A 56,427-nucleotide genomic window follows, 5' to 3' on the forward strand; every position below is an offset into this window, starting at 1 on the left:
CACCAGCACGTTCGAGATCCCGGAGGCCTGAGCGCGATGCAGTTCGGACGCACCTACGAGGAGTTCGAGGTCGGGGCGACGTACAAGCACTGGCCGGGCAAGACGGTCACGGAGTACGACGACCACCTGTTCTGTCTCCTCACCATGAACCACCACCCGCTCCACATGGACATCAACTATGCGGAGAAGACGACGGACTTCGGCAAGAACGTCGTCGTCGGGAACTACATCTACTCCCTCCTGCTCGGCATGTCCGTGCCGGACGTCTCCGGCAAGGCGATCGCCAACCTGGAGATCGAGTCGCTCAAGCACGTGGCGCCGACCTTCCACGGCGACACGATCTACGGCGAGACGACGGTGCTGGACAAGTGGCCGTCGAAGTCGAAGAACGACCGCGGGATCGTCCACGTCGAGACCAAGGGCTACAAGCAGGACGGCACCCTGGTGTGCGTCTTCCGCCGCAAGGTCATGGTGCCCACCGAGACGTACATCAAGGAGCGCGGCGGCGAGCAGCCGGGCCGCCCGGAACCGAAGCAGCAGGAGAAGTAGGCCATGGCCCGTCTCGCCCAGACCGCCGGTCTGACCGACGTCCAGCAGGAGATCCTCTCCACCGTCCGGGACTTTGTCGACAAGGAGATCATTCCTGTCGCGACCGAGCTGGAGCACCGCGACGAGTACCCGCAGCAGATCGTGGACGGCCTGAAGGAGCTCGGCCTGTTCGGTCTGATGATCCCCGAGGAGTACGGGGGTCTGGGCGAGTCGCTCCTGACCTACGCGCTGTGCGTGGAGGAGATCGCCCGCGGCTGGATGTCGGTGTCCGGCATCATCAACACGCACTTCATCGTCGCGTACATGCTCAAGCAGCACGGCACGCAGGAGCAGAAGGACCACTTCCTGCCGAGGATGGCGGCCGGTGACATCCGGGGCGCCTTCTCGATGTCGGAGCCGGGCCTGGGCTCCGATGTGTCGGCGATCACCTCCAAGGCGGTCAAGGACGGCGACGAGTACGTCCTGAACGGCCAGAAGATGTGGCTGACGAACGGCGGCACGTCCTCCCTGGTGGCGGTCCTGGTCCGCAGTGACGAAGGCCACCCCGAGGGCACGGCCCCGCACAAGTCGATGACCACCTTCCTGATCGAGAAGGAGCCGGGCTTCGGCGAGGTCCGTCCCGGCCTGACCATCCCCGGCAAGATCGAGAAGATGGGCTACAAGGGCGTCGACACCACCGAGCTGATCATGGACGGCCTGCGCCTTCCGGCCGATCGCGTGCTCGGCGGCGTCACCGGCCGAGGTTTTTACCAAATGATGGACGGCGTCGAGGTCGGCCGGGTCAACGTGGCGGCGCGTGGCTGTGGCGTCGCCCAGCGTGCCTTCGAGCTCGGCATCCAGTACGCCCAGCAGCGGCACGCCTTTGGCAAGCCGATCGCCCAGCACCAGGCCATCCAGTTCAAGCTGGCGGAGATGGCGACCAAGGTCGAGGCCGCGCATGCGATGATGGTCAACGCCGCGCGCAAGAAGGACTCCGGCGAGCGAAACGACCTCGAGGCCGGCATGGCGAAGTACCTGGCCTCCGAGTACTGCAAGGAGGTCGTGGAGGACGCCTTCCGGATCCACGGCGGCTACGGCTTCTCCAAGGAGTACGAGATCGAGCGCCTGTACCGCGAGGCCCCGATGCTGCTCATCGGTGAAGGTACCGCCGAGATCCAGAAAATGATCATCGGCCGCCGGCTGCTCGAAGAGTATCGGTTCCAGGGCTGATTGTCCGGATACGGGGTGTTTTCTTCGAGAAGAAGATCACACCCCGTAGACGTTCTTCGGCCGCCGACTCGGCAGCCTGGCTTGCCCAGTTGCGGCCCGCGACCGGTACGATCCCGGGAAAGCCGCCGTCCCCCGTCTTGCGCGGCATCATCCGCTACGAAGGTCATCCATGCCCCACAGCCAAACCTCTGCACCTCGCGACAGCCGAGCCGGCGTCCGTCTCGCGCGCGGAGCATCGCCGTGGCTTCTCCCGACCGTCGCCACCGCAGCCCTCAGCCTGGCCCGCGCCCGCCGCTCCGGCGCGGCCAGGGCCGTGGCCGTGCCCGCCACCGCGCTCGCCGCGGGCATGCTGTGGTTCTTCCGCGACCCCGAGCGCGAGATCGGCTCCGGCCGGGTGAGCTCGCCCGCCGACGGCGTGGTGCAGAGCATCATGCCGTGGAAGGACGGGCGCACCCGCGTCGCGATCTTCATGAGCCCGCTGAACGTCCACGTCAACCGCGCGCCCCTCGCGGGCACGGTGACGTCCGTCGAGCACATCCCCGGCGGCTTCGTTCCGGCTTTCAACAAGGAGAGCGAGAACAACGAGCGCGTAGTCTGGCATTTCGACACCGAACTCGGCGACATCGAGATGATCCAGATCGCCGGCGCGGTCGCCCGCCGCATCGTGCCCTACATCCCTCAGGGCACGAAGGTCGAGCAGGGCGACCGTATCGGTCTGATCCGCTTCGGCTCGCGTGTCGACCTCTACCTGCCCGAGGGCGTGGAGGTCGCGGTCGAGGTCGGCCAGAAGACCGTGGCTGGGGTGACTCGCATTGACCGTGATTGATCCGGAGACCCAGGCGGGCTGGGTGCCCGAGGCCGACGAGGTGGACGAAGAGGAGGAGATGCCGCTCTCTCTCCGCCTCTCAATAGCGGACACCCTCACCCTGGGCAACGCCACGTGTGGGTTCATGGCGGTGTACTTCACCACCACCGGCATCCTGATCCCGCACCTGACCGGGAACGACGAGTCCGCGGGCATGGCCCGGCACAGTGCCGCCACGGCCGTCATCCTGATGCTGTGCGCGGCCGTCTTCGACCTGTTCGACGGGCTGGTGGCGAGGAAGCTGCGCTCGTCGCCGATGGGCGCCGAGCTGGACAACCTGTCCGACCTGATCAGCTTCGGCCTGGCGCCCGCGTACTTCGTCCTCGTCTACGGCATGGTCGCGGACGACGCGCACCAGAGAATGGCGGCGCTGGGGGCGATCGTGGTGCTGCTGGCGGTGGTGCTGAGGCTGGCCCGCTTCAGTTGCGTGACGATGAAGGACGGCATGTTCCAGGGCATGCCCAGCCCGTTCGGCGCGCTGACGGTGGTCTCCATCGTCCTGCTGGAGCTGCCCTTCGTGGCGACGCTGCTGGCGATCCTCGGCACGGCGTGGCTGATGGTGAGCCGGGTGGAGTACCCGAAGCCGAGGGGACGGCTGGCCGGGGCGATGCTGTCCTGGATCGTGCTCTCGATGGGCCTGCTGGCGGCGTGGGCCTTCGACGCCCCGAGCGGTCAGCTGCTGCTCCAGACGGGTTGTGCGCTGCAGCTGGTCATGGGCGCGGTGATTCCGCTGTTCGCCACGGCTCGGCGGGTGAACAACTTCCGCGACAACCGGCGGGAGGCGCGGGCGGCGCAGCTGCCGTAGCGGCTCGTATGCCTGCGGCGCTTGTGCGGAGGGCCCCGGACCGTTGCTGGTCCGGGGCCCTCCGCTTGTGCGGGCGACCTGGGGGCTCCGCCCCCAGACCCCCTTTGCCCACCCGCCCACCCGTCTCGGTCGGTCGAGAGGCGAGCCGAGGGTGGGAACGGCGAGGGAGAGACGGTGGAACGGCGAGATCGCCCGAGACGGTGCCCACCCAGCCGACCGAGACGGGTGGTGGGTGGGCATAGGCCGGGGGGTCTGGGGGCGGAGCCCCCAGGGACCTCAGCCCAGCTGGTCCTCGGCGATGCGCACGGCGACCCGCTCCAGAATCGGCCCGGCATCCGCGATGCACCTGGCCACGTCCGGCTCGACGGAGGTCAACGGGTACGCCTGGGAGATCCCCGCTCCCTGCAACGCCTCCGGCGACAGAGCGAGCCGTCCGCACACCGCCACCACGGTCCTTCCCGCGGAGCGAGCCGCCGCAGCGACACCCGCCGGCGCCTTCCCGTGCAGCGTCTGCTCGTCCAGCGAGCCCTCACCGGTGATGACCAGCGAGGCCCGTTCCAGGGCGGGCGCGAAGCCGAGGACGTCCAGCATGACCTCGATACCGGGGCGGAAACGCGCGCCCAGGAGCAGCGCGCCGTAGCCGATGCCGCCCGCCGCGCCCGCGCCCGGCGACGCCGCGTACTGCGCCGCACGCGGCCCGACCTCGGCCTCCAGCACCTTGGCGAAGTGGGCGAGGGCCGCGTCCAGGGTCTCGACGTCGTCCGGGGAGGCGCCCTTCTGCGGGCCGTACACCGCCGGCGCGCCCTTCGGACCGGTCAGCGGATTGTCGACGTCGCTCGCCAGCACCAGCTCCACCGAGGACAGGCGCGGATCGAGGCCGGACAGGTCGGCGCGGGCGAGTTCCGCCAGCCCGCCGCCGCCCGGCGACACCGGCTCGCCGCCCTCGTTCAGGAAGCGCGCGCCCAGCGCGGACAGCATGCCCGCGCCGCCGTCCGTCGTGGCGCTGCCGCCGACGCCGAACACGATCGTCCGGGCGCCCGCGTCGAGCGCGGCCCGCAGCAGTTCGCCGGAGCCGTACGTGGAGGCCGTCAGGGGCGCGAAGACGCCGGCGGGGAGGCGCTGCAGGCCGCTCGCCTCGGCCATCTCCACGACCGCGGTCCCGCCGCGCAGCGCGAACGCGGCGGTCACCTCCTGGCCCAGCGGCCCGGCGACCCGTACCTCCCGGCGCTCGAAGCCGGCCGCGACCGCCGCGTCCACCGTCCCGTCGCCGCCGTCGGCCACGGGCAGCGCCTCGACCGCCAGGTCCGGCACGACCCGGCGCAGCCCGGCCGTCACCCGCTCGGCGACCTGCACGGCCGTCAGCGAGCCCTTGAACTTGTCCGCGGCGATGAGCACCCGACGGGTCTCGTTCACTGCAGCGTCCGCCACCTTGCTTTCCCCTTGCTCTCCGGGCCCCGCGCACGTCAGGGCCAGTCGCGCCGCTGCGACCTTAACCGGAGGAGACCCCCGTCGTCATGCCCCGACCGAAGGCTGGGAACCGGCTGGGAGGAGCCTGGGGAAAACGGGTAGACCCCAGCCATGACCAGCCAGCGCCCGCAGCCCGCCGATCTCCCTGCCCTCGCCGACCGCATCCACGGCGGCTGGCTCGGCCGGATCGCGGGCAACATGCTCGGCAAGCCGGTGGAGCAGGGCGAGGTATGGACCCGCGAGCGCATCGACCGCTATCTGCGCAAGGCCGAGGCGCTGCCGCTCACCGACTACCTGCCCGAGCCCGCCGACCCGGAGGAGACCGCCGTACTGCGCCCGGAGTGGCGCGACTGCGTGCGCGGCCGGATCCACGGCAGCGTGCGCGACGACGACGTCGACTACGCGATCCTCGGCCTGCACCTGCTGGAGACCCACGGCTTCGGCTTCAGCACCGAGCAGGTCGGCGAGCTGTGGCTGCTGCGGCTGCCGTACCTGCAGACCTTCACCGCGGAACGGGCGGCGTACCGGAACCTCGCGAACGGGCTGAAGCCGCCGCTGACGGCGACGTACGACAACCCCTGTCAGGAGTGGATCGGCGCGCTGATCCGCGCCGACGTCTACGGCTGGACCCGCCCCGGCGACCCCGCGGCGGCCGCCTCGCTCGCCCGGCGGGACGCGGTGCTGTCGCACACCGGGAACGGCGTGTACGGCGCCATGTGGGCGGCGGCGCTGATCGCCGCGGCGTTCACCGCGGCCGCCGTGCGGGACGCCCTGGATGCGGCTCTCGGCGTGATCCCGGCGAGCAGCCGGCTCGCCCGTACCGTACGGCGGGTCATGACCCTGCACGAGACGCGGCTGCCCTGGGAGGAGACCCTGGCCACGCTGGCCGCGGAGACCGCCGGGCTGGGCTGGATCCACGTCGTCCCGAACGCCGCGGTCCTGACCGCTGGGCTGCTGTACGGCGACGGCGACTTCACGCGGACCCTCGCCCTCACGGTGCGCGGCGGCCTGGACACCGACTCCAACGGCGCGACGGCCGGCTCGGTGGCCGGGGTGCTCACGGGCGCCGCCGCGATCCCCGCCCAGTGGACGGACCCGCTCCAGGACACGGCCCGGAGCGCGGTGTTCGGCTTCGACGGCGTACGGATCAGTGCGCTGGCGGAACGCACCCTGCGCCTGGCGACGACGGCCCCGTAGCCGCCCCGCGGCTCGTTACCCTTCCCCAATGACCACGACTGGTGACTTCGCCGCATACATCGCGAGCCTGCCCCGTGTCCTCGCCGGCGCGGCCGCGCTCTTCCGGGACGCCGAGGGGCGCGTGCTGCTGGTCGAGCCCAACTACCGCGAGGGCTGGGCGCTTCCGGGCGGCACGATCGAGTCGGACGACGGGGAGACCCCGCGCCAGGGCGCGCGCCGGGAGACGCTGGAGGAGATCGGGCTCGACCGGGAGCTCGGCCGGCTGCTGGCCGTGGACTGGGTGCACGGCGCGGGCCGGCCTCCGCTGGTGGCGTACCTGTACGACGGCGGGGTGCTCACGGAGGCCGACCTGAAGGCGATCCGCCTGCAGGAGGAGGAGCTGCTGTCCTGGCGCCTGGTGCCGCGCGAGGAGATCACCGACCACCTCCCCGGCGCCCTCGGCCACCGGGTCCTGACGGCCCTGGACGTCCTCGCCGACGGCACCGGCACGGCGGAGCTGGAGAACGGTCACCGGGTGGCGTGACCGCTCCTGGTCGCACTGACGACGGCCGGGGCCGCCTCCGCCCGCAGTTCGAACCAGATGGTCTTGCCCGTGGGCGTCTCCGTGCTGCCCCAGGCGTCCGCGAGCAGGTCCAGGAGGTCCGTGCCGCGCCCGCCCTCCGCGGCGGCGTCGACGACGCTGCGCAGCGGGACGGCGGACTCGGTGTCCTCGACCTCGCACGTCAGCCGGGAGTCACGCACCCGCAGGTTGAGCCTGAGCGGCCCGCGGGTGTGCCGCAGGGCGTTGGTGACGACCTCGCTGACCAGGAGTTCGGCGGTCTCGGCCAGGTCGGTCAACGCCCACTGGCTCAGCTGGGCGGTGACCAGCCGGCGGGCCCGCCCCGCGGAGGTCAGAGCGCGCGGCAGGGGCCAGGAGGCGTCCCATTCCGTGGCGCGGCCACGGGGCGCGTCCAGCGGCCGTACCGGTGCGAGTGCACGGGACCACAGGGCCCACTGCCGGGTGGCCCAGGGGAGGGCGGCGTGGGTGGCCATAGGAATCAGTCCTTCTGAGCGAGGCCGTACATGTAGCAGTCGCTACACCTCAAATATAGACGTAGCGGGTGTTACAGTAAAGACATCTCAAAAAGAATCTATAGGGAATAAAAATCCCCTGACGGACGGAGCCCTCATGCCCCGGTCGCCCGATCCGGCCAAACGACGCGACCTGCTCGACCGGGTCCGCGCATATGTCCTCCGCAACGGGCTGACGGACCTCTCCCTGCGGCCCCTGGCCCGTGCCCTGGGCACCAGCGACCGCATGCTCCTGTACTACTTCGGCTCCAAGGAACGGATGGTCGCCGAGGCCCTCGCCGCATACGAGCGCCGGCCTCTTCTGCGCACCCGCGAGCTGCTGGAGACCTTCGGCCCGCCGAAGGACGCGGCGGGCCTTCGCCGCTTCATGGAGGAGGCGTGGCATCGGTTCAGCGACCCGGAGGTACGTGCCTCGCTCCCGCTCTATCTCGAGGTCATGAGCGCCAGCGTGCTCCACCCGGACCGGTACGGACCTGTCCTGCACGACATCGTCACCGAGTGGACGGACCTGTTCACCTCGGTCTTCCATCACTTCGGCATGGACCAGGACCGGGCCCGCACCCAGGCCGCCCTGCTGACCGACGCCTCCCTCGGCCTCGTGATCGCCCCGCTGGCGAACGGCCACTGGGACCGGGCGGACAAAGCCTTCCACGCCCTCCTCGACATCCTGGAACCCGGGTGGCGGCCCATGGCGTGACGCTCGGCGGACCACGCGGGGTGAGAAGCAGTGCCCGCTGTCCAGCCCCCTCCGCGCCAGCGGCGCCGATTACGTCGCAGTCCGGCCTCGTTGATGTCAGCCGTGTATGTCAGAAGTCGCCAGGTGAGCGTCGGCTGGAGTCGGAGGCGTCGGTGCCTTCCAGTAGCGCTTTCAATGCGGCGAGGTCCTTGACGTTTGCCCGCCGCACAGCCGCAGCCATCATCGGAGCGCTCACCTTGGCAAAGCCGGATGGTTCGCCGCGGTTGCGCAGTGTCATCCGGGTATGGTCAGCGTCCACTGGCTGCCAGGTGTAGGTCGTCTCCATGGGAAAGGGCCCCTGCGCGGTGCGCATCACGAGTCGTTCGGGGGAGTACTCGACGATTTCGTACGTGTACGTCAGGGTGCGCCCCAGGAACCGGGCGACGAAGTCGAGCTTCGAGCCCGCGGCGAGCGGCGGCGAGGTCCGCCAACGAACCGAGATGATGTTGGCGTACCAGTGCGGCGCATTGGTCGGATCCCCGGCATAGGCGGCGACCTCCGCACAGGGACGGGCGATCACGGTCTCGGTGAGCACGTCGACAGCCATGACCTCCACGCTAGCGCGGTGGTTCATGCTCGGGAGCCCGACACACGTGCTACCCGTTCAGCCAAATACGCGGCTTCGTCGGGCTCGGCTTGTTTCACCGTGACTCCCCGCTGTTCCCCGCTCGATCCGGTGCGGTGGTGGTGCGGGGCCTCGCCCAGCATGCACGGGGAAGGGGTGGGGTGACAGCGGTACCGATGTCACCCCACCCCTCATGCACGGCCGACGGTCACGCTCGCGCTGTTTCTCACGAACTAGCCTGCGGTAGGCATGACATGAGCCTGCGAGGGTGTAGAGGGCAGGTCTTGTTCGACCCAGACGACCTTGCCGCCCGATGCGGAGCGAAAGCCCCACCTGTGGGCCAACTGAGCAACCAGGAACAGGCCCCGGCCGTTCTCGTCGACGATGCGAGCATGGCGCTGGCGCGGGTAGCAGTTTCCGCTGTCAAAGACTTCGCAGGTCAGGACTTGGTGCCGGATGAGTCGTAGCTGGATCGGGCCGACGCCGTGGTGGACGGCGTTGGTGACCAGTTCACTGACCACCAGTTCCATGGTGGACACGAGATGCTCCAGTCCCCATTCACTGAGCTGACGGGCGGCCACGTGCCGGGCGGTGCCGACGACGGCCGGCTCAGCCGGCAGGTCCCAGGAGGCGGTCTGGGCCGCGCTGATTGCGCGGATCCCGACAAGCAGCAAGGTGACGTCATCGGACGATGCCCGAGTCGGCACGGCTTCCATCACCGAGGAACACAGGTCCTCCAAGGACTCGTCAGGCTGCGCCAGGGCGGCGCCCAGTCGGTGCATGCCGACGTCAATGTCCTCGTCACGGGACTCGACCAAGCCGTCGGTGTAGAACGCGAGCCGACTTCCCGCGGGCAGCTCCACTTCTATGGCCTCGAAGGGAACCAGCCCGAGACCCAGGCCCAGTGGCGCCCCGGTGGGCAGGTCGGGGAAGGTGACCTGCCCCTGCGGGTCGATGATCGCGGGCGGGGGGTGCCCGGCCCGTGCCATCGTGCACCGCCCCGTGACCGGGTCGTAGACGGCGTACAGACAGGTCGCCCCCACCACCCGGGCCTGGTCCGCGTCGTCGTCTTCCTCGGTCATCCGCCGGACGCAGTCATCGAGGTGGCTCAGCAGTTCGTCGGCGGGCAGATCCAGTTCCGCTAGCGTGCGGACGGCGGTGCGGAGATTGCCCATGGTCGCCGCAGCGTCGATGCCATGTCCGACCACGTCCCCGACGACGAGGGCCACCCGGGCGCCAGAGAGCGGGATCACATCGAACCAGTGAGCCTTTTCAGCGTGGCCACCGATCGGGTGATGACCTTGGTGCCCGCAACGGACAGGGCTCCCGTGCCGTTGGGTGAGGTGTTCGAAGTCTCAACCTGCCGGTCCAGGAGCCCTGTTGGTTCCCTATCCTGCCGCACTCGACCTGCCTCATGCGCTGGTCGAGTGGGTCACGATGCTTATCGTCACCCGCGAGGGTGACCGCCGCTGCAAGCTCCCGCCGCACCAGCGCGCCCTCGTCGCTCTCGCCTACCTGCGCAAGCACGAGACTCTCGCGCAGATCGCCGCCGGGTTCGGCATATCCGTCGGCACCGCCCACGCCTACACCACCGCCGTCGTGCGGCTCCTCGCCGACCGGGCGCCGGGCCTGCTCAAGACCCTGCGCGAGCACGACCCGGACTACGTACTCCTGGACGGCACCCTCAGCGAGTGCGACCGCCTGGGCGACGGACGCGCCGATTACTCCCACAAGCACCGGCGCCACGGCGTGAACGTGCAGGTCGTCACCGATCCCGTAGGCCAGCTTCTGTGGATCTCGCCGGCCTTGCCGGGCCGTGCTCACGATCTGACCGCCGCACGCACCCACCGCATCATCCGAATCTGCGAACGCCAGGGCGTCCCGATCGTCGCCGACCGCGCCTACATCGGCGCCGGCTCCTGGGCCACCACCGCCATCCGCCGCCCGCCCAACGGCGAACTGTCACCGACCGAGCGGACGCTGAACCGGGCACTCGCCCAGGCCCGCGCTCCCGTCGAACGAGGTGTCGCCCGCCTGAAGTCCTGGCGGATCTTCCGCCGCAGCCGCTGCAGCCCGAACCGCATGACGGACATCGCCGCCGCAGTCCTCACCCTGGAGAGGCAACGTTGAAAAGGCTCAGTCACCCCCCACCCCGGCGTCCATGTCGGCCGGCAGGTAACGCGAGGCGGCCTCCACCGCGATGCCGCCCCTCAGACGGCGTGGAAGCAGGCTGCACTGCAGCGCGAGGGCTATCGCCCCGTCGGATATCTCGCGGGTCTTCGGCGGCTCAAAGAGTGCGGTTTGGTCAGTGGTCGCCATTCCGGTTCCCATCAGGTGCGTAAGTGAGTAGGTGCGAGGAGAAATCCGATCCTCAGGAGGTCGGGCAGCGTCGCGTGGTGACCCGTGACCTGCCGTGACCAGCCGGTCGGCCGGTGATTCGCCTCGGTCTGCGAGGCCCGCGAGGATCGTCTCCTGTGGCCCCTGTGCTGACCTGCAATCCAGAGAACCAGCCGAAAAGGCATGTGAGGGCGGTCTAATAGGCCTCCCTCGGGCAAGGCCCACTGACCCAGGTACTGGCAGACCCCCTTTCCCATCGCCGAGCATTCGGCGCCACCGCCTGAGCGGCCGGCACCCCCGGGAGACTCCTCGACTACCCACTTCTGCAATCACGCATCAGGAAATTGATGCGATCCGATTCCGTTTTCGTCGAGCTCATCATCAGAAAGCGTATATTTACTCGATGCCACTCGCTGGTCTGGAGATGAGCGGCACGGCTCCCCATTTGACCTCGCCGCGACTGCTCAAAAGTCTCCTTCTCTCGCCGGCAGTGAGTAGATTATGTGGCCACGTCACTTCACAATGCATCTTGCCGGGATTGCACGTGGAGAGCTAGCCTCAAGATATGTCCAAGTCGTCGTCCGGTTCAGCTGACAACAACAAGGAGCTGAGCGATTTTCTGCGCTCGCGGCGGGCCCGGGTGACTCCTGAGCAGGCCGGGGTCATGGCGGGGGCGAGTCGCCGCGTTCCAGGGCTCCGCCGCGAGGAAGTCGCGATCTCAGCCGGATTGAGCGTGGACTACTACATCCGTCTGGAACGCGGACGGGTGGCCAACGCCTCTGAAGCAGTGTTGGAGGCCGTAGCCCGGGCCCTGTGGCTGGATGACGTCGAGCGTGCCCACCTGTTCAACCTCGCCAGGCCGCAGTCCGTGGCCAGAGTGAGCAGGCCCGCCGTTCCCCGGCGAGTGCGACCGGGTGCGTACGCGCTGCTTGAGGTTCGTCGGGATACCCCTGCCATGATTCTGGGCGATCGCCTGGACGTCCTCACCCTCAATCGGATGGCTCGTGCGATGTTTGTCGATTTCGACGCCATGCCGGCTCGCGAGCGCAACTTGGCGCGATTCATATTTCTCGACCCTGCGGCGCGTGAACTGTTTATCGACTGGGACAATGCCGCTCACATGATCGTCGCAGGTTTGCATCTCTATGCGGGGCGACATCCGAACGACCCGCAACTCGCCGAGCTGCTTAATCAGCTGTCCGCCGCGGACAGGGACTTTCGCGGGTGGTGGGCTGCTCACGATGTGGAGGAGTTCGCCCACGGCACCAGGCATTACCGGCACCCCCTGCTCGGCGAAGTCACCTTGGACTACGAAAACCTCACCTTTCCTGGTGACCCGGGCCAGTGGCTGTCCGTAAGTACAGCCAAACCCGGCTCGCCGTCTTCCGAAGCCTTGCGGATCCTCGCCGGCTGGATCGGCGACCTGGACACCTCGGCACATGCAGGTTCGGCAAGTAGTTCCGGACAGCTGTCTGACCGTCAGCTCCAAGTCCGCCATGGAAAGGAGTGACACCAAGCCTTGCTTGGGGTTGGAGCGGGCTATGGCTGCGGTCGGCGCAGCCGCCACCTCCTCCTCGCTCCCCCCCACAATCGGCGTCCAAGGAGCCATCCGATACTCGCTCGCTCCGGCCAGGCGGGCGTCCTACTCTCAGGCCATGAACAAGCCTCTCGTAGCCATACTCAGTGGAGCAGGGATCTCCACTGATTCCGGGATCCCCGACTATCGCGGTCCGAACGGGTTGTGGCGTCGGGATCCGGAAGCAGAGAAGCTCGTCACCTACGAGTACTACATGGCGGACCCGGAGATCCGGCGGCGGTCCTGGCAGATGCGGCGCGAGAACCGCACGCTGAAGGCCGAGCCGAACGCCGCGCACCGGGCCGTCGCCGAGCTCGAGAAGTCCGGCGTCCCGGTGCGGGTCATCACCCAGAACGTGGACGGGCTGCACCAGATGGCCGGCCTGTCCGCCCGCAAGGTGCTCGAACTGCACGGCAGCGCACGCGGTGTCGTGTGCACCCGGTGCCATGCGCGCGGGCCGATGGAGGACGCCCTCGCCCGCGTCGAGGCCGGCGAGGAGGACCCCGCGTGCCTGCAATGCGGCGGCATCCTGAAGTCGGCGACCGTGATGTTCGGCGAGCGACTGGACCCGGTCGTGCTCGGCGAGGCGGTGTCCATCAGCAAGGCGTGCACCGTTTTCGTCGCCGTCGGCAGCAGCCTGCAGGTACAGCCCGCCGCCGGCCTGGTCGGCATGGCCGCCGACCACGGCGCCCGCCTGATCATCGTCAACGCCGAGCCGACGCCGTACGACGGACTCGCCGACGAGGTCGTACGCGAGCCGATCGGCACCGCGCTGCCCGCGCTGCTGGCCCGCATCCGGGCCCGGTGCGACGCGTAGGGACCCGCCCGTCTCAGGAGTCGTCGCGGCCGAGGTGGGCCTCGTGGAAGTACTCGGACTCGGTCACGACGACGATCGTGCCGAGCGAGCCCGAGAGGAACATCCAGGGCTCCTCGACCGCCCCGCGGACCCGCGCCATCCATCCGTGTGCGGGAACGCGGCACTCCAGCCAGGGCAGGATCCGCAGATGGCTCGCCACGAAGACACGGTCGGTGACGCCGTGGGCGACGAGCAACTCCTCGATCCAGGCGTCGAGTCGGGCGGACGGGGTGTCGTCCGGAAGCCTGTCGTACGGCTCCGTGAAGATGTTCCGGGTCCGCCCGACGGCCTCCCCCACCCATTCCGGGACCGCGTCGGCGCCCAGGGCGCCTCCGGTGCGCAGCTCGGCGAGGCGCCTCTCGGTCTCTGCCAGAGCGGCCTTCTCCCGGCACTCCCTGAGCCTGTGCTGCAGTCTGGCTTCGCGTGCCATGGCTAGAACAGGGCGGTCCCCCGTTCGAAGTCCAGCAGGCGGCGTTTGCGGGTCAGGCCGCCGCCGTAGCCGGTGAGGCTGCCGTCGGAGCCGACCACGCGGTGGCAGGGGACGATGATGCCCACGGGATTGCGGCCGTTGGCGAGGCCGACCGCGCGGGAGGCGTGGGGATTGCCGAGGGCGTCGGCGAGCTGGCCGTAGGTGCGGGTCTCGCCGTAGGGGATGCGGGTGAGCTGTTCCCAGACGCCGCGCTGGAACGGTGTTCCGCGCAAGGCGAGTTGGAGGGTGAACCGCCTCAACTCGCCCGCGAAGTAGGACGTCAGCTGTTCCCGCGCCACGGCGAAGGCGGGCAGGCTGTCGTCCCGGGGGCCGAAGTCCTCCTCGGGTGGCCGGTGCCGCTGGCCGGCCATGTAGAGGCCGCACAGGGTGCCGTCGGCATCGGCGACCAGGGTGAGCGGGCCGTACGGGCTGTCGATCACGGTGTGGGACGTCATGGGGGAACCTTCTTACACGGGCAGGAAGTTGATCGGGTGGCCGTCGGTCGCCCACAGGTACTGCACGGCGTACGCCCGCCAGGGCCGCCATGCCTCGGCGCGGGCGGTGAGCGCGGCCGGGGTGGAGGGAAGGCCCAGCTCCTGTGCCGCGCGCCGGATGCCGAGGTCGGTGGGGAGGAAGGCGTCGGGGTCGCCGAGGGCGCGCATGGCGATGACGTCGACCGTCCACGGTCCGAAGCCGGGCAGGGAGAGCAGACGGGCGCGGGCTTCCGCCCAGTCGGACTCGACTCCCAAGTGGAGTGTGCCCTCGGCGAGTTCGCGGACCAGGGTGGTGAAGGTGGTGCGCCGGGTGCGCGGCATCGCCAGGGTCTCGGGGTCCACGGCCGCGAGGGCTTCGGGGGAAGGGAAGAGGTGCGTGAGGCCGCCCTCGGGGTCGTCGAGGGGCTTGCCGTGCGCGGTGACCAGGCGGGCCGCGTGGGTCCGGGCGGCGGCCGTGGAGACCTGCTGTCCGAGGACGGCGCGGACGGCGAACTCGGCCTCGTCGACCGTGCGCGGCACCCGGCGGCCGGGGGCCTTGTCGACCAGCGGCGCGAGCAGCGGATCCGTGCGCAGCCGGTCGTCGACGGCGACGGGGTCGGCGTCCAGGTCGAGCATGCGGCGGCAGCGGCTGATCGCCACGGGCAGGTCGCGCAGATCGCTGAGGGTGAGGCGGCAGGCGATGTGATCGGGGCGGGGCGTGAGGGACACGATCCCGTGACCGTAGGGCAGGCGCAGCGTGCGCCGGTACGCGCTGTCGCGCCATTCCTCGACGCCGGGTACGGCGGTGGCGGCGAGGTGGCCGAAGAGGTTGGAGGGGTTCAGCGGGGCACGGAACGGCAGCCGCAGGCTCAGCACGCCCGGCGTACCGGCCCCGGACCTCGGCGCGCGGGCGCGCAGCTCGCTCGGAGTCAGGGCGAAGACCTCGCGGACGGTGTCGTTGAAGGCGCGGATGGAGGAGAAGCCGGCCGCGAAGGCGACCTCCGCCATGGGCAGCGCGGTGGTCTCGATGAGCAGCCGCGCGGTCTGGGCGCGCTGGGCGCGGGCGAGCGCCAGCGGGCCCGCCCCGAGTTCGGCGAGCAGCTGCCGCTCCACCTGACGGGTGCTGTAGCCGAGCCGGCCGGCGAGTCCGGGCACGCCCTCGCGGTCCACGACACCGTCGGCGATGAGCCGCATGGCGCGGGCCACCAGGTCGGCGCGCTGGTTCCACTCCGGGGAGCCGGGGCTGGTGTCCGGGCGGCAGCGCTTGCAGGCCCGGAACCCGGCCTGCTGGCAGGCGGCCGCGCTCGGGTAGAAGGTCATGTTCTCCGGCTTGGGCGGGACGACGGGACAGCTGGGCCGGCAGTAGATCCGGGTGGTCAGAACGGCCGTGAAGAACCACCCGTCGAACCGCGCGTCCTTGGACTGCACGGCGCGTACGCAGTGCTCCCGTTCGAGGTGGGCTGCTGTCTGCATGCGTCCAGCATCGGCCACCCGCGGCCTGCATCGCTGGCGGAAATCCGACACCAGCGTCGGCCTGCCTGCTTCTACGGGACTTGGGGTACGGCCTGCCGGAACCCCGCGATCCACTCGGCGGTGCGGCGCAGCCCGCCGAACGTGTAGAAGTGCACCTTCACCACGCCGTGCCGCTCCGGGTCGTAGCGGTGGGCGAGCGCGTGCAGGAAGCGGTCCGGGCCGGTCGTACCCATGAGGTTGGTCAGCGAGAAGCCGTACTTGCGGGCGACGGAGGCGCTGGTGGCGACCCCGAACCGGGTGGCGTGGCCGAGCAGCCGGCGTACGCCCGCCGGGCCGGGCACGCCGATGCGCACGGGCAGGTGCACGCCCCGGGCGCGGGCGGCCTCCAGCCAGGTGAGGACGGGGTCGACGTCGAAGCCGAACTGGGTGATGACATCGCCGGCGAACCGGTGCGCGCCGAGGGCCGCGGTCTTGTCGGTGAGCGCGGTCCACAGGGTGCCGTCGGCTATCGCGGGGTGGCCCTCCGGGTAGCCGCAGATGCCGACGTGCCGGACGCCGTGGCGCTGGAGCAGGCCGGTGCGCAGGACGGCGAGGGCGTCCGCGTAGGGGCCCTCGGGGCGGGCGGGGTCGCCGCCGACGACGAGGACGTTCTCGGCGGTGCCGTCCTCGGCCAGCCCGGACAGGAACTCCTCGAGAGCGGCCCGGGAGGGCAGGCGGCGGGCCGAGATGTGGGGCACGGGGACGAAACCGAGCCGTTTGACCGCGCGGGCGGCCGCCAGCCGCATGCCGAGGTCCTCCCCGGCGAGGAAGGTGATGTTGATCCGGGTGCCCTGCGGGATGCTGTCCTGTGCCTCCTCCAGCCGGGGCACGTCCTTGCCGGTCATCTCCAGCGAGAAGTCATCCAGCAGCGCGGCACCGACCGCCGGGGTGACGGTGAGAGCGGGGTTCATCGTGCTCCTGGTTTCTCCTGGTACGGCGGCGTCGGGGCCCCGGCCGATGATGTCACGCGCAGGCGGCGGGGCCTCGGCCGGGGCGGCCGGGTCGGGTGCGCCGTAGGTGCCGGATGCCTCCGCCGACCCGCTCGAGGTGCATCTCGTACGGCAGTCGGAGACGCCCGCCGGGGTCACCTTCGCCGCCGACCGCGGCGCCGGGGAGGTCACCGCCCTGCTGCGCGCCGCGCACGAGGCGGGCGATCCCGAGGGACTGCTCGCCCAGCGGCTGTACCCGGTGCTGGACGCGGACGGCGAGCTGACCGGTGTCGTCACCTGCGGCATGCCGGTCCACGCCGATCCCGCCGACGCCATCCCGCTCGGGGAGCCGGCCCGGCCGGCGGTCACCGCGCACCCCGACGAGACCCTGCGGGCGCTCGCCAACCGCATGGCCCAGCACCAGGTCACGCGACTGCTGGTGGTCACCCGGGAGCCCCGCCCCCGCGTCGGGGGCATCATCAGCCTGCGCCATCTGCTGACCGCCCGCCGCATCGACCTGCACGAGGAGCACCACGCGGAACGCTTCCCGACCCTGCGGGCCCGGCGCGCCACGGCCCCCGGCGACGAGCTGACGAGCCGCGGCGGCCAGCGGGTTATGGACCGGTCATACGCACCGGCTTTGGCCCTGGTGACCGGACCACCGCACCGGCATGGTGGTGTTCCCGAACCCGAGGAGGTCCCTGACCATGCGATTCCGGCACGCGGACACCATCTGGGCCACGTTTCCCGAACTGGCCTCCGGCGCGCTGTACGCCGACGGCGTCGGCGCCGGTGCGGACACCGCGCCGCGCGCCGCCGGGTACACCGCCCGCGCCCTGGACCGGCTGGCCGGCGCCACCGAGGGTGAGTTCCCCGAGGTGCTGGCCTGGCGGCGGACGTTCAGCCGGACGGGGGTGAAGCCGACACAGTACCGGTGCGCCTCCGAGTCGCTGCTGCGGCGGCTGCGGAAGGAGGGGACGCTGCCGCGCATCCACCCGCTGGTCGACCTGTGCAACGCGCTGTCGGTGGCGTACGCGGTCCCGGTGGCGGTCCTCGACGTGGACCGGATCACCTGGCCGCTGCTGGAGGTGCGGCCGGCCCTCGGCGACGAGACGTACACCGCGTTCGGCGGTGGCGTCGAGCATCCCGCGCCCGGTGAGGTGACCTTCGCCGACTCCGCGGGTCGCGCGCACGCCCGGCGCTGGAGCCACCGGCAGAGCGGCCACTCGGCGGTCGGCGAGCACACCCGCCGGGTGCTGGTGGTCGCGGAGGCCATGCACGACGGCGGCGCGGAAAGCGTGCCCGAGCTTGTGAAGACGCTCGAGGAGGAGGTGGCGGCGCACTGGGGCGCCGCCACGGAGAGCGCCGTGCTCACCCGGGCCGCGCCGGACTTCGTCTTCGACGGCTGAAACCGGCGCATGACAGCATGACCAGGGTGGACGAGGAGCGACAGGCGAGGACCGGTGCGGGCGAACTCCCCGGCCCCGGCTCGGACTTCCTGCAGCTGGCGGCCGGTGATGTGCCCTCCGGCAGGAAGGCCGAGTGGCTGGCCGGGCGGCTGCGGCAGGCGATAGCGGACGGCCGTCTGGCGGTGGGCAGCAGACTCCCGCCCACCCGGGTGCTGGCCGGCGAACTCCGGGTCTCCCGCGGGGTGATCACCGAGGCCTACCGCCGCCTCGCCGAGGACGGCCACCTGGAGGGCCGCCGCCGCGGGGGCACGGTGGTGGTGGCGGCGCCGTTCGCTCCGGTACGAGGCGTCCGCGGCGAGGCTGCGGGAGCCTGCGCGTCGCCGAAGGGCCCTGAGCGTGCCGCACCGGGCAGGCTGCTGCCGAGGACGCCGGCGACTCCGTCCGTCGACGCGTCCGCGACGCCGGGCACCGGCGTGACCGGCACCGCATGGCCGGGCACGTCCGGCACCGAGTCGTCCGGCCCGCCCGGAGCTTTGGGCACGGCGTCGCCCGACTCGTCCGGCACATCGGGCGTCAACTCACCTGCTTCGTACGGAACGTCCGGCACATCCAGCGACAGGTCACCCGGCCCGTCCGGCACATCGGGCGTCAACTCACCCGCTCCGTACGGAACGTCCGGCACATCCACCGCCGACTCACCCCGCCCGCCCGACTCACCCCGCCCGCCCGGCACATCCCGCGCCTTGCCGTGCAGTCCGTCCGGGGCCGTCCCCCATCCCGCACCCGGCACGTCCCGGTCCCAGGGCCCCGGGTCACCGCCCTCCCACGCGCACCGCCCGCCCTCGTCCCCTCGCGCGTCCCGCCGCCCCCCACGGCCCGCCGCCGCCCCCACGCACCCCACCGCGCCCGCGACGCCGTTCTTCCCGGCCCCCGGTGCCGACGTCTTCGACGCGTTGCGGGAGGCGCCGGCCGCCATCGACCTCACTCCCGGGCGCCCGGATCTCAGCACCTTCCCGCGCGCCGCCTGGCTGCGGGCCGAGCGTGCCGTGCTCGCGGACCTCTCCGCCGAGCACCTCGGATACGGCGACCCCCGCGGCGCCCCGGTGCTGCGGCGGGCCGTCGCCGGGTGGCTGGCGCGGATGCGGGGCGTGCGGGTGGCGCCGGACGAGGTGCTGATCGTCGCGGGCACCGCGCAGGCACTCACGCTGCTGCACCCGGTGCTGCGGGCGGACGGCGTCGATGCCGTCGCCGTGGAGGATCCCGGCTCGCTCGGGGCCCGTCAGCACCTGGACAACGGGGGCCTGGCCACCCCGCCGGTGCCGGTCGACGGGGACGGGGTACGGGTGGACGCGTTGCGCGCGACGGGCGCCCGCGCGGTGCTGCTCACGCCGGCCCACCAGTTCCCGACCGGCGTGGTGACCAGCGGCGAGCGCCGGCGTGAGCTGCTGGGCTGGGCCCGGGACGGCGGTCTGATCCTGGAGGACGACTACGACGCCGAGCACCGCTACGACCGGCCGCCGGTCCCCGCCTTGCGGGCGCTGCTGGCCGACCGGGTGTGCTACATGGGCAGCGTGTCGAAGCTGCTCGCTCCGGCGCTGCGCATCGGCTGGCTGGTGGCACCGCCCCGCTATCGGGGAGACCTGGTCGACGCCAAGCGGTTCAACGACCTGGGCAACGCCGTGCTGCCGCAGCTGGTGCTCGCCGAGCTGATGGAGTCCGGTGGGCTGGAGCGGCAGCTGAGGCTGTTGCGGCGGCGGCACCGCGACCGCCGGGACGCGATGATCGCCGCACTCGCCGAGCACCTGCCCGGCGGCACCGTGCACGGCGCCGCGGCAGGCCTGCATCTGACGGTCACGTACACCGGGGACGTCCCGGACACCGAGCTCGCCGCCACCGCGCTGGCCCGGGGCGTGAAGTGCCAACCCCTGTCCTGGCACCGGCAGTTGCCCGGCCGGCCTGGCCTGGTCCTCGGCTACGCGGCCACCGCGCCGGGAGTCATCGCCGAGGGCGTGGCGCTGCTCGGCAGGACCCTGCGCGAACTGTCCTGACCCGCGCCCCTTGACGGTGATCGCGGCGGAGACGCGGCTGTGGAGACTGCTGATACTGGTACAGGAACCGGCCGCCGGGCCAGGACGTCACAGGGGCGTGCGGCGACGCGAGGAGGCAGCCGTGGAGTTGGAGCAGCGTGGACGCAGGCCGTGGCACGGGCGGCCGTGGTTCGGGGCCGCCCTGGTCGCGGTCGCCTGCCTGCTGACCGCCTGCGGACACGGTGGCTTCACGTCGCCTCGGGCCACCGGGGCTTCGGGATCACGGCCGTCGCCGCCGAGGGACACCACGACGACCCCGGCCACGGCCACCCCGCCGTCGGGCTGCGTCGCAGGCTCCGCCACCGTGGTCCATGGATCCGGGGACGCCTCCGCCCAGCACCTGTGCGTGCGCTCCGGTACGACGGTGACGGTCGTCCTGGAACCCCGCGTCCACGGCCCCTGGCCACAGCCGCGCAGCAGCAACCCGATGCTGGCGCTGGTGACCTCCTCCGCCACCGACGGCAAGGGCGTCACGCGGGTCACGGTGCGCGCCGCGCGCATCGGGGCGGTGACCGTGACATGGGGTCCCCAGAGCGCGCCGCTCTTCACGCTTCGGCTGAGCGTGGCGGCGTACCCGGTGCAGTGAACCCGGACGCGGCGTACGGGTCGCGATCAGTCCTTACGGCCCGGCGGGGCGACCTCGTACCCTACGGCCTCGATCAGCCAAGCTGCGCCGCGAACGCGTCGTACGCCCGCTCGTCGAAGAGGACGAAGCGCACCTCTTCCACGGAGGTCGGTGTGTTGCGCACGGTGTCCAGGGCGATCCGTGCCGCGTCCTCCATCGGCCACCGGTACACGCCGGTGGAGACGGCCGGGAACGCGACCGTACGGGCGCCGAGTTCGTCGGCGGCCTTCAGGGACTCGCGGTAGCAGGAGGCGAGCAGTGCGGAGCGGTCCTCGCTGCCGCTGTACACCGGACCCACCGTGTGGATGACCCAGCGGGCGTCGAGTTCACCCGCCGTCGTGACGACCGCCTGACCGGTGGGCAGGCCCTTGCCGTACCGGGAGGCGCGCAGGGCGCGGCACTCCTGGAGGATGGCGGGGCCGCCGCGCCGATGGATCGCGCCGTCGACTCCGCCGCCGCCGAGCAGGGAGGAGTTCGCCGCGTTGACGATCGCGTCGGCGCTCTGCCGGGTGATGTCTCCCTGGACGAGGGTGATGCGGGTCATGTCTGCCTCAGTCTTCGCCATACGGCCTTGGCCGCGTTGTGCCCCGACATACCGTGCACGCCGGGCCCCGGCGGGGTGGCCGAGGAGCAGATGAAGACGGCCGGATGGGGGGTGCGGTACGGGAACAGGGACAGTCTGGGGCGCAGCAGCAGTTGGAGTCCGGACGCCGCGCCGCAGGCGATGTCGCCGCCGACGTAGTTGGCGTTGTGGGCGGCCAGCTCGGCGGGGCCGGCGACGGCGCGGGCGAGGACACGGTCGCGGAAACCGGGGGCGAACCGCTCCAGTTGGCGTTCCATGGCGTCGGTGAGGTCACCGGACCAGCCGTTCGGGACATGGCCGTACGCCCAGAAGACCTGCTTGCCCACGGGCGCCCGGGTCGGGTCGACGATGCTGGGCTGCACGGTGATCAGGAAAGGCCGGCCGGGGGCACGGCCCTCGCGCGAGGCGGCGCGCAGGGCGGTGGAGATCTCGTCCTTGTTCGCGCCGATCTGCACGGTCGTGGCGGCGCGGGCCTCGGGCGCGGTCCAGGGCACCGGGCCGTCCAGCGCGTAGTCGATCTTGAACACGCTCGGGCCGTAGCGGTAGTGGGCGTAGGTGTCACCGAAGCCGGCGATGCGGGCCAGAGCGGTGGGTGAGGTGTCGAAGACGTACGCTCGCGCGGGCGGCAGGTCGTCCAGACGCTTGACCTCGTAGTCGGTGTGCACGGCGCCGCCGAGGTCTTTCAGATACCCGGCGAGGGCGTCGGAGATGGCCTGGGAACCGCCGCGGGGCACTGGCCAGCCGCGGGCGTGCGCGGACAGGGCGAAGACCAGGCCGACGGCGCCGGTGGCCAGGCCCCCGAGCGGCGCGATCACATGGGCCACCAGGCCGGCGAACAGCGCCTTGGCCCGCTCGTCCTTGAAGCGGCGCAGCAGCCATGTGGACGGCGGCAGCCCGGCCAGGCCGAAGCGGGCCAGGGTGACGGGGTCGCGCGGGAGGGCGGTCAGCGGCAGGGACATGAAGTCCCGCACGAGGGTGTCCCAGTGGGCCAGGAACGGCTCGACCAGTCTGCGGTACGCGCCCGCGTCCCGTGGCCCGAAGGAGGCGGCCGTCTCGGCCACCGAGCGGGACAGCACGGCCGCGGTGCCGTCGAGGAAGGGGTGCGCCATCGGCAGCTCGGAGTGCAGCCACTGCAGGCCGTAGCGGTCGAGGGGCAGGGCGCGGAACGCCGGTGAGTTGATACCGAGGGGGTGGGCGGCCGAGCACGGGTCGTGCCGGAAGCCGGGCAGGGTCAGTTCCTCGGTGCGGGCGCCGCCGCCCACGGTGGACTTCGCCTCGAACAGGGCCACGGAGAAGCCGCGGCGGGCCAGTTCCACAGCAGCGGTCAGTCCGTTCGGTCCCGCACCCACCACGACCGCATCGAGCATCGACGGCACCTTCGGACCCCTTCGTCAGCCGATGGCCACTCGGGGTCAGGATATGCCGGAGGACTGACATTCCCTCGGGCCGGGTGGCCGGGCGGCCAGGCGGCCGGGTGGCCAGGTGCCGGGCGGCAGCGCCGTTGGGGTGGGGACCGTTGTCGGGTGCCGGTCCGTGTCGCTTGTCGCGCCCACGCGGCGGAACCGCATGTCGACACAGCCCCGCGCCCTGGGGGCGAGGTCGCCGGCACCCGCGGAGCCGCCATGGCCTCCGCCGCACCGGGCACGCCCCCGTGGGCCTCAGGCCGTCGTGCGCAGCAGCTCCGCCACCCGGCGGGCGGTCGCGGTGTCGCGGGCCGCGGTGAACGGCAGTGCGTTGCCGCCGGTCACGCGGAACGGCTCGCCGTCGCGGGTGAGGTGCGTGCCGCCCGCCTCCTCGACCAGGAGCAGACCGGCCGCGTGGTCCCAGGCGGCCTCCCAGGAGAACGCGACGGCGTCCAACTCGCCCCGGGCGACGGCGAGATACTCCAGGCCCGCCGAACCGCAGGGGCGCGGGGCGAGGCCGTCGGTCCACAGGGCGCGCAGCGCACGCTTCTGCTCGTCCGTGGTGTAGTCCGGGTGGGACGTGGCGACGACGAGGTCCCGGCCGGGCGCGGGCGGGCCCGCGAACAGCCGCTCGCCGTCGAGGAAGGCGCCCTGACCACGGACCGCGGTGGCGAGCTGGTCGCGCGCCGCGGCGTAGGTCCAGGAGGCCAGGACGACGCCCCGGTGGGCGAGGGCGACCAGGGTGCAGAAGCCGTCGTCACCGTGCACGAACTGGCGGGTGCCGTCGACCGGGTCGACGATCCAGACCGGTGCGTCGCCCTGGAGGGCCGCGTAGGTCGCCGGGTCGGCGTGCACCGCCTCCTCGCCGACCACGACCGAGCCGGGCAGCAGGGCGCCGAGGTCGGCGGTGAGCCGCAGCTCGGCGAGCCGGTCGGCGTCCGTGACCAGGTCGTGGGGGCCGCTCTTCTGGTCCACCTCGTGCTCGGCGAGACGGCGGAAGCGGGGCAGGATCTCGGCCGCGGCGGCCTTGCGGACCGCTTCCTCCACGTCGGCCGAGCAGCGGGCGAGAAACTCGTCGATGGTTTCCGTCATTGCTTCGATCATGCCCTCCATGAGACCACGTCCCACTGACAATCCCCGCCCGCCCGGTGCACAGCGGGTGGAATCGGGATGAAGAACGGGTGCCGGACGATCACTCAGCGCCCGACCGCGTACCCCTGCATCCCGCGCGGGTTCGCCGCCGCCGACAGCACGCCGGTCTCCGGGTCCCGGGCCACCGCGCACAGGCGTCCCTCGGACCAGGCGGGGCCGATCGTGACGTCGTGGCCGCGTCGCCGCAGTTCCTCGACCACCTCGGCGTCCATGCGGGACTCCACGGTCACGCTGCCGGGGCGGTGGCCGCGCGGGTAGAAGGAGCCGGGGAAGCTGTCGTTGTGCCAGTTCGGGGCGTCGATCGCACCCTGGAGGTCGAGGCCGCCCCGGACCGGGGCCCGCAGGGTGGCCGCGAGGAAGAAGTGCAGCTGCCACTGGTCCTGCTGGTCGCCGCCGGGCGTGCCGAACGCCAGGACCGGCACGCCGTCACGCAGCGCGAGGGACGGGGTGAGGGTGGTGCGCGGGCGGCGGCCGGGGGTGAGGGAGTTCGGCAGGCCCTCCTCCAGCCAGGTCATCTGCAGGCGCGTGCCGAGCGGGAAGCCGAGCTCGGGTACGACCGGGTTGGACTGCAGCCAGCCGCCGCTGGGCGTGGCCGCGATCATGTTGCCCCAGCGGTCCACGACGTCCAGGTGGCAGGTGTCGCCGCGGGTCGTGCCGTCGGCGGCCACCTGCGGCTCGCCGGGGAGCTCCGCGACCGTCGGCTCACCGGCGCCCATCGGGTCGAAGCCGCGGTCGCCGGTCTCCACGCGCGCGTACGCCTGCGCCGGCAGCCGCGGGGTACGTCCGCCGGGACTGCCGGGCCGCGGCTCCCAGCAGGCCTTGGCGCCGACCAGGGCCCGCCGCCCGGCGTTGTAGCCGTCCGAGAGCAGCTCGGCGACCGGCACCTCGGCGGCGTCCCCGTACCAGGCCTCGCGGTCGGCCATGGCGAGCTTGCAGCCCTCGACCAGCAGGTGGACGTACTCGGCCGAGCCGTGGGCGGGCAGCTCGGGCGGGAGCAGGGCGAGCTGCTGGAGCAGGGCGGGTCCCTGGCTCCAGGGGCCGGCCTTGCACACGGTCCAGCCGTTCCAGTCGTAGGTCACCGGGGTCTCGTAGGTGGCCGACCAGCCGGCGAGGTCGGCCTCGGTGAGCGTGCCGGTGTGCCGCGCGCCGCTGGTGTCCATCGTGGGCCGCCCGGACTGCCGTACCAGGGCCTCGGCGATGAAGCCGGAGCGCCACACCTCGCGGGCGGCGTCGATCCGGGCCTCCCGGTCGCCGCTGCCCGCGGTCTCTGCCAGCAGCCGCTTCCAGGTCGCGGCGAGGGCGGCGTTCCGGAAGAGCTCACCGGGGCGGGGCGCCCGCCCGCCGGGCAGGTACACCTCGGCCGACGAGGTCCACTCGGTCTCGAACAGCTCCCGTACCGTCTCCACGGTCGCGCCGAGCTTCTCCACGGGCGCGTGCCCGTGTTCGGCGTATCCGACGGCGTACTTCAGCACCTCCTCCAGGGACTTGGTGCCGTGGTCGCGCAGGAGCAGCAGCCAGGCGTCGAAGGCGCCGGGCACGGCGGCCGCGAGCGGTCCGGTGCCGGGTACGAGGTCCAGCCCGAGCTCCCGGTAGTGGGCGACGGTGGCGCCGGCCGGGGCCACACCCTGCCCGCACAGCACGCGCACCTCGCCGCCGGCCGGCGCGAGCAGGATCGGTACCTCGCCGGCCGGCCCGTTGAGGTGCGGTTCCACCACGTGCAGCACGAACGCGCCGGCCACGGCGGCGTCGAACGCGTTGCCGCCGTCCTCCAGAACCGCCATCGCCGACTGGGAGGCCAGCCAGTGCGTGGAGGACACCATGCCGAAGGTGCCCTGCAGGGTGGGCCGGGTGGTGAACACGACAGACGTCTCCTCGGCTCGGGTACCTCGTCCGGGTGATCGTACGAGCGTGATCACCGTCCCGGGAACACGGTCGCGGACCCGCACCGTTGATCTGGTGCGGGAGGACGGCAGGGACGGCCTCCGGCTGGGTCAGACGGCGCCGATGTGGGCACACGCGGTATCGGACAAGCGGCCACCCCGAGCCGCGGGGTTCCATGGCAGCACCTGTCGCATATTCCTTGCAACAACTTGATTTGGCATCGTGACGCCGATGGATGAACCGAGTCGTTCCGCGCGCGGTACGGCCCGGCGCTTCCGGCCCGGCCGGAAGCCCCGGTTCAGCAATGGGTCAAGCGCTGACCTGGCGTCGGCCAAGCGGGCGTATGGGTTCCGTGTACGGCCGGCACCAGGTCCCGACATGGCAGGACTTGCCCTCTTGCCCGCTGGCTACCGTGGTGGGGCCCGATCGGCCACGCACGCACGGGGAAGAGGTGACGGCGATGGGGGCGCCGATACGTTCACGCCTGCTCGAATTCCTGGAGCCGGATCCGCCGGGAGGGACTCACCCGGAGCGGGAACCGGACACGCCTCGTTCCCATCTGATGGACCTCGTCGAGGCGGCACCTCCCCCGAACCCGGCCACGGACGACCGGCCCCGCCCCAAACCGGGAGTGCCTGCCTACGGCACGCCTGTGTTCGTGCCGGCCCATCCCAGGTCGGTCGCGGCGACGGGCAGCAGCGGGCGCCCGGCACGGGTGCCGTTCATCGTCTGCGAGCTGTTCGCCCACCCCGCGCACGGCACCGTGGCCTTCGCCTTCACCGCTCTGGACAAACTCGTGGAGGCCCTCGGCGAGGCACAGCCGTGGGTCGCCGCGTCGATCGGACCGCTGGCCGAGGCGATGGACGAGCAGGGCGTCACCGTGCTGCTCGATCCGCGGGTCGCGCCGGGAGAAGCCAACTGGCGGCCGGAGGACCTGGCCGCCTACGCACGGGAGGTGCGCCGGTGACGGCCGACTTCAAGGTCATCTACGACGACCTCGCCACACTGGCGAAGACCTTTCACGACCAGGCCGGCGACTACCGGAAGCTGAAACCGGACGTGACACCCCCCGTGGTCAGCGGCGGCGACCCGGGGCTGGACAGCGCGATCAAGGAGGTCGCCGACCTCATCCAGAGCCTGCACATCCTTCTCGCGGACCGGCTGGACGAGCACGGGGACAAGGCCGCGTACGCGCGTGACTCCTTCCACCGGCACGACGTGGACGTCCACGGTGTCTTCGAGGACCTCACCCCGGAGGACTGGCACTGATGGGCGACAGCTGGGTCGGGGGCGACATCGGCGGCCTTCACACGATGGCCGACACGTACAAGAACGCCAAGGACAAACTCGACGGCGTGGTGAAGCCGCTCAGCAATGCCGTCGAGAAGCTGGCGGGTGACGCGAGCTGGAAGGGCGACGCGGCCGAGACCTTCCGCGGCAAGTGGAGCGAGGACGAGATCACGGCCGGCGGTTTCGCCGAGCTGGTGCACCAGGCGGGCACCATCCTGGGCACACTCGCCGACGCGCTGTCGACCTGTGAGACGTCCCTGCAGAACGCGCAGCACATCGCCGCCGGCAAGGGCGTGGTGACGGACGCCAAGGGCGCCCCGCAGCCGATCATGACGGCGGACCCGCCGAGCGCGCAGGACCAGAAGACGATCTCCGCGATGAACGAGTACGCCAAGGTGCGCGACGAGATCCTGCACACGGCCCAGCACGCGCGGCTGACCGCGGCGCAGCAGCTGCAGGGCCTGTACGACCAGGTGACGTCGAAGGACGGTGCGACCTCCACCGGGGACAAGGTCACCATCGCCGACTACCTCCGCGGCCTGTACGCGTACGACGCCGAGGACGCCCGAGCGGGGGGTATCGAGGCCCGCAAGCACATCGATGCGGCCAAGAGCGAGGCGCAGGCCGCCAAGAAGGAACTCCGGGCGGAGCGCAAGGCGTTCCAGAAGGCGGGCAAGGCGCTGCCGAAGGACCTCCCCGCCAAGAGCGCCTACCGTGACGCGGTCACCAAGGTCGACGCGCTGGAGCAGGACCTCGCGCGTGCGGACCACGGCAGCACCGCGCTGCCGTACGACCGTGCGCTCAACGTGAAACTGGCCGATGCGGCCGAGGCGTTGCGCGTGGGCGAGGGCCTGGAGAAGGTCCCGGACTTCCTCAAGGAGATACCGGTCCTGGATGTGGCCGCTGCGGGTGCGTGCGGGCTGCTGGAGGCGTCCGACGACCATGACAAGGGCTGGTCCTGGCAGCACTCGATCGCGGTCGACGGCGGGGCGAACATCGCGGGCCTGGCGGCCGGCACCGCCATCACGGCGGGTCTCGTCGCGCTCGCTCCCGTCGATGTGCCCGTGGCCGTGGTGGCCGGGGTCGGCGGCGGCATCGTGATCGGCGCGACCGGCATCATCGACCACTCCTTCCACGAGCACTGGAGCGAGGACATCCACGACCACGGAGTGGTCGGCGGCATACTCCATGGCTCGGGTCACGTCCTCTCCGAGACCGGGGACGACTTCGTGCGACTGAAAGACGATGTGTGGCATGGCATCAAGAGCATCTTCTGAGGGTGCGGCTTCCGCGGCCCCCGTCCGGATTCCCGCTGTGCAGGGGCTGGGCACCACGTGGTACGAGCGCGGCTCGCGCTACTGGCTGCGCCGGACCGTGACCGCCCTGCTGTGGCTCGCGGTGCTGGCCTTCTGCTGTTACATCGCCCTGGTTCTCTACGGAAGCTTCCTCGCCGAACTGCCGTCGCCCGTCGGTGTGGTGTGGGACGGGGCGCAGGCCGTGGCATCCCTTGTGGCACTGGTCTGGGGATGGCGCGTACAGCGCCGGGACCATCACAGGAAGCTCCTCGACCCGCCCGCGCCCGACGCGTTCCGCGCCGCCAAGCGGGACCAGGGCCGCCGTACCCCCGGTCTGGTGGTCGCCGGTCGTGTCCTCTGGCTGGTCGCGGCGCCCGTCATGCCCGCGCTGGCCGCCTGGGTCGTCGGCTGGACCCTCGCCATGCTCACCGTCCGCGAGTACCCCAGCGAGGTCGGCGCCCGCCGCTGGATGCAGGAGCACCCCGCCGGACCATGACATCGGCCCTCCCCCGGCCGGAATCCCCTCCCGCCGAAGCCCAGCAGAACCTGGCACCAGAACGGCACACCCCACCGGCTGCCCCGCTCAACCGCGACCCCGTCCTGATCACCACCCCAGTCACACCGACGCCCGCCGCCCCACGCGATCAGCCGGCTGGTCGCCCGGCTCACCGTCCACGCGCACCCCGCCGAGGGCTGGAGGTGCAAAACGGGCAGATGCGTACGTCGTGAAGGCTCTGCCGTAACCGCCCGCGCACGCTGCGAGTTTCCGCTTCCGCCCCACAGGGAGTCGTGTGACACTGGCGTCCCACGTCCACCCCTGCGGATCCCTTCCCTGCCTCCTCCCCCACATGAGAAGTGCGCCGTGCGTTCTCTTCCTCTGCCGCTCGCCCTCACCGCGCGGATCTCGCCGGTCGCGGTCCTCGCCTGTGCCGGCTGGGCGCTGACGTCCGGCCCCGCCGCGCCGCAGGCGGCCGCCGGGCACCAGACCGCCCAGCAGACGTCCACCCAGTCGTCGGCGTCGTCGTCCTCCGACCCGTCGTCCACCGCGGCGGCGAAGGCGTACAGCGCCGCGCCCTCCCCCTGCACCAGCGTGCCCGCCGCGACCGTCAAGTCCCTGGTGCCGGGAGCGAAGACGAGCGGCAAGGAGATCCCCTCGACCGACGCCAAGCTGCGCCGCACCTGCTCCTGGAACGCCCTGCAGGGCTACGACTACCGCTGGCTCGACGTGTCCTTCGAGATCAGCGGGTCGGACCAGGAGGCGACGCAGGAGTACCAGCAGCGGGTGAAGGAGAAGAGCGGCGGCGGAGCCGTGCCGGGGCTCGGGAACAGCGCCTACTCGGTCGTCAACCTCACCACGGAGGACAAGCAGCAGACCCGCGAGGGCGTGGTGATGGTCCGGGTGTCCAACGCCCTGGTGATCGTCACCTACAACGGCAGCAACTTCGACACGAAGAAGGCGCCCGGCACGGACGAGATCAACAAGGGTGCCATCCAGGCGGCGCGGGCCGCGGTGGGCGCGCTCGGGGGCGGGCAGTCGGGGTCGAACTCCGGCTGACCGCCCCGGACGCCCTCACACCCTCGGCTCCCTGCGGCCGGTGAGCAGGGTGAGGGCCAGGTAGAGCACCAGGGACGTGCCCAGGCCCACCGCCCAGCCGTAGTCGGCGAGGGAGGACAGGGCGGGGACGGGTCGTCCGTCGATCAGGGGCTTGAAGCTGGCGCCGCCGATCGCCAGGACACCGCCCGCGAGGAACGCGACGACGGCCCGCCAGTTCCAGCCGCCCGCGTACCAGTAGCGGCCACCGGTGCGGTACAGGTCGGCGAGGTGCAGGCGGGTGCGGCGCAGCAGCCAGTAGTCGGCGACGAGGATGCCCGCGACGGTGCCGAGCAGACCGCCGACCAGCCCGAGCCAGGTGAAGATGTAGCCCTGCGGGTCGGAGTACAGCTTCCAGGGGAAGATCAGGACGGCGAGGACCGAGGTGATCAGGGCCCCGGTGCGGAAACTCACCTTCCGCGGCGCCACGTTGGAGAAGTCGAACGCCGGGGAGACCAGGTTGGCCGCGATGTTCACGGAGAGGGTGGCCACCAGGACCGTCACGAGCGCGTAGAGCAGGCCGACCACGTTGTCCGTCCTCGCCGCCAGCTGGACCGGGTCCCAGACCGGCTTGCCGTACACCGCCTGGGAGCCGGAGGTGACCAGGACGGACAGGAACGCGAAGAGCGTCATCGTCGTCGGCAGGCCGAGGGCCTGGCCCCAGGTCTGGGCCTTCTGGCTCCTGCCGTAGCGGGTGAAGTCCGGGATGTTCAGGGACAGCGTGGACCAGAAGCCGATCATGCCCATCAGCGAAGGCCAGAAGATCTTCCAGAAGCTCCCGCCCCAGCCGAGCGTGGAGGGCTGGTCGAACAGCGGGCCGACGCCGCCGGCCTTGCTGCTCATCCACCACAGCATCACGAACGCCCCGACGAGCACGAAGGGCGCGGCCCAGTTCTCGAAGCGGCGGATGGTGTCCATGCCCCGGTAGATGATCGCTACCTGGATCACCCAGAAGATCGCGAAGGACAGCCACATGGTCCAGGCGTATCCGCCGATGTGGGCCGCGTTCGACCAGCTGTCGCCGATCAGCTTCCCGGCGAGGAAGTAGATCGCCTCGCCGCCGATCCAGGTCTGGATGCCGAACCAGCCGCACGCCACCAACGCCCGTACGACGGCGGGCAGATTGGCGCCGCGCACCCCGAAGGAGGCGCGGGCGAAGACCGGGAAGGGAATGCCGTACTTGGGCCCCGCGTGCCCGGTCAGCAGCATCGGCACCAGCACGATCAGGTTGGCGAGGGCGATGGTGAACACCGCCTGCTTCCAGTCCATGCCGACGGCGATCAGACCGGAGGCCAGCGTCCAGGAGGCCGTGTTGTGGGCCATGCCGACCCACAGCGCGGAGAAGTTGTACGTGGTCCAGGTGCGCCTCGCCGCCGGGACCGGGAGCAGGTCCTCGTTGGCGTACGGACCGCTGGGCGGCGGGGTGCCGGGAGCGAGTTCCACGCGCCCGTCGGGGAGGGTGACTTGGCCGGACAGGGGTATGGCCGTGGGAGCGGTGTCGGTCATGGGCTGGCCAATCGGGGTGAGGTGGGTCGGGAGAGGCCGTGCGGGCACCAGCCCCCTCCCCGGGGAGGCGGGGAGGGGAGACCAAGAGGGGCGTGGGGGGTGAACTCGAAGGGGAGGTTCAGGCGTTGACGGCCGGGATCACCTGCGTGCCGTAGGCGTCGATGGTGGCCTCCTGCGCGTCGTGCATGTCGTACACCGCGAACTGGTCGACGCCCAGGGCGCGGAGCGCGGTCAGCTTCTCGACGTGCTTCTCCGCGGGGCCGATCACACAGAACCGGTCCACGATCTCGTCGGGCACGAACGCCGTGTCGGGATTGTCGGCACGTCCGTGGTGGGAGTAGTCGTACCCTTCGCGGGCCTTGATGTAGTCGGTGAGTTCCTCGGGGACCTGCGCGGAGTGCGCGCCGTACTTGGCGACCAGGTCGGCGACGTGGTTGCCGACCATGCCGCCGAACCAGCGGCACTGCTCACGGGCGTGCGCGAGGGCCTCGGGCGAGTCGTCGGCGGTGACGTAGGCGGGGGCCGCCACGCAGATGGTGACCTCGGAGGGGTCCCGTCCGGCGGCCGCCGCCGCGTCCTTCACGGCCTTCACCATGTACTCGGCCAGATACAGGTCGGACAGCTGGAGGATGAACCCGTCGGCCTCCTCCCCGGTCATCCTCAGCGCCTTCGGGCCGTACGCGGCCATCCACACGGGGAGCCGCGCGCCTTCCTTGATCCACGGGAAGCGGATCTTCGTGCCGCCGAGGTCGGCCTCCTCGCCGCTGCCCAGCGCCCGGATGACCTTCATCGCCTCGCTGATGCGGGCCAGGGTGTTGGGCTTGCGGCCCGCGACCCGCATCGCGGAGTCGCCGCGGCCGATGCCGCAGACGGTGCGGTTGCCGAACATGTCGTTGAGGGTGGCGAAGGTGGAGGCGGTGACCTCCCAGGTGCGGGTGCCCGGGTTGGTGACCATCGGGCCGACCTTCAGCTTCGTGGTGTTGGCCAGGATCTGGCTGTAGATCACGAACGGCTCCTGCCAGAGCACGGCGGAGTCGAAGGTCCAGCCGTACGTGAACCCGTTGCGCTCGGCCCGTTTCATCAGGCTGATGACACGGGAGGCCGGCGGGTCGGTCTGCAGGACGAGTCCGAAGTCCATGGGCGCTGCTCCTAGTTGAGGTACTGACAGGTGGAGCGCGGGGTGAAGGCGCCGTGCCCGGCGTGCCCGGTGTACTCCCGCTCGCTGATGACGACTTCGCCGCGGGAGAGCACGGTCTCGACCCGGCCGGTGGTGCGCCTGCCCTCGTAGGCCGAGTAGTCGACGTTCATGTGGTGGGTCTCGGCGGACATGACCTGCTCGGCGTGCGGGTCGTAGATCACGATGTCGGCGTCCGAGCCCGGGGCGATGGTGCCCTTCTTCGGGTACAGGCCGAACATGCGGGCCGGGGTGGCGCAGGCGATCTCGATCCAGCGGCGGCGGGAGATGTGCCCGTCGACGACCGCCTGGTGGAGCAGGTCCATGCGGTTCTCCACGCCCGGCAGGCCGTTGGGGATCTTGGAGAAGTCGCCGCGGCCCAGCTCCTTCTGGCCGGTGAAGCAGAACGGGCAGTGGTCGGTGGAGACGACCTGGAGGTCGTTGGTGCGCAGTCCCCTCCAGAGCGCCGCCTGGTGCTCCTTCGGCCTCAGCGGGGTGCTGCACACGTACTTCGCGCCCTCGAAGTCCGGCTCCGCGAGGTTGTCGGTGGACAGGAACAGGTACTGCGGGCAGGTCTCGCCGAACACGTTCAGGCCCTCGTCCCGGGCCCGTGCCAGCTCGGCGACCGCCTCCATGGCCGAGACGTGGACGACGTACAGCGGGGCGCCCGCGACCTGGGCGAGCCGGATGGCGCGGTGGGTGGCCTCGGCCTCCAGCAGGGCCTTGCGGACCTCTCCGTGGTAGCGCGGGTCGGTCTCGCCCCGGGCGAGGGCCTGCTCGACCAGGACGTCGATGGCGATGCCGTTCTCGGCGTGCATCATGATCAGCCCGCCGTTCTCGGCGGAGCGCTGCATGGCGCGCAGGATCTGCCCGTCGTCGCTGTAGAAGACACCGGGGTAGGCCATGAACTGCTTGAAGGAGGTGACGCCTTGCTCGATCAGCAGGTCCATCTCCTTGAGCGTCTCCTGGTTCACATCGGAGACGATCATGTGGAAGGCGTAGTCGATCGCGCAGTTGCCCTCGGCCTTGGCGTGCCAGGTGTCCAGGCCCTCGCGCAGGGTGTGGCCGACGCTCTGTACCGCGAAGTCGACGATCGTCGTCGTACCGCCCCAGGCGGCGGCCCGGGTGCCGGTCTCGAAGGTGTCGGAGGCGAAGGTGCCGCCGAACGGCAGCTCCATGTGGGTGTGCGCGTCGACTCCGCCCGGGATGACGTACTTGCCGGTCGCGTCGATGACCCGGTCGGCGGTGAAGGTCTCGGCGGCGGGGGTGCCGGACGCCGCGAGGGCGGCGACGCGGCCGTCCTCGACGAGGACGTCGGCGTGGATCTCGTCCGAGGCGGTGATGACCAGGCCACCGCGGATCACTGTACGGCTGCTCATGCTGCCTCCTGTGTCGAACGGCATGCGGTCACGGCGCGGTCAGCGGTGTGTACGCCTGCGGCGCCCGGTCCCGGTAGAACTGCCAGCGGTCGCGGACCTCGCGGAGTTTCGCCAGGTCCAGGTCGCGTACGACGAGTTCGGTCTCCTTGTCGCTCGCGACCTCGCCGACGAACTGGGCCTCGGGGTCCACGAAGTAGGTCGTGCCGTAGAAGTCGTTGTCGCCGAGGTCCTCCACGCCGACCCGGTTGATCGCGCCGACGAAGTACTCGTTGGCGACGGCCGCCGCCGGCTGTTCCAGCTGCCAGAGGTAGCGGGACAGGCCGCGGGAGGTGGCCGAGGGGTTGAAGACGATCTCGGCACCCGCGAGGCCCAACGCCCGCCAGCCCTCCGGAAAGTGGCGGTCGTAGCAGATGTAGACCCCGATCCGGCCGGCGGCGGTGTCGAAGACGGGCCAGCCGCTGTTGCCCGGGCGGAAGTAGAACTTCTCCCAGAATCCCTGCACCTGGGGGATGTGGGTCTTGCGGTACTTGCCGAGGTAGGAGCCGTCCGCGTCGATCACGGCAGCGGTGTTGTACAGCACGCCCGGCTGTTCCTCCTCGTACATCGGCAGGACGAGGACGATGCCCAGCTCGCGGGCGAGGGACTGGAAGCGCCGGACGGTCGGGCCCTCGGGGATCCGTTCGGCGTACTCGTAGAAGGCCTTGTCCTGGACCTGGCAGAAGTAGGGGCCGTAGAACAGCTCCTGGAAGCAGAGGACTTGGGCGCCCTGCGCGGCCGCGTCGCGGGCCGCCTGCTCGTGGACCTGGATCATGGATTCCTTGTCGCCGGTCCACGCGGTCTGGAACAGGGCGGCACGGATCACTCGGCTCATCGGGACCTCCGGTAGCTCGGTGTGCCGTGAGCGTAGAGAGCCCGCGAAGGCGGTTCGACGGGCAGCGTGTCACGTCTGCGGGCCGTGCGCGTGCCACCGTGTCACGCATGCCAAGTCCCATGTTTCACCGCCGTTTTCCCAGGTCGTCGCATGTTTCACCCCTGTTGCGCGTCGTGCGCGAGGAGCGCGATGTGCACGGAGGCCGCCTGTTCGAAGTCGTCCAGGTCGACGCCGAGGCGGGTCTGTATGGCCTCCAGGCGGCGGTAGAGGGCGGGCCGGGAGACATGGTGGAGCTGGGCGGTGCGGGACTTGTTGCGGCCGGTCGCGAGATACGTCCGCAGGACGTTCAGCAGCTCCGGTTCGGACTCGCACAGCAGCCCGTCCAGTTCCCGCTCGGCGAAGGACTGCACCTGCGGGTCGTCGCGCAGCAGGCGGATCAGCCCGCGCAGATGGACGTCCTTCAGACGGACCACGGCCGGCAGGTCGAGGGCGGTCGAGGAGTCGGCGACGGCGTCGGCGACATGCCGGGCCTCGCGCAGTCCGGCGGGCACGTCGTCCCAGCCGGTACGGGGATCGCTGGCCGCGACCACGGCCCCTGGCCCGGCGCGCAGCCGGGCCGCGAAGTGGGCGGTGAGGGCCTCGGCGTCCTGGTCGCGGGCGAGGCTGAGCAGGACGGCGGCCCGGCCGTCGGCGAGCTCGGCGACCAGCCCGGACAGCCCCAACAGCCGCAGCACGCGGTCGAGTTCGTCCGGGGCGCGGCCGAGGACGACGAGCGGGACGAAGGTGCGGCGGTTGACCGGCAGCCCGGCCGCGCGCGCCCGGGGCAGCAGCCGGCCGGCCGGTACGACACCGGAGAGCAGGTCGGTGAGCAGGCTCTGCGCGGACTCCTCCTCCCAGGAGTGGGCGGAGCCGCCGCCGAGCATGCGGTGCAGGACCAGCGCCTCGGCGGCCCGGTCGGCGAGCAGCCGCCCGGTGGCCGTGTCGCCCCGGTAGCCGCACAGCAGCAGCCGGCCCCAGCGCTCCCCGCGGCCGCCGAGTTCGGCGCTGATCCAGCCGCCGTCCGGGCGGGCCGAGGCCTGCCGGGCGATCCGCTCCCAGTCGCGCAGCACGTCGTCCACCGCGGACCGCTCCCCCGCCGTGGCGAGGACGCGGTGGGCGAGGTTGGTGACCACGACCGGGCAGCCGCTGTGCCGGGCGACGTCGTCGAGCAGCCGCTGCAGGGGCGCACCGGCGGTGATCAGGGCGGTGAGTTCGGTCCGTACGGTCTCCGAGAGGCTGACGGCGGCGAACTTCCGCCGCACCAGCCTGGACTGCACCTCTTCGGTGAGCTCGGCGAACGGGAAGGGCCGGTGCAGGACGACCATCGGCAGCCCGCACCGCTCGGCGGCCCGGCGCATCACCTCGGGCGGCGTCGGGAAGGCCCGCCCGAGGCCGAGCACGACGGCGGCGGCCTCCGCCCGGTGCAGCGACTGGACGTACTCGGCCTGCTTGGCCTCGTCACCGGCCAGGAGGACGCCGGTGGTGAGGACCATCTCGCCGCCGCTGAGCATCACCCCGACGTCGGCGGCCTCGGCGACATGCACCCAGCGCACCGGCCGGTCGAGCTGTGCGGCGCCGGCGACCACCTCGGGTTCCCCGGCGAGCACCCGCTCCAGGGTGAGCACCTGGCGCACGGAGAGGGCGGGTTCCCAGGCGTACCGGGTCTGCGAGGTGGTGGTCATGGCCGTACCGCCGTTCTCTAGTACGTACTCCTGAGCGCCCGCTCCAGGATCGCCGCGCCCTCCTCGGCCTCGGCGACGGTGAGGGACAGCGGCGGGGCGATGCGCAGGGCGCTGGTGTTGTGGCCGCCGCCCTTGCCGATGAGCAGCCCGCCCTCTCGGGCCGCCTCCAGTACGGCCGCGGCCGCCTGCGGGTCGGCCTCGTCGGTGCCCGGCCTGACCAGCTCGACGCCGATCATCAGCCCGCGGCCCCGCACTTCGCGGACTCCCGGCAGCTGGGCGGCGACGGCCCGCAGCCGCTCGATGAGCAGGCCGCCGACCCGGCGGGCGTTGCCCTGGAGGTCGTGTTCGAGGAGGTAGGTGAGGTTGGCGAGACCGGCGGCCATGGTGAGCTGGGTGCCGCCGAAGGTCGAAATGCTGTTGGCGTCCAGGCAGTTCATGATCTCGGCGCGGGCGATCACCCCGCCGATCGAGGTGCCGTTGCCGATGCCCTTGGCGAAGGTGACGAGGTCCGGCGGGCCGCTCTGGGCATGCGCCTGCCAGCCCCAGAAGTGGTCGCCGGTGCGGCCCCAGCCGGTCTGCACCTCGTCGGCGATCCACAGGATGCCGTGCTCCTTCAGGACCTCCCGGAAGGCTGCGTAGAGCCCGTCGGGCGGGGAGGTGAAGCCCCCGACGCCCTGGATCGGCTCGGCGATCAGCGCGGCGGGCGGGCGGGTGTGCCCGAGGATGTCCTTGAGGTCGGCGACGCAGGCGTCGATGAACGCGCGGTCGTCCAGCTCGGCGAAGGGACCCCGGGTGCGCACACCGCCGTGCACGTACAGGGTCTGCAGCGGGGACAGCGAGGTCGGCGACCAGCCGCGGTTGCCGGTGATGCCTACGGTGCTGAAGGAGCGGCCGTGGTAGCTGTTGCGCATGGCCAGGATCGTGTTGCTGCGCCGGTAGGCCGTGGCGAGCAGCAGGGCCGTGTCGTTGGCCTCGGTGCCGGAGGTGGTGAAGAAGACCCGGGCGTCCGGGATTCCGCTCACCTGGGCGATGCGCTCGGCGAGTTCGACCATCGGCCGGTTGAGGTAGAGGGTCGAGGAGTGGATGATCCGCCCGGCCTGCTCGCCGACCGCCTTGGTCACCTCGGGCAGCGCGTGCGCGGTCATCGTCGTCAGGATGCCGCCGAAGAAGTCCAGGTACTTGTTGCCGGCGGAGTCCCAGACATGGCGGCCCTCTCCGTGGGTGATCTCGAGCGGCTCGTCGTAGTAGAGGGCGAGCCAGTCGGGCATGACCTGGCGGTGGCGGGAGTAGAGGTCGTTCACGGCTGCACCAGTCCTTCGTAGGCGTCGGGGCGGCGGTCGCGGTAGAAGGCCCACTGCTGCCGCACTTCCTCGATCAGATCGAAGTCGAGGTCACGGACGAGGAGTTCCTCGGACTTGTCGCTCGCGACCTCGCCGACGAACTGCCCGCGGGGGTCGACGAAGTAACTGGTCCCGTAGAAGTCGTTGTCGCCGTACTCCTCCTGGCCCACGCGGTTGATGGCGGCGACGAAGTACTCGTTGGCGACGGCCGCGGCGGGCTGCTCCAGCTGCCACAGGTAGGAGGACAGCCCGCGGTGCGTGGCCGACGGGTTGTAGACCAACTGGGCGCCGTTGAGGCCGAGTTGACGCCAGCCCTCCGGGAAGTGCCGGTCGTAGCAGATGTAGACGCCGATCTTCCCCACGGCGGTGTCGAAGACGGGCCAGCCCAGATTGCCGGGCTTGAAGTAGTACTTCTCCCAGAACCCCTTGACCTGCGGGATGTGGTGCTTGCGGTACTTGCCGAGGTAGGTCCCGTCGGCGTCGATCACGGCGGCGGTGTTGTAGTAGAACCCGGACTGCTCGACCTCGAAGACGGGGACCACGACGACCATCCCGGTCTCGCGCGCGAGGTCCTGCATCCGCCGCACGGTCGGCCCGTCGGGCACCGGCTCGGCCCAGCGGTAGTGCTCCGGCTCCTGGACCTGGCAGAAGTAGGGCGAGTTGAAGACCTCCTGGAACCCGATGACCCCGGCGCCCCGCCGGGCCGCCTCGCGGGCGTGCTCCTCGTGTTTCGCCACCATGGACTCGGTGTCGCCGGTCCAGGTGGCCTGGACCAGGGCGGCTCGTACGACGTTGGCCATGAGCTGCTCCTTCGACGGGACCGTCAGAGCCTCTACGCCCGTAGAGCAGGCCGTAGAGGGACGAAAGTAAGCCTCCGGGAGGCCCTTGCCAAGACCATCGTCGTCAACCCGCGGAGTCGATCACGTTTCTTACTCCTGTGGGTGAGCCAGGGGGACGCTCGAAGGGGTGAAACGGAGCATACCCGGACGATGTGACGGGCCGCCGGTCACGTCGTGTGCCCGGCCACCCGCAGTGCGTGCACGAGGTCCCAGTGCCGCTCCTCGGAGACGGCCCGCGCGGCGTGCAGCAGCAGGGGCACGAGCCGGCGCGGATCCGGTACGACGCTCCGGGCGGCCTCCTCCGCGGTGCGCCCCCGCACACACGCGTCCAGCAGCGCCGCCGCCTCCCGCCGGCGCCCCTCCTCCTCCAGGCTCAGCACGGCCGCGCCGATCTGCTCCGCCGGGCGGGCCACCCCCTGCCGCAGCAACTGGAGCCCGTCGGCCTCCCGTCCGGCTGCGGTGAGCGCGTCGGCGGCGGCGACCAGCCGCTCCGCGGGCAGCGAGGCGGTCTCCCACAGCAGCGTCGCCCAGTCGGCGCCGAGACCGGCGCGGTGCAGCGCGTCGGCGAGCGCCGGGAACCAACCGGGAGGCCACTGCACGACCTCGACGAGCAGCCCATGCGCCTCCCCACTGCGCCCCTCGGCCCTGAGCCGCCCCAGCCGCTCCACGACCCCCGCCACGGCCACCTCCGCCTCGGCGTCCACCACCTCGGCGGGCGCCGCCGCAACGGGCTCGGCCGCCTGCCCGGCCCCGGCGAACCGCGCCCCGCGCGGCGTACGACGCGCGGGCGCCTCCGGCAGCACCGCAGGGGCCGTCGCCGGCACCACGCCAGCGGCCACCGCACCCTCCTCCACCATCCCGGCGAACCGCGCACTGCCCCGCCGGCGCTTACGGGACTTGGCGGTCGCCGAGGAGGAGTGCGGGGTGGCGGCACGGGAGTCGACCGGAACGGTACGAGGAGCCGGTACGGGGGGCGCTGGGGCGTCGGCGGGAAGGGGGGACGCCGGGGTCTGCTGCGCGCCCTGACGCGCGCCGGGAGAGGGAGGGGCGGCCTGAGGAGGGAGCGAGGCGGCTTGGGCGACCTGACCGGCGCGGGGAGAGGGTGGGGCTGCCTGGGCAGGGGGCGAGGTGGCTTGCGCGGCCTGACCAGCGCGGGGAGAGGGCGCGGCGGCAGGGGCAGGCGTGACCGGGTGCGGGGCCGGAGCGGGCGCTGCCGTGTACGGAGCCCGAGTCGAACCGTCGGCATGCGGCACCGGACCGGGCGCTATGTCACGCCGGGCGCGAGTCGAGCCGTCAGAGTTCGGGACCGAAGCGGGGGCGACGGTGTGCGGAGCCCACACGGAACCCTCGGCATCCGAACCCCGAGGCGACGCGACCCCACCCGGCACCCGACCGGACGCCTCGCCGTGCGGAGCCAGAGCCGGGCCCACCGTGCGCGCAGCCCACACGGAACCCTCGGCATCCGAACCCTGAGGCGACGCGACCCCACCCGGCATCCGACCGGACGCCTCGCCGTGCGGAGCCAGTGCCGGGCCCACCGTGCGCGCAGCCCACACGGAACCCTCGGCATCCGAGCCCCGAGGCGGCGCGACCGCACCCGGGATCCGACCGGGCGGGGCGGTGTGCGGGGCCCGAGGGGGGCCGTCCGTCAGCGAGGGCGGGTTCGTGGTGTCGGCGGAAGTGGAGCTGTCGTCGGGCAGGGGTGCTCGGCCTGGTGCGAGGTGGCTCGTGGCGTGGTCGGTCGGCCCGAAAGGGCGGCTGTCGGCGCGACGCGCCTCGCCTGGGACAGGGCCCGGAGCCCAGGGCTCCGGTCCGGCCGCCGAGCGGTACGCGGGCTCGGCCTCGCGCCGGGCGTGATCACGGCCGGTGTCCCGCAGGGGCGGCGAGGCCTTCGCCGCCGCGCCGCTCCCCCGTACCTCCAGGTCCTCGCCCTCGTCCCGCGGCGGCCCGGACTCGTCCCCGAGCCGCACCCCACCCGAACGCCCGGCCCGCCACCGCTCCCCCTCCACCGCCCGGCCATCGCGCCCGGCCTCGCGAAAGCTGGGCGGCGCCTCCGCGCCCCCGCCGCCCGCGGCCCACGACGGCCCGGTCTCGCCCCCCTGCCGCACCCCGCGCGACCGCACCGCCGCGCGCCGGTCCAACTCCGCCAAACGGGAGCGGAGTTCGGCGCACCGCGCGGTGGCACGGTCGTGGTCGTCCTGGGCCCAGGCGAGGTCGAGGCGGAGGGAGTCGGCGTCTTCGGGGGCGGACGCGGCGGACAGCAGGCGGGTCAGTTCGGAATGCCGTTCGGCGGCGTAGCGCTGTTCGCGGAGCATCACGTCGAGGCGGTCGAGCAGAGTGTCCCGCGCGCCGGGGCGGGCGTCGTACGCCGTGAGGGCGGCCCGGTACAGGGCGCGGGCCCTTTCCCGTTCGGCTGCTGCGGCGGCGGAGCCGTACGCCGCGGCGAGGTCCTCCAGCAGCGCCTCCACCACGTCCCACGGCGGCACCTCGCGCCCGTCCAGGCAGGCCCGCATGCCGTCGGGATCCCGCTGCCAGAAGACCCCGCTCCACCCGCCGCCCTGGTCCAGGCGCGCCAGCAGGCCGTCCAGATAGCTCGCGAACTCCCGTACTCCCCCGGGGAGTCGATCCACGACCATCGCTCAGCTCCCGCCCGACCGCCGGCACTTCCGGTGGTCAGGCAACACGAGTCGTGTTACGGCGCTGCTACACAGAGTTTTCCGGCAGAGTGCGGGCGCCTCATCACGGACTCACCCTCACTGCGCGGACCGGCCCCTCATGCGGGCGCGAGGGCACACCGCGCCACCAGCTCGTCCATCGACAGCCCGAGAGCCCCGGCCAGCGCGGCCACAGTGAAGAACGCCGGTGTCGGCGCCCGGCCCGTCTCGATCTTGCGCAGCGTCTCGGCGGAGATGCCCGCCTGCGCGGCGACCTCGGGCATGCTCCGCCCGCCGCGCGCCTCGCGCAGCAACTGTCCGAGCCGCTCGCCGCGTTCGCGCTCTTCGGGAGTGAGGGGGGTGCGCACCATGCGCCCATTCTAATACCGGTCCCGACCGCGGCCCCCATTAAAATACCGGTATAGTAATTGGCATGGTGGAACTGAAGACGGACACTTCGATCGACGCGATGCACGCGGCCGGCCAGGTCGTCGCGCGGGCCCTGACCGCCGTACGACACGCCGCGGACGTCGGCGTCTCCCCGCTGGAGCTGGACGAGGTGGCACGGGAGGTGCTGCGCGAGGCCGGGGCCTCGTCGCCGTTCCTGGGCTACCGCCCGTCCTTCGCCCCGACCCCCTTTCCCGCCGTGATCTGCGCCTCCGTGAACGACGCGATCGTGCACGGCATCCCGACCGGCCACCGCCTCCGCGACGGCGACCTGGTCTCGATCGACTGCGGCGCCACCCTGGACGGCTGGGCGGGCGACTCGGCGATCAGCTTCACGGTGGGCCGCCCGCGCCCGGCGGACCTGCGCCTGATCGAGACGGCCGAGCGGGCGCTGGCGGCCGGCATCGAGGCCGCCGTCCCCGGCAACCGCATCGGCGACATCGCCCACGCCGTCGGCCGGATCTGCCGCAGCGCCGGCTACGGCATCCCCGACGGCTTCGGCGGCCACGGCATCGGCCGCCGTATGCACGAGGACCCCGACGTCCCCAACGAGGGCCGCCCGGGGCGTGGGCTCCCGCTGCGCCCCGGTATGGTCCTCGCCATCGAGCCCATGCTCATCGCGAGCGGCAAGGACAGCTACTACGCGGCCGGCGACGGCTGGACCCTGAGGACGAGCGACGGCTCCCGCGCGGCCCACGTCGAGCACACAGTGGCCATCACAGACTCGGGTCCCCGGATCCTCACGGCGCGGGAAGCGCCCTGAAGGGGCGCGGGGAACTGCGCGAGCAACCACAGACATCCCGCAGCCGCCAGACGGACAGCGAGCCCCTCCCCAGTAGGCGAACATGCCCGCCCCACCGGTTCGTGTCATCGTGGGCATGAACAGCCCCCACCCGGTTACCCGGCGGAGCCAGTCGTCAGCGAAGGAAGCGCATCGCCATGACCAACGGCTACCCTCCTGACCCCTTCGGTGAATTCCTGGCCCGCTTCTTCGGCGGATCCGCCGGAGCCCGCGGCGCGCCTCGCCACATCGACATCGGCCGGCTGCTCAGCCAGCCGGCCCGCGAGCTGGTCAGAGGGGCCGCCCTGTACGCCGTCGAGCACGGCAGCCGGGACCTGGACACCCAGCACCTGCTGCGCGCCGCCGTGGCGGCCGAGCCCACCCGGAGCCTGCTGAGCCGGGCGGGCGCGGACCCGGACTCGCTCGCGTCGGAGATCGACGACCGGGCCGGCCCGGCGCAGCACCCGCCGGGCGAGGCGCCGCCGCCGACGTCGCTCTCGCTCACCCCGGCGGTCAAGCGCGCTCTGCTGGACGCGCACGACCTGGCGCGGGCGAGCGGCGCCGGGTACATCGGCCCGGAGCACGTCCTGAGCGCGCTGGCGGCCAACCCGGACTCGGCGGCGGGCCACATCCTGAACGCGGCCCGGTTCTCGGCCGGCTCCCTGCCGCCGGAGGCCCCGGAGAGCGCCCCGGTCCGGGTGGAGCGGCCGCGCGCCACCGGCACGCCCACGCTGGACAAGTACGGCCGCGATCTGACCGAGCTGGCCCGGCAGGGCCGGATCGACCCGGTCATCGGCCGGGACACCGAGATCGAGCAGACCATCGAGGTGCTGTCCCGGCGCGGCAAGAACAACCCGGTGCTGATCGGGGACGCGGGGGTGGGCAAGACCGCCATCGTCGAGGGCCTCGCCGAGCGCATCGCCGACTCGGACGTGCCGGACGTCCTGGCGGGCCGCCGGGTCGTGGCCCTGGACCTGACCGGCGTCGTCGCCGGCACCCGCTACCGGGGCGACTTCGAGGAGCGCCTGAACACCATCGTGGAGGAGATCCGCTCCCACTCGGACAAGCTGATCGTGTTCCTCGACGAGCTGCACACCGTCGTGGGTGCGGGCTCCGGCGGCGAGGGCGGCTCGATGGACGCGGGCAACATCCTCAAGCCCGCCCTGGCGCGGGGCGAGCTGCACATCGTGGGCGCGACCACGCTGGAGGAGTTCCGGCGGATCGAGAAGGACGCGGCGCTGGCCCGCCGGTTCCAGCCGATCCTGGTGCCCGAGCCGACGACCGAGGACACGATCGAGATCCTGCGCGGGCTGCGCGACCGGTACGAGGCCCACCACCAGGTCCGCTACACCGACGAGGCGCTGGTGGCCGCCGTGGAGCTGTCGGACCGGTATCTCACCGACCGGCGGCTGCCGGACAAGGCGATCGACCTGATCGACCAGGCGGGCGCGCGGGTCCGGCTCGGTGCCGGGACGAAGGGCGCGGACGTGCGCGCGCTGGAGCGCGAGGTGGAGCAGCTGGTCTGCGACAAGGACCAGGCGGTCGCGGGCGAGGACTACGACAAGGCCAAGGAGCTGCGCGACCGGATCGGCGAGCTGAAGCAGCGCATCGCCGAGGCGAGCCACGAGGACAAGGCCGACGAGGGGCTGGACCTGGAGGTGACGGCGGAGGCCATCGCCGAGGTGGTGTCCCGGCAGACCGGCATCCCGGTCAGCCGGCTCACCCAGGAGGAGAAGGAGCGGCTGCTCGGCCTGGAGGAACACCTGCACCAGCGGGTCGTCGGCCAGGAGGAGGCGGTCGCCGTGGTCTCCGAGGCCGTGCTGCGCTCCCGGGCGGGCCTCGCGAGCCCGAACCGGCCGATCGGCAGCTTCCTGTTCCTCGGCCCGACCGGCGTCGGCAAGACCGAGCTGGCCCGGGCGCTGGCGGAGGCGCTGTTCGGCAGCGAGGACCGCATGGTCCGGCTCGACATGAGCGAGTACCAGGAGCGGCACACCGTCTCCCGGCTGGTCGGCGCCCCGCCCGGGTACGTCGGCCACGAGGAGGCCGGTCAGCTCACCGAGGTGGTGCGCCGGCACCCGTACTCGCTGCTGCTGCTGGACGAGGTGGAGAAGGCCCACCCGGACGTCTTCAACATCCTGCTGCAGGTCCTGGACGACGGCCGGCTGACCGACTCGCAGGGCCGGACGGTGGACTTCACCAACACGGTCATCGTGATGACCAGCAACCTCGGCTCCGATGCGATCATCCGGCGCGGCGGAGGGATCGGGTTCGGGCCGGGCGGCGCGGAGGCGGACGAGGAGGCGCGGCGCGAGCAGATCCTGCGGCCGCTGCGCGAGCACTTCCGGCCGGAGTTCCTCAACCGCATCGACGAGATCGTGGTCTTCCGGCAGCTGACGAGCGAGCAACTGCGGCAGATCACCGATCTGTTGCTGGAGGGCACCCGGCGGCTGCTGGACGGGCAGGGCGTCGCGGTCACGTTCACGGACGCGGCCGTCGACTGGATCGCCGAGCGCGGCTACCAGCCGGAGTACGGCGCCCGGCCGCTGCGCCGCACCATTCAGCGGGAGGTGGACAACCAGCTGTCGCGGCTGCTGCTGAACGGCACGATCTCCGAGGGCAGCCGGGTGACGGTGGGCGTCGCGGACGGGCGGCTGGACTTCCGTACCGAGGAAACCCAGCCGCCCGCACCGGAGTTGTAGGCCGCGCGGGCCTGCGACACGCTACGGCGCCGGGTCCACCACCATCGCCGAGCCGCCGCCGCGCCGTACCTTCTCGGCGGCGGCCAGCCACTTGCCGCCCGGCAGCCGTTGCACACCGGTCGCCGCACCGATCTCGGGGTTGAGCGAGAAGGAATGACCGATGGCCTCGAGCTGCTTGCGCAGATCACTGTTGTACAGGGCCGGTTCGAGTTCCGTCTTCGCCGCGTTGCGCTGGCTGGCACGCGGTGCGGCGATGGCGTCGACCAGCGGCAGATGACGGTCGAGGAACTCGGTGAGGGTCTGCAGCACGGTGGTGATGATGGTCGCGCCACCGGGCGAACCGAGCGCCACCACCGGCCGGTTGCTCCGGTCCAGCACGATCGTCGGGGAGATCGACGAGCGCGGCCGCTTGCCCGGGCCGGGCAGGTTCGGGTCGTGCACGGCCGGGTTGGCGGGGGCGAAGGAGAAGTCGGTCAGCTCGTTGTTGAGCAGGAAGCCACGGCCGGGCACGGTGATGCCGCTGCCGCCGGTCTGCTCGATGGTGAGCGTGTAGGAGACGACGTTGCCCCACTTGTCGGCCACGGTCAGGTGGGTGGTGTTCTGGCCCTCGTACGTCGTCGGGGCCGCCGTACCACCCTTGCCGCAGGCCGCCGGGTGGCGCGGGTCGCCGGGGGCGAGCGGGCTGGTGAGGACCGCGTCGTCCTTGATCAGGCAGGCCCGCGAGTCGGCGTACCGCTGCGACAGCAGTTCCGTCGTCGGTACGTCCTCGAAGGCGGGGTCGCCGACCCAGCGCCCGCGGTCGGCGAAGGCGATCCGGCTCGCCTCGATGAAGTGGTGCAGGTACTGCGCCTCGCTCGCCTTCGACAGGTCGGTGTTCTCCAGGATGTTGAGGGCCTCGCCGACCGTGGTGCCGCCCGAGGAGGAGGGCGCGATGGAGTACACGTTCAGACCGCGGTACGACGTCCTGGTGGGCGCCTGGAACTTGGCCCGGTAGACGGCGAGGTCCTTCTCGGCCAGCTTGCCGGGGCGGGCGTTCCAGCCGGAGGCGGGGTCCACGGGCGGGTGTTCGACCGTCTTGACGATGTCGTCGCCGATGTCCCCGCGGTAGACGGCGTCGATGCCCCGGCGGCCCAGCTCCTCGTAGGTGCGGGCGAGTTCGGGGTTCTTGAAGGTGGAGCCGACGACGGGCAGCTGTCCGTTGGGCAGGAACAGCTTCGCGGTGTCCGGGAAGTAGCGGAACCGGGTCTCGTTGGAGGCGGTCTGCGAGCGGAAGGTGTCGTCCACCGTGAAGCCGTCACGGGCTATCCGCTCGGCCGGCCGCAGGACCGTGCCGAGCCGCTTGCTGCCCCACTCGTCCAGCGCGGTCTGCCAGGTCGCGGGCGTGCCGGGGGTGCCGACGCTCAGGCCGCTGCTGACGGCGTCCGCGAAGGCGAGCGGCTTGCCGTGTTCCAGGAACAGGTCGGAGTCGGCGCTGAGCGGCGCCGTCTCCCGGCCGTCGATGGTGTGCACCGTGCGCGACTTGGCGTCGTAGTAGACGAAGTAGCCGCCACCGCCGATGCCCGCGGAGTACGGCTCGGTGACGCCGAGCGCGGCGGCGGTGGCGACGGCCGCGTCGACCGCGTTGCCGCCGTGTCTGAGTACCTCGATGCCGGCGGCGGAGGCGTCCGCGTCGACGCTGGCGACCGCGCCGCCGTAGCCCACCGCCACGGGAACCTTGGTGGGCGTGCCGGTCGTTGTCGCGGCGGGCGGCGCCGCCGCCCCCACCGACACCAGCGCGGCCGAGACCGCCAGAACCGCCATTCTCCGCGTGCCAGGACGACCCATCCGTACCTCCCGTCGGGACAGTCCGCGCAGCGTAACCAGATTGCCGTAGTACCGACAGTACGCCTGGGTGTCCTGCCACACGACCGTCACGTGTCGAACACGGGTACGTAGCGTTGGCCCGGGACCGCTACCATGCGCGGCCATGAACGACGACGTGCGCAACATCGTCCTGGGCCTGGTGGCGACCGGGATATCGGCCTCGCTGGGCTGGCTCGCCCGTACGTATCTGTGGCGGCGCAAACTGCGGCGCAAGCAGGAGTTCTTCGGGCTGCCGGACAACTCCGAGTCACTGCTCGTCGTTCCTCGCGCGTCGGGTGGACCGGAGCTGTCGGTGAAGCGCTACGACATGTACGCCCTGCTGGAACTCTCCGCCCTGATCAAGGACTGCCATGCGCGTGCCCAGGTGGTGGGACATGACGGGGCCCAGCAAGGGTTCGGCGAGCGCACCGAGTTCTGTGTCGGCGGGCCCTACTCGAACCGCCGGATGGCGGCCCACCTCTCCTCGCTGCTGCCGGGCGTGTGGGTCAACACGGAGACCGAACCGGTCGCGGAGCGGGGCATGTTCCGGATCGGCGGGGAGCGGTACCGCATGGAGCGCGGCCGGAGCGAGTACGTCCTGCTCGCCCGGCTCACCGCGAGCGGGCAGACGGACGCCCGCCCGGTCTTCCTCTTCTGCGGCCAGCGAGCCATCACCAACCAGGCCGCCACCCGCTATCTCGCCCGCCACCACGAGCGGCTGCGCCGCAAGCACGGCACCGGGTCCTTCGTGCTGCTGCTGAAGGTGGTCAACTCGCAGGCGTACGGCCCGGACGTGGTCGAGCTGGTGGCGGACGTGACGCGGGCGGCGCGCACTCCCCTGCCCGAGGCGGCCTCGGCCGACACGGCCGCATAGTCGTTCAACAAACTTTACTGGTACGTAACTTACCGACGGGTTACTTACGGTAAGGGCGTCCGGTTACCGTCGGGTCACTTTGCACTGCGACAGTTGAAGGAGTGACCCATGGGACACGGTCGCACCACTTTGCGCACCGCCGCCGCAGGAGCCGTCTCGGCGGCGCTCATCGCCGGAAGTGTCGTCGGCCTGGCGCCCGCCGCCCAGGCCGCCGGCCCGGACGTCCGGTTCGTCGACATCACCGGCGACGGCGGCACCGTGCTGAAGGCGAACGTCGTCACGCCCGCGGGCGCCGACGGCTCGCACAGCTACCCGCTCATCGTGCTGCCCACGAGCTGGAGCCTGCCCCAGGTGGAGTACCTCGCCCAGGCGCAGAAGCTCGCCGACGCCGGCTATGTGGTGCTCACCTACAACGTGCGCGGTTTCTGGCAGTCCGGCGGACAGATAGAAGTGGCCGGTCCGCCGGACATAGCGGACGCCTCCAAGGTCATCGACTGGGCCCTCGCCAACACCCCGGCCGACCCGCGGCACGTGGGCATGGCCGGGGTGTCGTACGGCGCCGGGATCAGCCTGCTCGCCGCCGCGCACGACAGGCGCATCAAGGCCGTGGCCGCGCTCAGCGGCTGGGCGGACCTGATCGACTCGATCTACTCGGGCCGCACCCAGCACGTCCAGGCGGCCGCCGTACTGGACGGCACGGCCACCCTGACCGGCCGGGAGAGCCCCGAACTGCGCGAGATCTTCGACAACTTGTACTCCTCGAACCTGTCCAAGGAACAGGAGATGATCGACTGGGGGCGGAAACGTTCCGCCGCGACCTATGTCGATCAGCTCAACAAGAACGGCGCGGCCGTCATGCTCGCCAACGCCTGGGGCGACACCGTCTTCCCGGCGAACCAGGAGGCCGACTTCTACCGGAAGCTGACCGTCCCCAAGCGCCTGGAGCTGCGCCCCGGCGACCACGCGACCGCCGAACTGACGGGCCTGTTCGGGCTGCCCAACGACGTCTGGACGGACACCGAGCGCTGGCTCGACCACTATCTGAAGGGCGCCGACAACGGCATCGACCGTGAGCAGCCGGTCCAGCTGAAGTCCCGTAGCGCGGGGGGATACGAGGGCTACCCGGACTGGAAGTCGGTCGAGGCGACGCGCAGGAAGTTCGCGCTCCCGGGCTCCACCACCATCCACGCCAACGTCGACTCCGGCGCGGACGGCGGGGTCGTCTTCCTGTCCAGCATCCTCGACCAGGTCGCGCAGCTGCCGCCCATGGCCGCCATCCCGTTGCTGCCGCGCCGCTGGGCGGCCGTCTGGCAGTCGGAGCGGTACGCCGGCACCCAGAAGGTGCGCGGCACGGCCACCCTGCACACCACGCTCACTCCCACCGCGGAGAGCGGCACCCTCGTGGCCTACCTGTACGACGTCGGGCCGCTCGGTGTCGGCAAGCTGGTCACCAACGCGCCGTACACCTGGCACGGGCGGACACCCGGCGAACCGTTCGACGTGGACCTGGACCTGTTCTCCACGGCCTACGACGTTCCCGCCGGGCACCGCCTCGCGCTGGTGGTCGACACGGTCGACCCGCTGTACATCGAGCACAACCCGTCCGGCGCGCAGCTGACCTTCTCCTCGCCCCCGGACGACCCGTCGTACGTGTCCGTCCCGCTCGGCGAGCAGTGATCTCCGGCTGCCGCCGGACGAGCCTGGCCCGTGTGAACTGCCGCCCCCTGGGGTCTCGCAGCATGCAGAACGGCACATCTTAGTCGAGGTCGGCTGCGATGAGCCGCCCCACCGTGGAGGAACTCCGCCCCACGCAACGGGGCATCCCCGCGCTGTGTGCCAACCGGCCCCTGCCGCAGCGGAGATGAGGAACGGACGCAGGCTCAGGTCTCGGCGATCTCCGCGTACAGCTGGGACAGCTCGGGGACGCCGCTCGCGGCCCAGTCCTGCCCGGCGCCGGCGACCTCGACCTCACGGCCGGAGGCCAGCCGTACCACGGGCTCGCCGTCGGGGCGGATCAGCCAGGTGGCGCCGGGCACGGTGCGCACCACGACCGTGCCCAGATACAGTCCCGCGTCGTTGCCCAGCCGGGGCAGGATCTCGGCGTCGTCGCGCCAGCGCGGGACGAGCTGGTCCAGGGCCTCCAGGGAGGCCGGCGTGTCGTCGAGGCGGACGCCCGCCCGGGCCGCCTGCGAGCGGAGCAGCTCGCACTCGGAGAGCAGCGCGGCGATCCCCTCGGGGTCGGAGGGGATCGCCGCGTGTCCGCTCTTGTCGTGCCGGTGGCCCAGGAACGGAAGGTTCATGGAACCAGCGTGGCATCAGACCTCGAGGTCGACCACCACCGGAGCGTGATCGGAGGCACCCTTGCCCTTGCGCTCCTCGCGGTCGACGTAGGCGTCCTTGACGGCCTTGGCGAAGGGCGCGTTGCCGTACACCAGGTCGATGCGCATGCCGCGGTTCTTGGGGAAGCAGAGCTGGCGGTAGTCCCAGTACGTGAACGGGTGGTCGTACTTCAGCGGGCGGGGCACCACGTCGTTCAGTCCGGCCTCGCGCAGGGACGCGAGGGCGGCGCGCTCGGCGGGGGTGACATGGGTGGAGCCCTCGAAGACGGCCGGGTCGTAGACGTCGTCGTCCGTCGGCGCCACGTTGTAGTCCCCCATGACGGCGAACGGGCGGCTGCCGCCCGCGTCCCCGGCGACGGCCGCCCTCAGGGCCTCGAACCACTGGAGCTTGTAGGCGTAGTGCGGGTGCTCCACCTCGCGGCCGTTGGGGACGTACACCGACCAGACGCGGACCGGGCCGCAGGTCGCCGAGATGGCGCGCGGCTCGGTGACGCCGTCGAAGCCGGGGTCACCGGGCAGGCCCTTGACGACGTCCTCGATGCCGACCCGGGAGAGCACCGCCACGCCGTTCCACCGGCCGGTGGCGTGGACCGCCGACTCGTACCCCAGCTCGCGCAGCTGGTCGACCGGGAACTGCTCCTCGGCGACCTTGGCCTCCTGCAGGCACAGCACGTCGGTGCCGCTGCTCTCCAGCCAGGCCAGCAGCCTCGGCAGGCGGGCGGTGATCGAGTTCACGTTCCAGGTAGCGATGCGCATGCCTCACAACCTACCCGGAGCCTCTGACAACGGGCTCAGACCTCCGCCGACGCCCCCGGGGTCAGCCGCTGGTGGTCCGTGCCGCCCAGGGCGCCGATCTGGCGGTCGTAGATCGGACGGGCCAGGTCGGTCAGCAGGGCGTCGTGGACGTCGTAGGCGCGCTGCGGCCGCACCTCGCGGACGTAGTCGATGACCTCGGAGATCTTGTTCCACGGGGCCATCACCGGGAGCATCAGCGTCTGAACCGGATGGGCGGGCACGGTGAGGGCGTCGCCGGGGTGGAAGACCTTGCCGCCGTCGATCAGATAGCCGACGTTGGTGATCCGCGGGATGTCCGGGTGGATCACCGCGTGCAGTTCGCCGTGGACCTGCACCTCGAAGCCGGCCGCGGTGAAGGTGTCGCCGTGGCCGACGGTGTGCACCCGGCCCGGGAAGGCCGAGGTGATCCGCTCGGCGACGGACTTCAGCGTCCAGATCCGGGCCGCGGGGTTGTTCTCCATGGCGGCCCGGAGCCGGAACTCGTCGAAGTGGTCCGGGTGCTCGTGCGTGATCAGGATGGCATCCGCGCCGAGCGCGGCGTCCTCCTCGCTGAACCCGCCGGGATCGATGACGAGCGTCTGACCGTCCTTGTCGAGGCGGACACAGGCGTGGGACTTCTTCGTGAGCTTCATGTCACACCATCCTGCCGTGTACGGCGGCGCGGGGCTCACTCGCACTCACCGGGCGTTCACTCGGCGGGCGTGGTCTCCTCCTGGACGACCTGCCGCGCCACCCGGAACGCACTGTTCGCGGCCGGCAGCCCGCAGTACACGGCCGCCTGCAGCAGCACCTCCTCGATCTCGTCCGGGGTGAGGCCGTTGCGCAGGGCGGCCCTGGTGTGCACGGCCAGCTCCTCCAGATAGCCGCCCGCGACCAGCGCGGTCAGCGTGATGCAGCTGCGGGTACGGCGGTCCAGGCCCGGCCGGTCCCAGATCTCGCCCCAGGCGTAGCGGGTGACGAACTCCTGGAACTCCTCGGAGAACCCTTCGGCCTCGGCCAGCGCCCGGTCCACGTGCGCGTCGCCGAGCACCTCCCGGCGGATCTTCAGCCCGGTCCCGTACCGGTCGGACTGCCCGTCCGGCTGTGCCGGTACGGCGGCCGGGGCTATCTCGGCGACCGGCGTGGCCTGCGGCGGCACGGCCGGGAGCGGGACGGCCGCGGCCGCGGCCGCCGGCAGCAGCGTCTGGCCGGTGTCGTAGGGCTGCTGCCAGGCGGTGGAGAAGTGGTGCGCCAGCAGGTCGGTGACGGCCGCCGGCTGTTCGACCGGGACCAGGTGGGACGCGCCGGGGACGACCGCGAGCCGGGCGTCCGGTATGCCGGCGACCAGAGTGCGGGCCTCGGCGGGCCCGGTGACCTGGTCGTCGGAGCCGACGAGCACGAGCGTCGGCACGCCGACCCGGCCGAGCTCGGCCCTGACGTCGAAGGAGGCGAGCGCCTCGCAGGCGGCGATGTAGCAGCCCGGGTCGGTGGTGCGGACCATCTGCACCGCCCACTCGGTGATCGCCGGCTGGGCCGCGGCGAAGGATCCGGTGAACCAGCGGTCGGGCGACGTACGGGCGATCGGGTCGAGCCCGTTGGTACGGACGATCACCCCGCGCTGCCGGAACTCGTCGGCGGTCCCGAACCGGGGCGAGGCCGCGACCAGCGCCAGCGAGGCGAGCCGCTCGGGACGGCGCAGGGCCAGCTCGATGCCGACGGCACCGCCGAGCGCACAGCCCGCGTAGCCGAACCGCTGCACACCGAGCGAGTCCAGCGTCGCCAGCAGCCGCGTGGCCAGCTCGGCGACGGACCCCGCCGGGTGCGCGGGGGCCCCGCCGTGACCGGGCAGGTCGAACCGCAGGACCCGCCACTGCTTGGTCAGCTCCGGCACCTGGCGGTCCCACATGTGCCATGTGGTACCCAGTGAGGGACCCAAGATCAGGACCGGAGCGTCTTCTGGCCCGTCAAAGCGGTATTGCAGGGTGTTCGGGGGTGTCTCACTCACGCCCCAGACCCTCTCACGTCTCACGGACGCCCCTATAACGGGGGAACGCTGGATACCGTTCTGACCAGGTTGAAGACCTCGCGGGCGGCATATCGCTTGAGGCATCGGATGATCTCACGCCGGGTCTTGCCTTCCTGGGTGCGGCGTTCGTAGTACGCCTGGGTTCGGGGGTCGTGGCGCAGGCGGGTGAACACGATGCGGTGCAGGGCGGCGTTGGCCTGCCGGTCGCCGCCGTGGTTGAGCCGTCGCGTGATGCGCCGCCCGGAGGAGTACTCGATGGGGCTGACTCCGCAAAGGGCAGCAAAGGACGCCTCGGTGTTCAGCCGCTCGGGATTGTCCCCCATGGTGATCAGGAGAGTGACGGCGCTGTCCGGGCCGATGCCCATCGGTACGAGCAGTTGCGGCGCGTGGCGTTCGACGAGTCGGGTCAGGCGTTGGTTCAGCTCGTTGATCTGCCCGGTGAGCTGTTCGATGCGTTCGGCGAGCATGCGTAATGTCATGTGGGTGGCCTGGACCACCGCGTCCTCGTCTCCCCCACCATCGGGTGGGCTGACGGTCGCGCAGGTGCGGAACAGCTCGGCATTGCCCAAGCTCGACAACCGTTCCCGCAGGGCGGGGTCGGCGATCACTAGGACGGCCTTGACCTGGTTGATCGCCTGTGTGCGGGCCTTGACCGCGGAGTCCTTGGCGAGTTTGTAGATCCGGGCGCCTTGCACGGGTCCGTCGCCGGACTTGGCCTGGGCCCGGGTGCGACCGCTGAGCACGGCGCGCGCTGCGGCCTGCGCATCGAGCGGGTCCGACTTGCCGAGCAGACGGCGGGCTGTGCGGTCGGGCCGGTTCACTTCGAACACCTGGACATGCTGGGCCAGCAGGTAGCGGGACAGGCCCGCGCCGAAGGTACCGGTGCCCTCCACACCGGCACGGCGCACCGTCCCCCGCCTGCGGGCCCACACGAGCAGCCGACGGTAGCCAGCCACCGTCGCCGGAAAGGACTCGGTGCCAAGGACCTTCCCCAGCGGGGACACCACGGCGGCGACGTGAACCTCACCGTGCGTGTCCACGCCGAGCACGACTTCTCTCCGCACGGGAGGATCCGTACTGGAGGAGGTGCTGCGCTGTCTGGTCGTCATGGTGGTTCGCCTCCCGCAGGGTGACACGCTGAGTGGATGGCACCGGCCCGCTCGGGCGGTCTGAACCGTGATGGCGCCTGGAACTCGGCAAGGCCCCTATGGGGACACGCCCTGTGGCTCGGTGACAGCAGAAGCCAGCCCGCAACGACGGTCGACAAGCCTGTGACTGGACACTTCGGTCAAAGATCTCAAGAGTCAGACCCCCGTCCGGGACGGCATCGCGCAACCGTCGCATCGATCCCGGCGTATCGGCATCTACCGACCACAGCCGGATGGCTTCGCCCGAACCAATGCCCAACCTGGCCGGAGCAGGCTGAGAATGAGCTGACTCCCCGCCCACTCGCGACCGGCAATGACAGACAGCCGTCTGGGCCGCCTTACGGTCGCCCTCCATCGGCCATCGCACGAACGGCTTCGAGCCCTCATTCTGGTGCACGGTTGTCCGCAAGTCATGGCGCGGGCTGCCAAAGAGGCTGCCTAGCAACTCGGCAAAGGCACCGGCGAGTGCTTGGGAACTCGGTCTACTCGAGTAACGGGGAACAGCAGCACCGCACGAAGGGGCGCCCGCGTGGAAGGCATGGCGCATGTGGGCGCTGCCGGACCCGATGCTCGCGGCCCCCCGTCTCCGACCCGGCGCCGCCCGATGGGTGGGCCGCCGAGGAGAAGTGGGACGGTTCTCCAGACACCTCGTGATGTCTCATTCGCGTTGGCACCGTTCACCCAGGTCACGACTGGTCCTTCGTGCGTGCGGCTGAGGCTTGCCCGGTGTCTGCGCCGGCGCTGACGTGCCGCTGGGTCTCCTGGGGGCCGTGCCAGTCCAGGCAGACGGCGGTGGCATCGTCTTCGAGCCGGCCGTCGGCGGCGTCCCGGACCGCGGACGTCAGCGCCAGCGCGGTCTCCCTCGGGTGCAGATTCCGGGTGCGCGCCAGCAGGGCGGGCAGATCGACCTTCTCTCCGTGACGTTCGAGCATGCCGTCGGTGAACATGAGCAGACGGTCACCGGGCCGCAGGTCGAGGTCCTGCACACGGTACGGGTGGGGAGTCAGCTCAGACAGCCCGAAGGGATGGTCCACCTCGCAGGCAATCGTCTCCACAGCCCCGTCGCGCATGCGCAGCGGCCAGGGATGACCGGCGTTGACGAACTGGGCCCGCCCGGTATGGAGATTGATGCGCAGGAGCTGCCCGGTGGCATGACCGTGGCCGTGTTCGATCAGTGCCTGGTCTGCCCGGTGGGCCTGTTCGCCCAGGCCGGTGCCCGCCCGGCGGGCACCGCGCAGGGCGCCCACCAGGACCGTGGCGGCCAGGGCGGAATCCATGTCGTGGCCCATGGGATCGGTCACCGACACGTGCAAGGTGTCGCGGTCCACGGTGTAGTCGAAGGTGTCGCCGCTGAGGTCCTCGGAGGGCTCCAGGTTCCCGCACAGGGTGAACTGTGCGGCCTCGCACGACAGCGACAGGGGCAGCAGCTGGTACTGGATTTCAGCCGCCAGGGTGGCCGGCTTGGACCGTTTGCCCCAGGTGTAGAGATCGGTGAAGCGGCCGTTGGCGATCACGATGTAGGCCAGGATGTGGGCGGCTTCCCCGACTGCGTCGAGCACGTCCTCGCCAGGGCCGGTCGGCAGGAGCAGTTCCAGCAGCCCGATCGCATCCCCGCGGTTGGTGACGGGCACGATCACCCGCTGCCCCTCGCCGGTCGCGTCCTGATACAGGCGCTGGGTACGGATCACCTCCTCGTAGACACTGCCGAGCAGGGGAACCCGCTCGGCCTGCCGCCCACCCTGAGTGGGAGCGGTGGACAGCCGAGCCACCGCCTTCCCTGTCAGGTCCACGATGAGGAAAGAGACCTTGGTGGCCTCGAAACGCCGCCGCAGGTCCTCCGCGATCACGTCGACGGCGTCCGCCGGCGCCGCTCTCTCCGCTGCTGTCAGCAATCGGGTGAGCCCACTTTGTCCACCGCTCACGACCGCAGTCCCTTCCGCACCCCCCCACCAGCTTGGTAATAGCCGCAGTGAGCGTCAATCCGTGAACAGTCACGCTCCGGCGTTCGCCCGCGGACGGGGCCGCCACGGCTGCTCTGTACAAAAGCGGCTCGACGGGCCCATGTCTTAGGAGACACGCCA

52 protein-coding genes and 1 pseudogene (1 of these 53 running past the window's edge) are annotated in these 56,427 nt (G+C 71.5%); 24 read left to right on the plus strand and 29 right to left on the minus strand.

Going from position 1 to position 56,427, the window contains the following annotated elements:
* The 5 genes from FB563_RS01455 to pssA form a co-directional block, all read left to right on the plus strand.
* Positions 1-31: the end of an HpcH/HpaI aldolase/citrate lyase family protein gene (locus FB563_RS01455; protein ID WP_055708680.1), read on the plus strand. The gene continues 932 nt to the left of window position 1, outside the view; the window shows 31 of its 963 coding nt (coding positions 933-963); its start codon lies off the left edge, out of view; its stop codon occupies positions 29-31.
* Between the two features lie 5 nt (positions 32-36).
* Entirely contained in the window at positions 37-549 is a 513-nt protein-coding gene (locus FB563_RS01460) for a MaoC family dehydratase (protein ID WP_055708679.1), read from the plus strand.
* Between the two features lie 3 nt (positions 550-552).
* Positions 553-1,758 carry an acyl-CoA dehydrogenase family protein gene (locus FB563_RS01465; RefSeq protein ID WP_055708678.1) on the plus strand — a complete coding sequence of 402 codons (1,206 nt, stop codon included), beginning with the start codon at positions 553-555 and terminating at the stop codon, positions 1,756-1,758.
* 169 nt (positions 1,759-1,927) lie between these two features.
* Entirely contained in the window at positions 1,928-2,584 is a 657-nt protein-coding gene (locus tag FB563_RS01470; RefSeq protein WP_079048978.1) for a phosphatidylserine decarboxylase, read from the plus strand.
* A gap of 22 nt (positions 2,585-2,606) precedes the next feature.
* Positions 2,607-3,428 (plus strand): CDP-diacylglycerol--serine O-phosphatidyltransferase, encoded by an 822-nt coding sequence (gene pssA, locus FB563_RS01475; RefSeq protein WP_055708676.1) that lies wholly within the window; start codon positions 2,607-2,609, stop codon positions 3,426-3,428.
* A 276-nt stretch (positions 3,429-3,704) separates the two neighbouring features.
* On the opposite strand, the gene FB563_RS01480 is transcribed toward pssA, so the two are convergent.
* Positions 3,705-4,841, minus strand: a complete 1,137-nt coding sequence (locus FB563_RS01480) for a glycerate kinase (protein WP_055710345.1) — start codon at positions 4,839-4,841, stop codon at positions 3,705-3,707.
* A 165-nt stretch (positions 4,842-5,006) separates the two neighbouring features.
* Between FB563_RS01480 and FB563_RS01485 the strand changes: the two genes are divergently transcribed.
* Together FB563_RS01485 and FB563_RS01490 are read left to right on the plus strand one after the other, a co-directional pair.
* Positions 5,007-6,092: an ADP-ribosylglycohydrolase family protein gene (locus FB563_RS01485; protein ID WP_055710344.1), complete on the plus strand. Its 1,086-nt coding sequence runs from the start codon at positions 5,007-5,009 to the stop codon at positions 6,090-6,092.
* Positions 6,093-6,120: 28 nt separating this feature from the next.
* Positions 6,121-6,615, plus strand: a complete 495-nt coding sequence (locus FB563_RS01490) for an NUDIX domain-containing protein (protein WP_055710343.1) — start codon at positions 6,121-6,123, stop codon at positions 6,613-6,615.
* On the opposite strand, the gene FB563_RS01495 is transcribed toward FB563_RS01490, so the two are convergent.
* Complete coding sequence (locus tag FB563_RS01495; protein WP_107100797.1) at positions 6,600-7,124, minus strand: ATP-binding protein; 525 nt, start codon at positions 7,122-7,124, stop codon at positions 6,600-6,602. The genes FB563_RS01490 and FB563_RS01495 overlap by 16 nt on opposite strands.
* Positions 7,125-7,260: 136 nt before the next feature.
* Between FB563_RS01495 and FB563_RS01500 the strand changes: the two genes are divergently transcribed.
* Complete coding sequence (locus FB563_RS01500; RefSeq protein WP_055710342.1) at positions 7,261-7,860, plus strand: TetR/AcrR family transcriptional regulator; 600 nt, start codon at positions 7,261-7,263, stop codon at positions 7,858-7,860.
* 109 nt (positions 7,861-7,969) lie between these two features.
* On the opposite strand, the gene FB563_RS01505 is transcribed toward FB563_RS01500, so the two are convergent.
* Positions 7,970-8,446: an SRPBCC family protein gene (locus FB563_RS01505; protein ID WP_055710346.1), complete on the minus strand. Its 477-nt coding sequence runs from the start codon at positions 8,444-8,446 to the stop codon at positions 7,970-7,972.
* Positions 8,447-8,697: 251 nt separating this feature from the next.
* Positions 8,698-9,759, minus strand: a pseudogene (locus tag FB563_RS01510) (SpoIIE family protein phosphatase); the annotation flags it as partial.
* Positions 9,760-9,844: 85 nt separating this feature from the next.
* Between FB563_RS01510 and FB563_RS01515 the strand changes: the two are divergent.
* Positions 9,845-10,594 carry a transposase family protein gene (locus FB563_RS01515; RefSeq protein ID WP_142218408.1) on the plus strand — a complete coding sequence of 250 codons (750 nt, stop codon included), beginning with the start codon at positions 9,845-9,847 and terminating at the stop codon, positions 10,592-10,594.
* A 6-nt stretch (positions 10,595-10,600) separates the two neighbouring features.
* Here FB563_RS01515 and FB563_RS01520 read toward each other — a convergent pair whose 3' ends face one another.
* Positions 10,601-10,783: a hypothetical protein gene (locus FB563_RS01520; protein ID WP_055709005.1), complete on the minus strand. Its 183-nt coding sequence runs from the start codon at positions 10,781-10,783 to the stop codon at positions 10,601-10,603.
* A 583-nt stretch (positions 10,784-11,366) separates the two neighbouring features.
* Here FB563_RS01520 and FB563_RS01525 point away from each other — a divergent pair.
* Both FB563_RS01525 and FB563_RS01530 read left to right on the plus strand, forming a co-directional pair.
* The gene (locus FB563_RS01525) at positions 11,367-12,311 is read left to right on the plus strand and encodes a helix-turn-helix transcriptional regulator (protein ID WP_142218409.1); all 945 of its coding nucleotides are present in this window, start codon (positions 11,367-11,369) and stop codon (positions 12,309-12,311) included.
* A 145-nt stretch (positions 12,312-12,456) separates the two neighbouring features.
* Complete coding sequence (locus FB563_RS01530) at positions 12,457-13,194, plus strand: SIR2 family NAD-dependent protein deacylase (RefSeq protein ID WP_142218410.1); 738 nt, start codon at positions 12,457-12,459, stop codon at positions 13,192-13,194.
* Positions 13,195-13,207: 13 nt separating this feature from the next.
* Here the strand turns inward: FB563_RS01530 and FB563_RS01535 are convergent, their stop codons facing one another.
* The 4 genes from FB563_RS01535 to FB563_RS01550 all read right to left on the minus strand — a co-directional run bounded on the left by FB563_RS01535 (position 13,208) and on the right by FB563_RS01550 (position 16,598).
* Positions 13,208-13,663 (minus strand): hypothetical protein, encoded by a 456-nt coding sequence (locus FB563_RS01535; RefSeq protein WP_142218411.1) that lies wholly within the window; start codon positions 13,661-13,663, stop codon positions 13,208-13,210.
* 2 nt (positions 13,664-13,665) lie between these two features.
* The gene (locus tag FB563_RS01540; RefSeq protein ID WP_142218412.1) at positions 13,666-14,157 is read right to left on the minus strand and encodes a methylated-DNA--[protein]-cysteine S-methyltransferase; all 492 of its coding nucleotides are present in this window, start codon (positions 14,155-14,157) and stop codon (positions 13,666-13,668) included.
* Positions 14,158-14,169: 12 nt separating this feature from the next.
* Positions 14,170-15,648 carry an AlkA N-terminal domain-containing protein gene (locus tag FB563_RS01545; protein WP_142218413.1) on the minus strand — a complete coding sequence of 493 codons (1,479 nt, stop codon included), beginning with the start codon at positions 15,646-15,648 and terminating at the stop codon, positions 14,170-14,172.
* Positions 15,649-15,719: 71 nt separating this feature from the next.
* Positions 15,720-16,598 carry a methylenetetrahydrofolate reductase gene (locus FB563_RS01550; protein WP_142218414.1) on the minus strand — a complete coding sequence of 293 codons (879 nt, stop codon included), beginning with the start codon at positions 16,596-16,598 and terminating at the stop codon, positions 15,720-15,722.
* Between the two features lie 427 nt (positions 16,599-17,025).
* Here FB563_RS01550 and FB563_RS43755 point away from each other — a divergent pair, with 427 nt between their 5' ends.
* From FB563_RS43755 to FB563_RS01575, 4 genes are all read left to right on the plus strand, one after another.
* On the plus strand, positions 17,026-17,484 hold the full coding sequence (locus tag FB563_RS43755; RefSeq protein ID WP_244329039.1) for a hypothetical protein: 459 nt from the start codon (positions 17,026-17,028) through the stop codon (positions 17,482-17,484).
* Complete coding sequence (locus FB563_RS01560) at positions 17,384-18,025, plus strand: B3/B4 domain-containing protein (RefSeq protein WP_244329040.1); 642 nt, start codon at positions 17,384-17,386, stop codon at positions 18,023-18,025. The genes FB563_RS43755 and FB563_RS01560 overlap by 101 nt, the downstream gene beginning before the upstream one ends.
* 17 nt (positions 18,026-18,042) lie before the next feature.
* Positions 18,043-20,073 carry an aminotransferase class I/II-fold pyridoxal phosphate-dependent enzyme gene (locus tag FB563_RS01570; protein WP_244328989.1) on the plus strand — a complete coding sequence of 677 codons (2,031 nt, stop codon included), beginning with the start codon at positions 18,043-18,045 and terminating at the stop codon, positions 20,071-20,073.
* 121 nt (positions 20,074-20,194) lie between these two features.
* Entirely contained in the window at positions 20,195-20,698 is a 504-nt protein-coding gene (locus FB563_RS01575; protein ID WP_055707377.1) for a hypothetical protein, read from the plus strand.
* Between the two features lie 73 nt (positions 20,699-20,771).
* On the opposite strand, the gene FB563_RS01580 is transcribed toward FB563_RS01575, so the two are convergent.
* The 4 genes from FB563_RS01580 to FB563_RS01595 form a co-directional block, all read right to left on the minus strand.
* Positions 20,772-21,281 carry an O-acetyl-ADP-ribose deacetylase gene (locus tag FB563_RS01580; RefSeq protein WP_055707376.1) on the minus strand — a complete coding sequence of 170 codons (510 nt, stop codon included), beginning with the start codon at positions 21,279-21,281 and terminating at the stop codon, positions 20,772-20,774.
* Positions 21,278-22,696 carry a phytoene desaturase family protein gene (locus FB563_RS01585; RefSeq protein WP_199832878.1) on the minus strand — a complete coding sequence of 473 codons (1,419 nt, stop codon included), beginning with the start codon at positions 22,694-22,696 and terminating at the stop codon, positions 21,278-21,280. The genes FB563_RS01580 and FB563_RS01585 overlap by 4 nt, the downstream gene beginning before the upstream one ends.
* Positions 22,697-22,978: 282 nt before the next feature.
* On the minus strand, positions 22,979-23,827 hold the full coding sequence (locus tag FB563_RS01590) for an inositol monophosphatase family protein (RefSeq protein ID WP_142218416.1): 849 nt from the start codon (positions 23,825-23,827) through the stop codon (positions 22,979-22,981).
* A gap of 92 nt (positions 23,828-23,919) precedes the next feature.
* The gene (locus FB563_RS01595; protein ID WP_142218417.1) at positions 23,920-25,734 is read right to left on the minus strand and encodes a gamma-glutamyltransferase family protein; all 1,815 of its coding nucleotides are present in this window, start codon (positions 25,732-25,734) and stop codon (positions 23,920-23,922) included.
* 482 nt (positions 25,735-26,216) lie between these two features.
* On the opposite strand from FB563_RS01595, the gene FB563_RS43760 reads away from it, so the two are divergent.
* From FB563_RS43760 to FB563_RS01620, 5 genes are all read left to right on the plus strand, one after another.
* Positions 26,217-26,723: an SAV_915 family protein gene (locus tag FB563_RS43760; protein ID WP_244328990.1), complete on the plus strand. Its 507-nt coding sequence runs from the start codon at positions 26,217-26,219 to the stop codon at positions 26,721-26,723.
* The gene (locus FB563_RS01605; RefSeq protein WP_142218418.1) at positions 26,720-27,025 is read left to right on the plus strand and encodes a DUF6317 family protein; all 306 of its coding nucleotides are present in this window, start codon (positions 26,720-26,722) and stop codon (positions 27,023-27,025) included. Before FB563_RS43760 ends, FB563_RS01605 begins: the two co-directional genes overlap by 4 nt.
* Positions 27,025-28,323, plus strand: coding sequence for a WXG100 family type VII secretion target (locus tag FB563_RS01610; RefSeq protein WP_142218419.1), 1,299 nt, complete (start codon positions 27,025-27,027; stop codon positions 28,321-28,323). The genes FB563_RS01605 and FB563_RS01610 overlap by 1 nt, the downstream gene beginning before the upstream one ends.
* Positions 28,324-28,360: 37 nt before the next feature.
* Positions 28,361-28,837: a hypothetical protein gene (locus tag FB563_RS01615; RefSeq protein WP_244328991.1), complete on the plus strand. Its 477-nt coding sequence runs from the start codon at positions 28,361-28,363 to the stop codon at positions 28,835-28,837.
* 366 nt (positions 28,838-29,203) lie between these two features.
* A complete protein-coding gene (locus FB563_RS01620) occupies positions 29,204-29,896 on the plus strand; it encodes a hypothetical protein (protein ID WP_142218420.1) in 693 nt (230 codons plus the stop codon).
* Between the two features lie 15 nt (positions 29,897-29,911).
* On the opposite strand, the gene FB563_RS01625 is transcribed toward FB563_RS01620, so the two are convergent.
* The 9 genes from FB563_RS01625 to FB563_RS01670 form a co-directional block, all read right to left on the minus strand.
* Entirely contained in the window at positions 29,912-31,438 is a 1,527-nt protein-coding gene (locus tag FB563_RS01625) for an NCS1 family nucleobase:cation symporter-1 (RefSeq protein WP_142218421.1), read from the minus strand.
* 118 nt (positions 31,439-31,556) lie between these two features.
* Positions 31,557-32,576 (minus strand): TIGR03842 family LLM class F420-dependent oxidoreductase, encoded by a 1,020-nt coding sequence (locus FB563_RS01630; protein WP_142218422.1) that lies wholly within the window; start codon positions 32,574-32,576, stop codon positions 31,557-31,559.
* An 11-nt stretch (positions 32,577-32,587) separates the two neighbouring features.
* On the minus strand, positions 32,588-33,991 hold the full coding sequence (gene hydA, locus FB563_RS01635) for a dihydropyrimidinase (protein ID WP_055710500.1): 1,404 nt from the start codon (positions 33,989-33,991) through the stop codon (positions 32,588-32,590).
* A gap of 28 nt (positions 33,992-34,019) precedes the next feature.
* Positions 34,020-34,862 carry a nitrilase-related carbon-nitrogen hydrolase gene (locus tag FB563_RS01640; RefSeq protein ID WP_055710501.1) on the minus strand — a complete coding sequence of 281 codons (843 nt, stop codon included), beginning with the start codon at positions 34,860-34,862 and terminating at the stop codon, positions 34,020-34,022.
* Between the two features lie 155 nt (positions 34,863-35,017).
* Positions 35,018-36,583 carry a PucR family transcriptional regulator gene (locus FB563_RS01645; protein ID WP_055710502.1) on the minus strand — a complete coding sequence of 522 codons (1,566 nt, stop codon included), beginning with the start codon at positions 36,581-36,583 and terminating at the stop codon, positions 35,018-35,020.
* Positions 36,584-36,600: 17 nt separating this feature from the next.
* Complete coding sequence (locus FB563_RS01650) at positions 36,601-37,884, minus strand: aspartate aminotransferase family protein (RefSeq protein ID WP_055710503.1); 1,284 nt, start codon at positions 37,882-37,884, stop codon at positions 36,601-36,603.
* Positions 37,881-38,723: a nitrilase-related carbon-nitrogen hydrolase gene (locus FB563_RS01655; RefSeq protein WP_055710504.1), complete on the minus strand. Its 843-nt coding sequence runs from the start codon at positions 38,721-38,723 to the stop codon at positions 37,881-37,883. Before FB563_RS01655 ends, FB563_RS01650 begins: the two co-directional genes overlap by 4 nt.
* 206 nt (positions 38,724-38,929) lie before the next feature.
* On the minus strand, positions 38,930-41,398 hold the full coding sequence (locus FB563_RS43765) for a hypothetical protein (protein WP_244328992.1): 2,469 nt from the start codon (positions 41,396-41,398) through the stop codon (positions 38,930-38,932).
* Between the two features lie 137 nt (positions 41,399-41,535).
* Positions 41,536-41,787: a helix-turn-helix domain-containing protein gene (locus FB563_RS01670; RefSeq protein ID WP_055707147.1), complete on the minus strand. Its 252-nt coding sequence runs from the start codon at positions 41,785-41,787 to the stop codon at positions 41,536-41,538.
* Positions 41,788-41,849: 62 nt separating this feature from the next.
* Here FB563_RS01670 and map point away from each other — a divergent pair, with 62 nt between their 5' ends.
* Together map and FB563_RS01680 are read left to right on the plus strand one after the other, a co-directional pair.
* Positions 41,850-42,626 carry a type I methionyl aminopeptidase gene (gene map / locus FB563_RS01675; protein ID WP_055707148.1) on the plus strand — a complete coding sequence of 259 codons (777 nt, stop codon included), beginning with the start codon at positions 41,850-41,852 and terminating at the stop codon, positions 42,624-42,626.
* A gap of 176 nt (positions 42,627-42,802) precedes the next feature.
* Entirely contained in the window at positions 42,803-45,343 is a 2,541-nt protein-coding gene (locus tag FB563_RS01680; protein ID WP_055707149.1) for an ATP-dependent Clp protease ATP-binding subunit, read from the plus strand.
* Positions 45,344-45,364: 21 nt separating this feature from the next.
* Here the strand turns inward: FB563_RS01680 and ggt are convergent, their stop codons facing one another.
* Positions 45,365-47,167, minus strand: a complete 1,803-nt coding sequence (gene ggt, locus FB563_RS01685) for a gamma-glutamyltransferase (RefSeq protein ID WP_055707150.1) — start codon at positions 47,165-47,167, stop codon at positions 45,365-45,367.
* Positions 47,168-47,309: 142 nt separating this feature from the next.
* Between ggt and FB563_RS01690 the strand changes: the two genes are divergently transcribed.
* Positions 47,310-48,059 (plus strand): hypothetical protein, encoded by a 750-nt coding sequence (locus FB563_RS01690; protein WP_055707151.1) that lies wholly within the window; start codon positions 47,310-47,312, stop codon positions 48,057-48,059.
* 108 nt (positions 48,060-48,167) lie between these two features.
* Positions 48,168-49,736: an alpha/beta fold hydrolase gene (locus tag FB563_RS01695; RefSeq protein ID WP_055707152.1), complete on the plus strand. Its 1,569-nt coding sequence runs from the start codon at positions 48,168-48,170 to the stop codon at positions 49,734-49,736.
* A gap of 203 nt (positions 49,737-49,939) precedes the next feature.
* Here FB563_RS01695 and FB563_RS01700 read toward each other — a convergent pair whose 3' ends face one another.
* From FB563_RS01700 to FB563_RS01725, 6 genes are all read right to left on the minus strand, one after another.
* Positions 49,940-50,359: a DUF6278 family protein gene (locus FB563_RS01700; RefSeq protein ID WP_055707153.1), complete on the minus strand. Its 420-nt coding sequence runs from the start codon at positions 50,357-50,359 to the stop codon at positions 49,940-49,942.
* 15 nt (positions 50,360-50,374) lie between these two features.
* A complete protein-coding gene (locus FB563_RS01705) occupies positions 50,375-51,154 on the minus strand; it encodes an exodeoxyribonuclease III (RefSeq protein WP_055707154.1) in 780 nt (259 codons plus the stop codon).
* 35 nt (positions 51,155-51,189) lie between these two features.
* A complete protein-coding gene (locus tag FB563_RS01710) occupies positions 51,190-51,825 on the minus strand; it encodes an MBL fold metallo-hydrolase (protein WP_055707155.1) in 636 nt (211 codons plus the stop codon).
* A gap of 56 nt (positions 51,826-51,881) precedes the next feature.
* Positions 51,882-53,177, minus strand: coding sequence for a bifunctional 3-oxoadipate enol-lactonase/4-carboxymuconolactone decarboxylase PcaDC (pcaDC, locus tag FB563_RS01715; protein WP_055707156.1), 1,296 nt, complete (start codon positions 53,175-53,177; stop codon positions 51,882-51,884).
* Positions 53,178-53,209: 32 nt separating this feature from the next.
* Positions 53,210-54,307 carry an IS110 family RNA-guided transposase gene (locus FB563_RS01720; RefSeq protein WP_055707157.1) on the minus strand — a complete coding sequence of 366 codons (1,098 nt, stop codon included), beginning with the start codon at positions 54,305-54,307 and terminating at the stop codon, positions 53,210-53,212.
* Between the two features lie 725 nt (positions 54,308-55,032).
* Positions 55,033-56,238 carry a PP2C family protein-serine/threonine phosphatase gene (locus FB563_RS01725; protein WP_055707158.1) on the minus strand — a complete coding sequence of 402 codons (1,206 nt, stop codon included), beginning with the start codon at positions 56,236-56,238 and terminating at the stop codon, positions 55,033-55,035.
* Positions 56,239-56,427: the final 189 nt, after the last annotated feature.

Source organism: Streptomyces puniciscabiei, from assembly GCF_006715785.1.
Classification (GTDB): Bacteria; Actinomycetota; Actinomycetes; order Streptomycetales; family Streptomycetaceae; genus Streptomyces; species Streptomyces puniciscabiei.

Bases quoted from the DNA above. Each gene is read 5' to 3' on its own strand.
- FB563_RS01570 (WP_244328989.1), top strand. From the start codon at position 18,043: ATGACCAGGGTGGACGAGGAGCGACAGGCGAGGACCGGTGCGGGCGAA.
- FB563_RS01485 (WP_055710344.1), top strand. From the start codon at position 5,007: ATGACCAGCCAGCGCCCGCAGCCCGCCGATCTCCCTGCCCTCGCCGAC.
- FB563_RS01630 (WP_142218422.1), bottom strand. From the start codon at position 32,576: ATGGACTTCGGACTCGTCCTGCAGACCGACCCGCCGGCCTCCCGTGTC.
- FB563_RS01535 (WP_142218411.1), bottom strand. From the start codon at position 13,663: ATGGCACGCGAAGCCAGACTGCAGCACAGGCTCAGGGAGTGCCGGGAG.
- FB563_RS01470 (WP_079048978.1), top strand. From the start codon at position 1,928: ATGCCCCACAGCCAAACCTCTGCACCTCGCGACAGCCGAGCCGGCGTC.
- FB563_RS01645 (WP_055710502.1), bottom strand. From the start codon at position 36,583: ATGACCACCACCTCGCAGACCCGGTACGCCTGGGAACCCGCCCTCTCC.
- map (WP_055707148.1), top strand. From the start codon at position 41,850: ATGGTGGAACTGAAGACGGACACTTCGATCGACGCGATGCACGCGGCC.
- ggt (WP_055707150.1), bottom strand. From the start codon at position 47,167: ATGGGTCGTCCTGGCACGCGGAGAATGGCGGTTCTGGCGGTCTCGGCC.
- FB563_RS01545 (WP_142218413.1), bottom strand. From the start codon at position 15,648: ATGCAGACAGCAGCCCACCTCGAACGGGAGCACTGCGTACGCGCCGTG.
- FB563_RS01720 (WP_055707157.1), bottom strand. From the start codon at position 54,307: ATGACGACCAGACAGCGCAGCACCTCCTCCAGTACGGATCCTCCCGTG.
- FB563_RS01655 (WP_055710504.1), bottom strand. From the start codon at position 38,723: ATGGCCAACGTCGTACGAGCCGCCCTGGTCCAGGCCACCTGGACCGGC.
- FB563_RS43765 (WP_244328992.1), bottom strand. From the start codon at position 41,398: ATGGTCGTGGATCGACTCCCCGGGGGAGTACGGGAGTTCGCGAGCTAT.
- hydA (WP_055710500.1), bottom strand. From the start codon at position 33,991: ATGAGCAGCCGTACAGTGATCCGCGGTGGCCTGGTCATCACCGCCTCG.
- FB563_RS01700 (WP_055707153.1), bottom strand. From the start codon at position 50,359: ATGAACCTTCCGTTCCTGGGCCACCGGCACGACAAGAGCGGACACGCG.
- FB563_RS01610 (WP_142218419.1), top strand. From the start codon at position 27,025: ATGGGCGACAGCTGGGTCGGGGGCGACATCGGCGGCCTTCACACGATG.
- FB563_RS01530 (WP_142218410.1), top strand. From the start codon at position 12,457: ATGAACAAGCCTCTCGTAGCCATACTCAGTGGAGCAGGGATCTCCACT.
- FB563_RS01495 (WP_107100797.1), bottom strand. From the start codon at position 7,124: ATGGCCACCCACGCCGCCCTCCCCTGGGCCACCCGGCAGTGGGCCCTG.
- FB563_RS43755 (WP_244329039.1), top strand. From the start codon at position 17,026: ATGGCCCAGCACCAGGTCACGCGACTGCTGGTGGTCACCCGGGAGCCC.
- FB563_RS01505 (WP_055710346.1), bottom strand. From the start codon at position 8,446: ATGGCTGTCGACGTGCTCACCGAGACCGTGATCGCCCGTCCCTGTGCG.
- FB563_RS01460 (WP_055708679.1), top strand. From the start codon at position 37: ATGCAGTTCGGACGCACCTACGAGGAGTTCGAGGTCGGGGCGACGTAC.
- FB563_RS01520 (WP_055709005.1), bottom strand. From the start codon at position 10,783: ATGGCGACCACTGACCAAACCGCACTCTTTGAGCCGCCGAAGACCCGC.
- FB563_RS01465 (WP_055708678.1), top strand. From the start codon at position 553: ATGGCCCGTCTCGCCCAGACCGCCGGTCTGACCGACGTCCAGCAGGAG.
- FB563_RS01540 (WP_142218412.1), bottom strand. From the start codon at position 14,157: ATGACGTCCCACACCGTGATCGACAGCCCGTACGGCCCGCTCACCCTG.
- FB563_RS01550 (WP_142218414.1), bottom strand. From the start codon at position 16,598: ATGAACCCCGCTCTCACCGTCACCCCGGCGGTCGGTGCCGCGCTGCTG.
- FB563_RS01590 (WP_142218416.1), bottom strand. From the start codon at position 23,827: ATGATCGAAGCAATGACGGAAACCATCGACGAGTTTCTCGCCCGCTGC.
- FB563_RS01500 (WP_055710342.1), top strand. From the start codon at position 7,261: ATGCCCCGGTCGCCCGATCCGGCCAAACGACGCGACCTGCTCGACCGG.
- FB563_RS01625 (WP_142218421.1), bottom strand. From the start codon at position 31,438: ATGACCGACACCGCTCCCACGGCCATACCCCTGTCCGGCCAAGTCACC.
- FB563_RS01670 (WP_055707147.1), bottom strand. From the start codon at position 41,787: ATGGTGCGCACCCCCCTCACTCCCGAAGAGCGCGAACGCGGCGAGCGG.
- FB563_RS01640 (WP_055710501.1), bottom strand. From the start codon at position 34,862: ATGAGCCGAGTGATCCGTGCCGCCCTGTTCCAGACCGCGTGGACCGGC.
- FB563_RS01705 (WP_055707154.1), bottom strand. From the start codon at position 51,154: ATGCGCATCGCTACCTGGAACGTGAACTCGATCACCGCCCGCCTGCCG.
- FB563_RS01690 (WP_055707151.1), top strand. From the start codon at position 47,310: ATGAACGACGACGTGCGCAACATCGTCCTGGGCCTGGTGGCGACCGGG.
- FB563_RS01680 (WP_055707149.1), top strand. From the start codon at position 42,803: ATGACCAACGGCTACCCTCCTGACCCCTTCGGTGAATTCCTGGCCCGC.
- FB563_RS01710 (WP_055707155.1), bottom strand. From the start codon at position 51,825: ATGAAGCTCACGAAGAAGTCCCACGCCTGTGTCCGCCTCGACAAGGAC.
- FB563_RS43760 (WP_244328990.1), top strand. From the start codon at position 26,217: ATGGGGGCGCCGATACGTTCACGCCTGCTCGAATTCCTGGAGCCGGAT.
- FB563_RS01490 (WP_055710343.1), top strand. From the start codon at position 6,121: ATGACCACGACTGGTGACTTCGCCGCATACATCGCGAGCCTGCCCCGT.
- FB563_RS01525 (WP_142218409.1), top strand. From the start codon at position 11,367: ATGTCCAAGTCGTCGTCCGGTTCAGCTGACAACAACAAGGAGCTGAGC.
- FB563_RS01580 (WP_055707376.1), bottom strand. From the start codon at position 21,281: ATGACCCGCATCACCCTCGTCCAGGGAGACATCACCCGGCAGAGCGCC.
- FB563_RS01695 (WP_055707152.1), top strand. From the start codon at position 48,168: ATGGGACACGGTCGCACCACTTTGCGCACCGCCGCCGCAGGAGCCGTC.